Source organism: Cellulomonas sp. WB94, from assembly GCF_003115775.1.
Classification (GTDB): Bacteria; Actinomycetota; Actinomycetes; order Actinomycetales; family Cellulomonadaceae; genus Cellulomonas_A.
In genome coordinates this window covers 906,323-961,502 of record NZ_QEES01000002.1, presented here as the reverse complement: position 1 = coordinate 961,502, position 55,180 = coordinate 906,323, and the positions used below count along the sequence as shown (strand labels likewise).

Sequence of the window (55,180 nt, the reverse complement as noted above, 5' to 3'; positions counted from 1 at the left end):
CGACAGCTGCACGGTGATGACCGAGCCCTTGGTGACCTTGGCGAACGCGCCGGGCGACTGGGTCGCCACCGAGCCCGCCGGCACGGTCGACGCGACCTGGTCGGGAGCGACGCTGATCCGGAATCCGGCTGCCTTGAGGGTCGCGGTGGCGGCGTCGACGCTCTGCCCGACGACATTCGGCACCGAGATCGGGACGCCGTTGATCTCCAGGGTGCCAGCAGGTGCGAAGGCCGGCACCGAGACACCCGCGAGAGCCTGGGTCATGAACCGGCTCCACGTCGGCGCCGCGATGCTCGAGCCGAAGACGTTGTGACCCGGCGAGTAGTAGCGCTTGCCGTTGATCGTGATGTTCTGCATCTTGGTGAACGAGTTGGGGAAACCGACCCACACGGCAGCCGCGAGGACGGGCGTGTACCCGAGGAACCAGGTGTCCTCGTTCGCACTGGTCGTCCCGGTCTTGCCGGCGCTCGGGAACGGAGGTTCCTGGACGCCCTTAGCCGTGCCCTTCCAGACATTGCTCAGCGCATAGTTGACCGCGTTCGCGATCCGGGGCTCGAGCGCCTGACGGCAGTTGGCCTGCGGGACCCCGAGCTCCTTCCCGTCCGAGTCGCGCACGCTCGTGATGGCGATCGGCTCGCAGAAGGTGCCGCCCGAGGCGAAGCCGGCGAAGGCCGCGGCCATCGTCAGCGGCGCAACCGACTGGGAGCCGATGACGTTGGCCGGCAGCGGGTCGAACGGCCCGTCACCCGACTGGCCGCCGCCCTTGTGGATGCCGAGCGAGGACGCGGTGTCCATGATGTCGCAGAGGTCGAGCTCGCTGGCCATCTTGATGTAGCCCGAGTTGACGGAGTTCATCGTGGCCTGGAGCACGGTCATGTTCCCGCCCGAGCCCTCGGCGTTGCCGAACTTGTACGGTGGGCCGCTGAGCTGAGAGCAGCGCGCCGAGAACTCGCTCATCTGGTAGGTGCGAAGCTTCGCGTCGATGTTCTCGTTGAGGGAGTGGCCGTCCTTGAGCCACTGAGCCAGCGTGAACGGCTTGAAGGTCGACCCGGGCGCGAACCCGCTCGCCGAGCCGTACTTGTAGTCGGTGTTGTAGTTGACGGCGGACTCGCCGGGCCCCTGGGTCTGGGTGGGGTTGTAGTTGGTCGTCTGCGCCATCGCCGTGACCTTCCCGGTCCCGGGCTCGATGACGGAGATCGCGGACGCGACACCCGACGGGTCGCTCACCGGGACGCCGTTCTTCACCTCGGCGTCCGCGAGCGCCTGCTGGTGCGGGTCGATCGTCGTGGTGATCGTCAGGCCGCCGCGGTACAGCAGGTTGACGCGGTCGGTCCTCGTGGCGCCGAACGCCGCATCGCTGGCGATGATCTTGGTGACGTAGTCGCAGAAGTATCCGGACCCCGGAACGATGTCGCCCGCGGCCATGCACCCGACCTTCGTGTCCTGGACGTGCAGCATGCTGGCGAGTGGGGTCGCGATCCCGGCGGTGTACTCCGCGACCGTGATGTACCCCTGCTCCTTGAGCAGACGGAGCACGACGTTGCGACGGGTCTCGGAGTCGGCCGTGTTCTTTGCCGGGTCCCACTTGGTCGGGCTCTGGGTCACGCCGGCGAGAGTGGCGGCCTCCATGTAGTTGAGCTCGGAGGCGTGCTTGCTGAAGTAGTGGTTGGCGGCCGACTCGATGCCGTACAGGTTGATGCCGAACTGCGCGATGTTCAGGTAGCCCTCGAGGATCGTCTGCTTCGGCGTGCTCTTCTCGAGGGCGATCGCCAGCTTGGCCTCGCGGAGCTTGCGGCTGTAGCCCTCAGCGCCCTTGGCCTCCTTCGCGGCGGCCGCAGCGGCGTAGTCGCCCGACTGGAGCGCGGCCTCGATGAGGGTGTTCTTGACGTACTGCTGGGTGAGCGTCGAGGCGCCCTCGGTCGCGTTGGGGTTGAGGACGTTGCGGACCCCCGCGCGCAGCATGCCCGTGGGGTCGATGCCGCCGTGCGCGTAGAAGCGCTTGTCCTCAGTGGCGATCACGGCGTTCTGCATGATCGGCGCGATGTCGGCGATGGGCACAACCACGCGGTTCTCGGCGTAGAACGTCGCGAGCACGCTGCCATCCGCCGCGAGCATCGTCGACTTCTCCGACAACGGCTTCGCCGCGAGCTCGCTCGGCAGGTTGTCGAACGTCGTGACGGCAAGGTTTGTCGTGCCTTTCACCACCGCGACCGCGGGCAGCACCATCGCGCCCGCGAGGACGCCGCCGACCACGGCGATGAGCGCGAACGACAGGAGCAGCGCGAGCGCCTGGAACGCGTTGACCTGGCGGCCTCGTGCGCGCGGAGAGTAAGCCATGTTCGTAGGGTACGGGAGACCCGTGCGGAAGCCCGGCGGTCCCGCATCAGGACGTCTGACCTGCACCGGACCTGCACACAGTGCCATTTTCAGTGCCTGATCGGTCCGGTTGCTGGGGGTTCAGGGTGTTCCTCTTGCACCGAATTGACCCGATCGGAGGATCGCGCAACCCACCCCTGAGGCACTACGTTCCGGGCAGGGCGTCTCCAGGCGCCAACGGGAGCGCCGGTCACGGCCGACGGCGGCAGGGCGAAGGAGCAGACGCGTGACCATGCTGCAGGATGCTCATTGGGCTGCGGGGGCAGCATGCGGTTTCGGCAAGGTGGCTCCGGACGCGCTGTTCGTCGAGGGGGCAGCGCAGCGGGATGCGCGCGCGGTCTGCACGGGGTGCCCCGTGCGCCTCGAGTGCCTCGCTGACGCGCTCGACAACCGGATGGACTTCGGTGTGTGGGGCGGGATGACGGAACGTGAGAGGAGAGCGCTCCTACGGCGTCGTCCCGAGGTCAGCTCCTGGCGGGCCGAGCTCGTCCCGGCGGGCGAGCTGTCGATGGGTGCCCGCTAGACCGATCCGGTCCGGCCGCGCCCGCTAGTCTGGGGCGCATGGCCACCACCTGGGAGTACGCAACCATCCCGTTGATCATCCACGCCACCAAGGCGATCCTCGACCAGTGGGGCGCCGACGGCTGGGAGCTCGTCCAGGTCGTCCAGGGTCCCGACGCGGGTCTGGTCGCCTACCTCAAGCGCCCGACGGGCGAGCGTTGAGCACCGCGGCCGAGATCCAGGGCCGCCTCGACACGCTCGGGCTGACCCTGCCGACCGTCGCCGCGCCGGTCGGGTCCTACGTCCCCGCGCTCCGCGTCGGGTCGACCGTCTACACGTCCGGCCAGCTGCCGTTCGTCGACGGCGCGCTGCCGGCGACCGGCAAGGTCGGCACCGGGCCCGGTCTGGTCGACCCCGCGGATGCCGCCGGGTACGCGCGCCTCGCGGCCCTCAACGCCCTCGCGGCCGTCGCCTCCGTCGCGGGTGGGCTCGAGAACGTCGCACGGGTGGTCAAGGTCGTGGGGTTCGTCGCGAGCGACCCCGCGTTCACCGGGCAGCCCGCCGTGGTCAACGGCGCGAGCAACCTGCTGACGGCGCTTCTCGGCGACGTCGGCGTGCACGCACGCTCGGCCGTCGGTGTCGCGGTGCTCCCGATGGACTCGCCCGTCGAGATCGAGCTGGTCGTCGAGCTCGTCTAGCCGGTCTGCGACCGCGCCGGGAGGGTCCCTCCCGGCGCGCACCCAGGTCAGCGGGCGCGGCGCTCGAGCCGGTCGGCGTCCAGGAGCACGACGGCGCGACCCTCACGGCGAACCCAACCGCGCGCGGCGAAGTCGGCGAGCGCCTTGTTGACGGTCTCGCGCGACGCGCCGACGAGCTGTGCGAGCTCCTCCTGCGTGAGGTCGTGCGCGACCCGCACCCCCTCGTCCGTCGGCTCGCCGAAGCGGGTCGCCAGGTCGAGCAGGGCCTTCGCGACGCGGCCCGGGACGTCCGAGAACACCAGGTCGGCGAGCGCCTCGTTCGTGCGGCGCAGCCGGTGCGCCAACGCCTTGAGCAGGTGCTTCGCGACCGTCGGGTGCTGCTCGAGCCACGCGACGAGCTCGACGTGGGCGAGCTCGACGAGCTCCGCGTCGGCGACGACCGTCGCGGTCGCGGTGCGCGGGCCCGGGTCGAACAGGGACAGCTCGCCGAACATCTCGCCCGGACCCTGGATCGACAACAGGTTCTCTCGCCCGTCGCTCGACCGGCGACCGAGCTTGATCTTGCCCGAGCGGATCACGAACAGACGATCGCCTGGATCGCCTTCGTGGAAGAGCACATCCCCACGAGCGAACGAGACAGGGTTCATCGACTCGATGAGCGCACGCGAGTTCTCGGGGTCCATCTCCGCGAACAGTGGCGCAGACAGCACCACGTCGTCCTCCACGGGAAACCTACCTTCTGCTGCAGCAACGACCGTCGGAGACAGTCTGCCGCATCACCTGGGCGAAGGTGATGCAGGGAGGCCCGCGAGCGCGGCCAGCGGGTCGAGGGTGAGGTGGTCGATGAACTTCGCCGTGGTCGTCGCGATGACGTCGTCGAGGTCGCGCTGGTACGACGCGAGCCGTTCGTCGAGGCGGTAGAGCTCGTCGAGGTGGTGGATCTCCGTGATCGGCAGGCTGTGCCGGAGCAGCTTGTCGAGGTCCGCGTGCGCCGGCGGGGTCGTGTGCACGGCGCCGTCGAGCAGGAGCGTGAGGTCGAGCCCGAGCTGGTCGGGCGGGGCGACGCACGCCAGGGCGAGGTCGATCCGAGCGGTCACGAGGCGTCGCCAGTAGGAGACCCGGGCACGTTCGGCACGCAGCGCGCGCCGGCTGCTGCGCAGCTCGGACAGCCTCACGCTCTCGGACGCCAGCACGTTCATGTCCTGTCGGAAGAGGTTCGTCCCGACGTGAAGGACGCTTGTCCAGGTCTTCGACGCTGCGACCTGGGGACTTGAGCCCGACTCACCTGGACGGGGTCAGGATCACCCAAGGGGAGCAGTGGGTGGGGGTGCACACGTAGGCTGACGGCGTGACGACGCGCCGGTGGCAGGACGAGACCCAGCTGGCGCGGGTGCGTCGGGCCCGCAGGATCAACCGCCTTCTCGGCCTGCGCTACCCCGACGCGCACTGTGAGCTGGACTTCACGAGCCCTCTCGAGCTGCTCGTCGCGACCGTGCTGTCGGCGCAGACGACCGACGTGCGGGTCAACCAGGTGACTCCCGAGCTGTTCGCCCGCTATCCCGACGCGCTGTCGTACGCGCAGGCGGACCGGGCCTTCCTCCAGGAGCTCCTGCGGCCCACCGGCTTCTTCCGGGCCAAGGCCGAGTCGCTCATCGGGATCGGCCAGGCCCTCGTGGAGCGGTTCGACGGTCAGGTCCCCGGTCGGCTCGAGGACCTCGTGACGCTCCCCGGCGTCGGGCGCAAGACCGCCAACGTCGTCCTGGGCAACGCGTTCGGCGTCCCCGGGATCACGGTCGACACCCACGTCGGGCGGCTCGCGCGCCGGCTGGGCTGGACCACGGAGGAGGACCCGGTCAAGGTCGAGACGGACCTCATGGTGCTGCTCGAGCGGTCGGAGTGGACGATGGCGTCCCACCGGCTGATCTTCCACGGGCGTCGGACGTGCCATGCCCGGACGCCGGCGTGCGGCGCGTGCCCGATCGCCATGGACTGCCCGTCGAACGGCATCGGCGAGGCCGACCCTGAGCTGGCCGCGGCCCTCGTCAAAGGCTGAGCTCGTCAAGGGCTGAGCCCGTCAGGAGCTGAAGGGCGCGACCTCCCGCAGCCAGGACAGCAGCAGCGCGTTGACGCGGTCGGGGGCCTCCTCGGCCAGGAAGTGCCCGGCGTCGGGGATCAGCTCGAACCGGTAGCCCGCACCGAGCCGGGTGAGCAGCCGGCCCGTCGCCGCAGCGGTGGCCGCCGGGCGGCACCCGTCCTCGCCACCGTGCAGCTGCAGCACCGGCACCGCGGGCGCGGTCCGGAGCGCACCGAGGTAGCGCTGACCGTCGACGCGGGGCGCCGAGCGCACGAGCCAGCGCGAGCGTTCCATCGCGGAGTGCGCCGCGAACGGCACGCGCGCGGCCTGGCGGTACGTGTCCTCGATCTCCGGCGTCGTCCAGCCGCGCGCGCCCCACTCGCGCAGGAGCCGGACGACCAGGTCAGAGCTCGCCATCGCCCGCTCGGGCAGCGAGGGCAGCTGGAAGTACGCGACGTGGCGGGCAGCCCGCGGGCGCAGGGAACCGAGCGGCTCGGCCCTGGCCTGGAGGGGGTGCGGGCAACCGAGCACGGCGATCGCGGAGGTCACGTCGGGTGCGATCGCGGGCATCGCCCAGGCGATCTCGCCGCCGGTGCCGGTGCCGACGACGACGGCACGGTCCGCACCGAGCGAGCGGACGAGGCCCGCGACGTCCCGGGCGAGCGTCGGCACGTCGTAGCCGTGCGGCGGCTTGTCGGAGGCGCCCGTGCCACGCAGGTCCATCGCAGCGACCCGGTAGCCGGCGGCGGCGAGGACGGGCAGCTGGTGGCGCCACGCCCACCAGAACTCGGGCATGCCGTGCAGCAGCACCACGAGGGGGGCGTCATGGTCGTCGGGCCCGGCGATCGCGACGTGGAAGCGTGCGCCGTTCGCCGGCACGAACTGGTGTCGCCACGGCCCGTCGATGAGCAGGGTGGAGGCGTCGACGTTCATCACAGCGAACCTACCGGCTCAACACGACGGGGTGCACCGCTCAGCCGCCAGCGAGCGACGCGGTGCGGGAGACGTCCGCCGCGAGGGCAGCGGTGTCGCCGACGGTCTCCGGGTCAGGCTCCGACGGCTCGCCCGACCCGGGATCGGACGAGGTCGGCCGGCTGGTCGCGGCCGCCCGACGGTCCTTCGGGGGGTCGAACCGGTAGCCGACGTTCCGGACGGTGCCGATGAGCTGCTCGTGCTCGGGACCCAGCTTGGCGCGGAGCCGACGGACGTGGACGTCGACGGTCCGGGTGCCTCCGTAGTAGTCGTAGCCCCAGACCTCCTGGAGCAGCTGGGCCCGCGTGAACACCCGCCCGGGGTGCTGCACGAGGTACTTGATCAGCTCGAACTCCTTGTACGTGAGGTCGAGGGGGCGACCGCGCAGGCGGGCCGAGTACCCGCCCGGGTCGATGACGAGCTCGCCCGCCATGATCTCCTGCGGCTCGGTGGCCACACCCTTGACCGCCGCGCGCTCCATCACGAGCCGGAACCGGGTCTCGACCTCGACGGGCGTGGCGTTCTCGAGCACGATGTCGTCCGCGCCCCACTCGGCGGTCACGACGGTCAGACCGCCCTCGGTGAGGACCAGGACGAGGGGCACCATCAGCCCGCTCGCCCGCAGGACCCGGCACGTCGTCCGCGCGATCGCGAGGTCGCGCCGCGCGTCGAGCACGACGATGTCCGCATCGGGGGCGTCGACGAGCGCGGACGGCTCGACGGGCAGGACCCGGATGCGGTGCGAGAGCAGCCCCAGCGCCGGGAGGACCTGGGCGGAGCCACCGGAGGCGGACGTGAGCAGCAGCAGATCTGCCACTGGCGGGACCTCCTTGGGAACGAGTGGTGCCACGGTATCGCGACGCGATGGGCGTCGGAGTCTCGTCCAGTGGGCGGAGACACACCGTTCTGCGCGTGCAGGGATGCGAGAATCAGGGTGTGCCCGGTTCCTTCCTCCTCTCCGCGACCGCATCTCGTGGTCTGACGCGTGGTCTGTCGCGCCGTCGGCTGCGCACGGTCGGATGCGTCGGCGCGGGCCGACGTCGGGCCCGGTAGCGCGTGCAGGTCTCCACGCGGGCTGTGCTGACGGCTGTCCTGGCCACGCTCGTCGCCGTCGGCGGCTATCTCGCGACCCTCACGTTCGGTGAGCTGCCGCTCGCGGTCGTCGTCGGCGCGCTCGCTGTGCTGTTCGCGTTCGGCTGGCCGATGCTCACCGACCTGCCGAGCCGGCCGGGCTCGGGTGCGGTCGTGGCGCTCGGCGGCGCAGGAGCGGTGGCCGTGGTGTATCTCACGGTCGGCGAACCGTTCCTGCGGGCCCTGCCGGTCGTGTTCGGCGCAGCGATAGTCCTGACGTTCATCAACGAGCTGCTGCGCACCGACGGCCGGTCGCACCTCGTCGAGTCGGTGTCGGGCACCGTGGCGGGCACGCTCATCGCCGCCTGCGCCGCGGGCTGGGTCGCCACGCAGCGCGCCCCCGGTGGGGCCGGCCTCGTCATCGCCGGGGCGCTCGCGCTCGCGGTGGGGTCGGCCGTCTGCGCGCTCCGCGTGCCCGGGTGGGCCGGTGTCAGCATCACGACGGGTGCCGCGGTCGTCGCTGGTGGGCTCGGCGGCGCCGTGCTGCGCGGGCTCGACCCGGTGGCCGGCGCGCTGCTGGGTCTCGCCGTCGGTGTCCTGGTCGCCGCGATCCACGAGCTGTTCGACCGGTTGCCCGCGCTGTCGCGCGTCCCGGCCTCCCTCGCGGCCACCGTCCTGCCCGTGCCGGTGACGGGTGTGCTCGTGTACGTCGTCGGCCGGGTCATGGTGGGCTGAGCCATGCTGCTGCGCGTCGTCGTCGTCCTCGCCGTCCTGGTCCTCGCGACCGGGCTGGGCCTGTGGTGGAACGCCCGCAACGGTCGCTTCACGGTCCGCGACGCCGCACAGCGCGACACCGCACCCCGCGTGGCCGCCACCGAGCTGGGTGCAGCGCTCGGCAGCGAGCTGACGTTCCTGCAGTTCTCGAGCGAGGTCTGCACGCCGTGCCGCCGCGCCGCCGTCGTGCTCGGGCAGCTCGCGACCGAGCGCCCCGGGCTCGCGCACGTCGAGATCGACGTCACCGAGCACCTCGACCTGGTCCGCCGGTTCGACGTCATGCGCACCCCCACCGTGCTGGTGCTGGACGCCGGCGGGGTCGTGGTCGGGCGGATGTCCGGCGCCCTGGACCGCCGCCACGCCCTCGCGGCCCTCGAGTCCTGTCCGGGGACCGTCAGCGCCCGCTGAGCCCCTCCGTGCGCACCAGCGCACCGCGGCTGCGGGCGATCCCCGCGCAGTGCCGCACCCCCGTCGTGCCAGGTCGCACGGCCTCGAACGAATCCCCTGTCTCGCCCTCGTCCCTCGCCCCATCCTCCAGGAGGAACCATGACCGACCCGATCTCGTCCACCCCGCCGCCGTCCGCACAGCGCCCGTCGAGCCCGCTGCCGCCCGTGAGCCCGGTCGGCATCGACCCGCGCGGCCCCCGGGTCGGCGCAGCGATCACCGCGGTGCTGCTCGTCGTCGTGCTCCTGCTCAGCGGTGGTCCCGCGCTCGCGCTGCTCGCGGTCATCGCCGCCCTGTTCGCCCTCGGCGCCGTTCGCGGCGCGCAGGGGACGGTCCAGGGACTGGTCTTCCGGGAGCTCGTCCGCCCGCGCCTCGCGCCCCCGGCCGAGCTCGAGGACCCGCGCCCGCCCCGGTTCGCCCAGCTCGTCGGCCTGATCATCACGGGTCTCGGCGTGCTGCTCGGGCTCGCGGGTGTCACGGCCGCCGTCCCGGTCGCTGCGGCGCTCGCGCTGGTCGCCGCGTTCCTCAACTCGGTGTTCGGCCTGTGCCTCGGCTGCGAGCTGTACCTGCTCGGCGTCCGGCTGCGCTCGCGGGCCGCCTGACCCGCACGCGCCTCCGTGCCTGAGCGGGCCGGTGCCTGAGCGGTTCAGTATCCGAGCGGTTCAGTACACGAGTGCCTGCGCGCCTTCGGCCAGGATCTCCTCGACGAACACCGCGGCACCCGCGATCCGGATGCCCGGGAGCACGTCGTCGGGCCCGAAGCCGCGGCGCGCGGCGCACTGCGTGCAGACCGTGACGGTGCCGGCGTCCAGGACGACCGCGAGGAGGTCGGCGAGCGGCGCCGCGTGGTCGAGCGCGACGTCCGTGGTGCGACCTGGCAGCCCGAGCCACGCGGCCTCCCCGGTCAGCCACAGGCTCACGTCCGCACCGGCCGCCACGGCCGCCGCCGCGACCGTGAACGCCTGGTTCACGGTCTCGGGGCGGTCGGCCCCGCTGGTGGCCTTGATCACGAGGCTGCGCGTCGGCGTGGTCATCCGGACAGCCTAGGGCGGGCGTGTCGTTAGGATCGGGGCATGGGTGCACTCGAAGCGTTTTTCATCGGCCTTCTGGTCATCACCACGCTGACCATCGCCTGGTTCGCAGGGCTCGTGGTCCTGCGCCTGTACAAGGGCCAGCGCTGAGCGCAGGCGTTCGACGAAGGCGGCTATGACGTTCATCATCCCGGAGGGCCTCGCGCCCGAGGTGTACCCCCTGGCCTGGCTCGTGGGTCGCTGGCACGGCGAGGGCGTCGTGGGCTACCCCGGGATCGACGAGTCCGCGTTCACGCAGGACGTCGACTTCACGCACGACGGCGGCCCCTACCTCGCGTACACCTCGACGATCCGTCTCGTTGTCGCCCCCGACGACGCGGCAGCCCTCACCGATCCCGACGCCGCGGTCGTGCCCGCCGAGCCCGGCCCGGTGTGGTCGACGGAGTCCGGGTACTGGCGCGTCCCGCCCGAGCGTCCCGACGGGCTCACGGCCGACCGGGCCCCGGTCGAGGTCCTGCTCGCCGACCCGGCGGGGCACCTCTCGCTGTACCTCGGGGCCGTGGGCAACGGGCGCATCGACCTCGTGAGCGACCTCGTCGCCCGCACCGCGTCGGCCGTCGAGGTCACCGCCGGCAAGCGGCTCTACGGGCTCGTCCACGGCGACCTGATGTGGGCCTTCGACCTCGCGGCGTTCGGGCACCCGATGCAGACCTATGCGTCCGCGCGGCTCGTGCGCGCGGACGGCGCCCCCACGGACGACGAGGACCAGCCATGACGACCCCCAGCCCCCTGCTCGCGCGGCACGGCGCCGTCGCCGGCTCGGGCGTCGACGCGGGGGTCGCCTTCCACTACGGCGACCCGACGGCCGAGCAGCGAGCGCTGGCTCGCGGCGGCGCGGTCGTCGACCAGTCGAACCTCGGGGTCGTCCGCGTCGCTGGGCCGGACCGCCTCACGTGGCTGAACTCGATCACCTCGCAGGAGCTCGCGACGCTCGCCCCGCGGACCTCGACCGAGCTGCTCGTGCTCAGCCCGCAGGGGCACATCGAGCATGCGGCGGGCGTCGTGGACGACGGCGAGGCGACCTGGCTGATCACCGAGGGCGCCGCGGCGCCCGAGCTCGCGGCGTGGCTCGACCGGATGCGCTTCATGCTGCGCGTCGAGGTCGCGGACGTCACGGCCGACTGGGCCGCGATCGGCGAGCCGGTCGGAGCCGAGGGCGCCGAGGGCGAACCCGTCACCTGGCGTGACCCGTGGCCGCACACCGCTCCCGGCGGCACCCGCTACGGACCCGACGACGCGGACCACCCCGGCGCCGACCGCGCGTGGCGACTCGTCCTCGTCCCGCGGGCCGACCTCGTCCAGGCTGTCGCCGCGCGCGAGTCCGCCGGCTGGCCGCTCGTGGGGACGTGGGCGAGCGAGGCCGCCCGGATCGAGGCGTGGCGCCCCCGCGCCGGTCGTGAGGTCGACCACCGCACGATCCCGCACGAGCTCGACTGGCTGCGCACCGCGGTGCACCTGCACAAGGGCTGCTACCGGGGCCAGGAGACGGTCGCGCGCGTGCACAACCTCGGCCGACCGCCGCGACGCCTCGTGATGCTGCACCTCGACGGCTCCGGCCACCTGCTGCCCGAGCCGGGCGCGGAGGTCCGGGAGTTCGGCGAGCTCGCGTCGGGTGGCGAGGTCGGTCGGGTCGTCGGGCAGATCACGAGCGTCGCGCGGCACCACGAGCTCGGGCCGGTCGCGCTCGCGGTCGTCAAGCGCTCGACGCCCACGGACATCGAGCTCGTCGTCGACTGCGACGGTGGCGCGGTCGCGGCCGGCCAGGAGGTCATCGTCCCGGGGGAGGGCGTGTCCGCCGACCGACCGGCGCCGCGGGGACCCGTCGCGCACGGCCTGGGGCAGCACCCGAGCCTGTGACCCGGACGACCGGGCAGGCGGTGCATGCGGTGAGGCGGCGATGAGCACGGTACGGGCCGACGGCGAGCCGGGCTCGCGCCGGGCCACGCGCGTCAACCTCGACGCCCGCATCCGGCAGGGTCGGGCGCGCGTGCGGTCGTCGGCGTACCCGATCGTTCAGGCGGCTGTCGCCGTGGCCGTCGCTGCGGCCATCGGCCGGTACGTCCTCGGCCACGAGTACCCGTTCTTCGCGACCGTCTCCGCGTGGGTGTGCCTCGGCTTCAGCGCCGACCGGAAGATCCGGAAGGTCGCCGAGCTCGCCGTCGGGGTCGCGCTCGGGGTCGGGCTCGGGGACGTCGTCGTGCGGCTCATCGGCAGCGGACCGTGGCAGGTCGCGCTCGTGCTCCTCGTCGCGGCGACCACCGCGCGGTTCCTCGACCGCGGCGTGACGTTCACGACGCAGGCGGGCGTGCAGGCGCTCGTCATCGTCGGGCTGCCGTCGCTCGGGGCGTCGGGTGGAGGGTTCGGGCGGTGGACCGACGCGGCCGTGGGTGGCCTCGTCGCGCTCGCGGTCACGGCGCTCACCCCGAGCGACCCGCGCCGGCCTGTGCGGGCGCAGTCGCGAACCGCGACGATCGAGCTGGTCGGGATGCTCCGGACGCTCGCGCGGGGGTGGCGCACGCGCACCGTCCAGGACGTCGAGGACGCCCTCGTGCGCGGGCGGGCGTCGCAGCCCGCGCTCGACGACTGGCACGACGGCGCGGCCAACGCGCGCGAGCTCGCCCGGGTGTCACCCGCGTGGCGGCGCCACCGGGCCGAGCTGGGGGCGCTCGGGCAGTCCGCGGTGCTCGTCGACCGGGCGATGCGGAACGCCCGCGTGCTGGCCCGGCGCTCGCAGTCCCTCGTGGACTCCGAGGCGCCGCACGAGCTGGCGGGGGTCGCCACCGCCGTCGACGCCCTCGCCCGCGCCACCGACGCCCTCGGGACCGCGATGATGACGGGTGCGACTCCGACGCGGGCGCGCACCGAGCTGCTCGCGGTCACCCGGAGCCTCGACCCGTTCGTGCTCGCACCCGACGACTGGCAGGTCCAGAGCCTCGTCCTGCTGCTGCGGTCGCTGGCCGTGGACCTGCTCGAGGCCGCCGGGGTGTCCCCCGGAGAGGCCCGCGCGGCGCTGCCCGAGCTCTGAGGGTCGTCCCCGTGCGCCGTATCTGTACGCGGCCGAGGGCGGGGTGTGTACGGTCGGTGCATGGAGGTAGCAGTCAGTGCTCTGCGCGCCGACCTGCGGCAATGGATCGACGCCGCACGGTCCGGCGAGGACGTCGTCATAACCGAGCGCGGCATCCCCGTGGCACGGCTGTCGGGGGTCGCGTCGTCGGACCTGCTCGCGCGCCTCGAGCGCGACGGGCTGCTCACCCCGCCCACGACGCAGCGTCCGCCCGCCGAGGTCGAGGCGCACGGAGCGGGTCGCCCCGCGAGCGCCGTCTCGGACCTCGTCCGCCGGCTGCGGCGCTGACGCGGCGCCGGCGATGGCCCTGGTCTACCTCGACGCGAGCGCGCTCGTGAAGCTGTGCGTCGACGAGCCCGGATCCGAGCTCGCGGCCGCGCTGTGGGACGGCGCCGACGTCGTCGCGACCTCCCGGATCGCCGACGCCGAGGTGCGGGCGACGCTCGCCTCGGGCCGGCGCTCGGGTCGGCTCGACCCCGCCGCGGCCCGTCGTGCGCTCGACGCGTGGGAGCGGCTGTGGCCCGCGCTGCGCGTCGTCGAGGTCACCGCGGAGCTGGCCGACCGTGCCGCGCGCCTCATCGCCCGCCACCCGCTGCGTGGCGGGGACGCCCTGCACCTCGCGGCGGCCCTCACGCTGAGGTCGCCCGACCTGGTCGTCGCGGTGTGGGACGAGCACGTCGCCGCGGCGGCCCGCGCGGAGCACCTGCGCGTCGTGCCCTGACCGGCGCCCACCCCGTAGGCTCGGCGCGTGATCGGTACCGCGCAGACCCTGCTCTACCTCGCCTTCTACGTCGCGATCTTCGCGCTGTCCGTGTGGGCGCTCGTCGACCTCGTCCGGCGCCCGCCCGGTGCCTTCACGTCGGCGGGCAAGCGCACGAAGAACTGGTGGATGGCGGTCCTCGGGGTGGCCGTGGCCGTCGCGTTCATGGCGATCCCCTTCCCGATCGGCTTCGGGTACCTGTCCTTCCTCGCGCTGCTCAGCGCCGTCGCCGCGATCGTCTACCTCACCGACGTCCGGCCGGCGGTCGCGCCCTACTCGCGCCGGCGCGGGCCGCGCGGACCCGGCGGGTCGTCGCGCGGCGGCTGGTGACGACGACGGCGCGGCGGCCGCTGCGATGAGGGCCGTCGTCCAGCGCGTCACGCGTGCGTCGGTGACGGTCGACGGGCAGGTTGTCGGCGAGATCGACCGACCGGGGCTCGTGGCGCTCGTCGGGGTGACGCCCGGGGACGGGCCCGCCCAGGTCGAGCTCATCGCGCGCAAGATCGCCGAGCTGCGCATCCTGCGCGACGAGCAGTCGGTGTCCGACGTCGGTGCGCCCGTGCTGGTGGTCAGCCAGTTCACGCTCTACGCGGACACCCGCAAGGGCCGCCGCCCGACGTGGAACGCCGCAGCGCCCGGTGCGATCGCCGAACCTCTCGTCGAGGCGGTCGCCGAGGCTCTGCGGGCGCGCGGGCTCGAGGTCGCCACCGGGGTGTTCGGTGCGGACATGGCCGTCGAGCTCGTCAACGACGGTCCGGTGACGATCTTGTTGGAGAGCCGACCGCACGAGTGAGCCGGCCGCCGGCTCCGGCCGCTGGGTCGAAGTGAACGATCGTGCTATTTTCTCGGGATGACCTCGACCAGCACTGCGGGCAAGGGCGATCGGACGCGTGAGGCGATCCTCGCGCGCGGCGTCGACGTGGCCTGCCGGGTCGGGCTGGGGGGTCTGACGATCGGTGACCTGGCCGCCGGTTCGGGGCTCTCCAAGAGCGGTCTGTACGCCCACTTCGGCTCGAAGGAAGCCCTCCAGCTCGCGGTGCTCGACGCCGCCGCCCAGGAGTTCGGTGACGTCGTCGTCGTCCCGGCCCTCCGCGCACCTCGCGGCGAGGCACGCGTGCTCGCCCTCCTCGAGGGCTGGCTCGCGTGCGGTCGGCTGCGGCTCCCCGGCGGGTGCCTGTTCGTCAAGGCCAGCACCGAGCTGGACGAGCAGCCGGGGCCGGTCCGCGACCGGTTGGCCGAACGGCACCGCGAGCTCGTCCGGTCCATCGCGCGGGTCTTCGCCGGCGGGATCACCGAGGGCCAGTTCCGCACCGACGCCGACCCGTACCAGTTCGCGACAGACCTCTACGGCGTGATGCTCGTCTACTACCACGCACACCGGCTGCTCGCCGATCCCCAGGCCGAGGAGCGCGCGCGGGTCGCCGTCGCCGCACTGCTCGACGCCGCACGGCCCGGTGCCGACCGGCCCGCCGCCCCCCGACACGAAGCACCCCGACACGAAGTCCCAGCAGGAGCCGACCGATGACCTTCACCCAGCCCGTCCTGGCCCGCCGCCGTAGCGAGCGCCTGCTCGCCGCCGCCCGTCTCACTGCGCTGCGGGCGACCTTCATGGTGCTCGACGTCGTGGCCCCGTCCGTCGCGGCAGCCAGGGCGCTCGACCTGTGGTGCACGCTGCCGGCCAACGCGGGGCGCCGCAAGGACTTCCGGCCGGGCCCGGGCGAGGTCGCGCGCGTGCGCCTCCCGGACGGCGGCGAGGTCGCCGTCGAGTCGTGGGGCTCGGGACCGGTCGTCTACCTCGTGCACGGGTGGGGTGGCTGGCGCGGCCAGCTCGGCGCGTTCGTCGCACCGCTCGTCGCCGCGGGCCACCGGGTCGTCAGCTTCGACGCGCCGGGCCACGGCGACTCGGACCCCGGCGTGCTGGGGGTCGGGCGGGGCAACGTCATGGAGTTCATGGCGGCCCTGGAGGCCGTCGCTGACGAGTTCGGGCCGGCCGAGGGCGTCATCGCACACTCGATGGGCTGCACGACGGCGTCGATGGTGGTTCGCAGCTCGCTGTCCGCGCAGCGGCTCGTGCTCGTCGCGCCGAACCACGACTTCGTCGGGATCACCGAGGACTTCGCCCAGCTGCTCAACTTCACCGAGCGGACGAGGTCGCGGCTCCAGCAGGACATGGAGGACTTCTGCGGGCGGCCGATCCGGGACTTCGACCTCGCGCCGCTCGGGGCCGACGGCACCATGCCGCCGACGCTCGTCGTGCACGACCGCCGCGACAAGGAGACCCCGTACCAGGTGGGTGTCGACCTGGCGGCGGCGTGGCCGAACGCGACGCTCGTCAGCACCGACGGGCTCGGCCACCAGCGGATCCTCAACGACGCGAGCACGATCGCCCTCGCCGTCGGCCACCTCACCGACCGGGTCGGCGCGACGCCTCGCGACTGACCGGTCCGCCGTCGGCCCCGCCGCAGCTCCGCGACACGGGGAAGGGTAGTCCGCGGCAGGATGGGCCGGGTGGAGATCCAGACGATCCTCGGGGACATCACCCGTGCGCAGGTCGACGCGATCGTCAACGCGGCGAACAGCTCGCTGCTCGGCGGCGGCGGGGTCGACGGCGCGATTCATGCGGCCGCCGGGCCGGCGCTGCTCGCCGAGTGCCGCACGCTGCGCCGCACCGTGCTCCCGCGGGTCTGCCCGTCGGCGACGCGGTCGCGACCGGTGCGGGCCGGCTGCCGTGCCGATGGGTGATCCACACCGTCGGGCCGAACAGGCACGCCGGGCAGACGGACCCGGCGCTGCTGACCCGGTGCTTCACGCGCTCACTCGACGTCGCCGCGGAGCTCGGCGCGACGAGCGTCGCGTTCCCCGCGGTGAGCGCGGGGGTCTACGGGTGGGACGTGCACGAGGTCGCGACCGTGGCCCTCGCGGCGGCGCGGGAGTGGGACGCCGCGCACCCGGGGCACGGGGTCGACGTCGTGCAGTTCGTGCTCTTCAGCAGCCGTGCGCTCGCCGCGTTCCGGGACGCGGCGAGCGCAGGGTCGGCCTAGGCGCGGACGCCCGGACGGTCAGGCGCCCGCGGCGTCGAGCGCGGTGATCTCCTCGGGGGCGAGCAGCAGGTCGACCGCGCGCACCGAGTCGAGGATCGTCTCGGGACGCGACGATCCCGGGATCGGGATGACGACGGGTGCCTGCGCGAGCTCCCAGGCCAGGGCGACCTGCTGCGGGCTCACGTCGTGCGCGGCAGCGACGTCGGCGAACACCGCATGCGCCGAGCCGAGCGCCGCGGCGTTCGAGATGCCACCGAGCGGGCTCCACGGGAGGAACGCGATGCCCAGCTCGGCGCAGAGGGCCAGCTCGGGCTGCGACGAGCGGGACGCCGGCGAGTACTGGTTCTGCACCGACACGAGCCGGCCGCCCAGGATCTCCTGCGCCTGCCGGATCTGCTCCGGGTTCGCGTTCGAGATGCCGGCCATGCGGATCTTGCCGGCGTCGAGCAGCTTGACGAGCACGCCGACCGAGTCGGCGTACGGGACGCGCGGGTCGGGACGGTGGAACTGGTACAGGTCGATCGCCTCGACACCGAGCCGGCGCAGCGAGCCCTCCACGGCCTCACGCAGGTGCGCGGGCGAACCGTCCTGGGTCCAGGACCCGTCCCCGGGGCGCAGGTGGCCGCCCTTGGTCGCGACCAGGACGGTCGACGCGTCGCCGCCCCACGTGCGCAGGCCCTCGGCGACGAGGGTCTCGTTGTGCCCGACGTCGGTCGCCGTCAGGTGGTAGGAGTCGGCGGTGTCGATGAGCGTGATGCCCGCGTCGAGCGCGGCGTGGATCGTGGCGAGCGCTCGGTCGCGGTCGGGGCGGCCTTCGATGGACAGCGGCATGCCGCCGAGGCCGATCGCGCTGACAGGGGTGTCTCCGATGAGTCGTGTCTGCATGCGCCCCATTGTGCTGCTCAGTCGGAGCGCGCGCCTGCCTCGAGCTCGGCCAGGGGGATGGCGAGGACCGCGGCGATCGTGCGGACGACGCCGTTCGCGCGGTTCGACGGCGCGAGGTACCGGGCGCGCTCGACGACCGTCGGGTGGGCGTCGGCCATCGCGAACGAGTACTCGGCGGCGTCGAGCAGCTCGAGGTCGTTGAGGTAGTCACCGAACGCCATCGTCTGGGCGCGCGTGACGCCGAGCGCGGCCTGGACCCGCCGCAGCGCCGCGCCCTTGTCGGTCGTCGCGTTCATGACGTCGACCCAGTGCGCGCCCGACACCACGACCTGGTGCGTCGCGCGGAACGGTGCGAGCGCGGGGGCGGTCGTCGCCTCGGCCGACCCGAAGTCGAACACGGCGACCTTGAGGATCTCGTCGTCCACGAGGAGCAGGTCGTCGACGCGCTCGAGCAGGGCGTAGTACGTATCGCACTCCGCGATGAACGGGGCGTCGAGCCGCTCGATGTACGCCGAGCGCTTGCCGCACACCACCACGCCGACGTCGGCGCCCGACGCCGCGAGCGCACGCACGGTCTCCACGACGCGCCCGACGACGTCGTCGGCCAGGACATCCGAGCTGAGCTCGCGCCCGCCGCGCGCCACGAACGCGCCGTTCTCCGCGATGAACACCACGTCGTCGCCGACGCCCTCGAACCGGGCTGCGAGGTTCGCGTACTGGCGACCGCTCGCCGGGCAGAACGCGATGCCCCGGCGGTCGAGCTCGTCCAGGAGCGGCCACAGGGTCGGGTCGATGCGGCCCTGGGTGTCGAGCAGCGTGCCGTCCATGTCGACCGCGATGAGCCGGATGTCGGGGGCCGGGTCGAGGTCAGGGAGGTCCGGCACGGCGGGGGAGAGGGGGGATGTCACGGGTCCATTCTCCCCAGCTCGCCTGGCCACCTACGCCGCGGCCCCCAGGAGCCAGTCGAGCGCCTCGCGGGCCGACCAGTCGCCGGGGTGCTCGGCGGCGAGGCGGCGGGCGCCGTCCAGGTCGGCCCCCAGCGTGACGAGCGGGTCCTCGGTGTAGCCGTCGGAGCGGGTCTGGCCGAGCCCGACATTGGCGGTCAGGGAGTTGCACAGGCACTGGCGGCCGTCGGTGTCCTCGTCGACGCCGCCCTTGCGCACGTACACGTGCACAGGCTCGGCCTTGCACCGGTAGCCGATCGCGCCCGTGTCCCGCAGGTACGGCGTGCGCAGGTAGCCCAGGTCGCACAGCCGGGGGCGGTCGGCGCTGATCTCGGGGTCGGACAGCGTGCCGGGCAGCTGGGCGACCTTGAACGGGAAGCCGGTCGGCGAGGCGAACGGGTCGGTGCGGATGTCGAGCGTGCCGGCACGCAGCCGGTCGACGAGGTCGCGGCGCAGGTTCGGCAGGAGGCCCGAGTCGGTGCTCAGGGCGAACAGCGTGCCGACCTGGACCCCCGCGGCGCCCGCGGCCTGCGCTGCCGCCACGGCCTCGGGGGTGCCGAAGGCCCCGCCGAGCCAGAACGGCAGGCCGACCGCGGCGATCTTCGCGACGTCGGCGTCGTCGCGAGGTCCGAACACCGGCTCGCCGAGCTTGTCGAGGACGAGCTGGCCGCGCGGCGGGGCGTTGTGGCCGCCGGCCCGCGGGCCCTCGACGACGAACCCGTCGGGCCGGATGTGCTCGTCGCGGGCGAGGTAGGCCGCGAGCGCGTGCGCCGAGATGATCGCGAGGAACTTGGGGCGGGTCAGGGGCGGCAGGTCCGCACCGAGCAGCGCGTGCGGGTCGAGGTCGGCGGTGTGGGCGCCGGGCGTGGCACCCGTGACCTCGACGAGGAGCTGCACGGGCCGGTGGGCGGCCAGCTCGTCGAGCAGGTGCGGGATGTCGCGCGGGATCCCGGCGCCCATGAGGACGTAGTCGACGCCGGCCAGCATGGCGCCGTAGGCCGCGGTCGGGGTGGCCATCTGGACCTTCTCGAGGAAGTTGATCCCGACCAGCCCGTCGTGGCCCTCCTTGGCGAGCCACACCTCGACGAAGTTGCCGAGGATCCCGAGCTCCTGCGCGAGCTTCGTCTGCCGCAGCGCGAGCCGGGGCAGGGGCGCGTACGGCGTGCCGGACGGGCGGCCGCCGGGCCGGAAGTACCGGGTGACGATGCGCTCGGCGACCTCGGGCACGGGGAAGGCGGCGAGCGCGCGCCGGACGGAACCGTCGCTGTCGCCGTCCTGCAGGCGGCGGGCCAGGACGAGGTCCAGGGCCGTACCTGCGACGACGCCGAGCTGGCCGGCCCGGGCGATCACGGACGCGAGTCGCCAGGACGACACGGCGACGCCCATGCCGCCCTGGATGACGAGCGGGAGCGCTCGATCGCCGGACCCGGCGGGCTGTTGCACTGCGGATGCAGCTGTCATGAGGGGACCTCTCGATAGCTACGGTCGCGTAGGTTACGTAACCGTAGGTTCGAGAACCGCCCTCGCGCGCGGGACGAACGTCCTAAGTGCCGAGTCGGTCAGAAGCCCATCGCGTGCGCGCCACCGTCGACGTGCACGATCTCGCCGCTCGTCGCCGGGAACCAGTCGGACAGCAGGGCGGCCACCGCGCGGGCCGTCGGCTCCGCGTCCGTGACGTCCCAGCCCAGCGGCGACCGGTCGGACCAGCCGCTCTCGATCGACTCGAAGCCGGGAATCGACTTGGCGGCCGTCGTCTTGATCGGGCCGGCCGACACGAGGTTGACCCGGATGCCCTTCGGCCCCAGGTCGCGGGCGAGGTAGCGCGAGGTCGACTCGAACGCTGCCTTCGCGACGCCCATCCAGTCGTAGACGGGCCAGGCGTAGCGCGCGTCGAACGTCAGCCCGACGATCGAGCCGCCGGTGCCGAGCAGCGGGAGCGCCGCGACGGAGAGCGACTTGAGCGAGTACGCGGAGATCTGCAGCGCGGTCGCCACGTCGGGCCACTCGGCCGTGAGGAACTTGTCACCGAGAACCGACTGCGGCGCGAACCCGATCGAGTGCACGACGCCGTCGAGGTGGTCCGTGTGCTCACGGACGCGGTCGGCCAGCGCGGCCAGGTCCTCGTCGTCCGTCACGTCGAGCTGGACGACCGGCGCCTCGAGGGGGAGGCGCCGGGCGATCGCCTCGGTCAGGCGGAACTGGCGACCGAACGACGTCAGGACGACGTCGGCGCCCTGCTCCTGCGCGAGCCGCGCCACGTGGAAGGCGATCGAGCCCTCGGTCAGCACGCCGGTGACGAGGATCTTCTTGCCGTCGAGCAAGCCCATGAGATGTTGTCCATTCGCGTCGGTTCGAGCACTCCCGGGGACCATCCTGACAGGCCTCGCCGCCGCCGCCCGGCCGCAGTCCACGGCTCGGGCCTCCGTCGGGTCCGGCCGGGACCCCGCTGGAGCCCGGCCGGACCGTCTGAGCTCGTCTACTGGAGCAGTCGACCGCCGTCCGCGACGAACACCGAACCGGTCGCGTAGGAGTTGAGGTCGCTCCCGAGGAAGAGCGCCACGCGCGCCATGTCGTCGGCGTCACCCCACCGGCCGACGGGGAGCGTCACGTGGGCGACCAGCTCGGTGGTGTCCGCCCCGCCGGTCACGCCCGGGGTCAGGATGCCGCCCGGGGCGAGTCCGTTGATGAGGATGCCGTGCTTCGCGTACTCGAGCGCGGCGACCTTCATGTAGCCGTAGGCCGCGTGCTTCGAGGCGTCGTAGGCACCCAGGCCCGGCGCCGACGGGTGGAGCGCGTCGATCGAGAGGGTCACGACGATCTTGCCCTGCCTGCCCGTCTCGATCATGTGGGCGGCCACCGGTCGCAGGTAGTTGTGCACCCCCACCACGTTGATGTCGAAGACCTTGCGCAGCATCGCGGCGTCCATCTCGGCGACCGAGGTCACCGTTGAGGTCGGCGGCGATGGCGGCGGCCTCGGCGTCCTTGACGTCCGCGATGACGACGTTTGCGCCGGCCTCGTGAAAGCGCCGCGCGATGCTCTCGCCGATTCCCTGCGAGGCCCCCGTGATGATGGCGGTCCTGCCTGCCAGCGAGATCAGATCCTGCACAGACTTCATGACACTCTCCTTCGCGTTGCCGCGACCCAGGTCGAAACGCGGAGTCGAATTCACTCTAGGAGCCCCGCGCGGAGGGTCAGCGGCGTAGTTCCGGCGTCTCCCGTGGCTAAGGTGAGATCGTGAATTCTTCACCCGCCGCCGGGTCTCGGCCGCACCGCGGACGCGTCGAGATGCCCGTGCGGTGGTCCGACGTCGACCTGTTCGGCCACGTCAACAACGCCGCCTACCTGCGCTATCTCGACGACGCGCGGTTCACGCTCTTCCCGTCCATGGGCGTCGACGAGAACGGGGCACTGACGGCGTCGATGCTCGTCGTCGTCAAGCACGAGATCGACTACCTCGCGCCGCTGACGTTCCGGGCCGCCCCGTTCGCGGTCGAGGTGTGGGTGCCGCGCATGGGGCGCTCGTCCGTCGACTTCGGGTACGAGATCCTCGACGCCGCCGACCAGGGAACCGTCTACCTGCGGGCCCGCTCGCGCATGGTGCAGCTCGACCAGAAGACGCACCTGTCGCGGCCGTTCACGCCCGATGAGCGGGCCGCGTTCGAGACCTACCTCGAGGACGCCCCGGACCTGCGCGCGTGGTGACCCGACGGTCCGGGCGCGACGGCACGCCGGACCTGCCGGAGATCCAGCTCCGAAGCCACCCCTGACGGCGGGGTGCGGGTGCAGAGTTGTGGCATGCCCGCACGTCAGCGCCTTCCACGCGCCACTCCTGAGGATCAAGGGGTGTCCTCGCGGGCTCTCCTCGCGCTCGTCGACGACCTCGAGAGGTCGACGCCGGAGGTGCACAGCCTCATGGTCGTGCGTCACGGCGTCGTCCTCGCCGAGGGGTGGTGGGCCCCCTACGCCGCGGACCGCGGTCACCAGCTGTTCTCGCTGAGCAAGAGCTTCACGTCGGCGGCCGTCGGGCTCGCGCTGGCGGGCGGGCTGTTCACGATCGACGACCTCGTGCTCGACCACTTCCCCGACGAGGCCCCGGCGCAGCCCGGTGAGCACCTGTCCCGGATGCGGGTCCGCGACCTGCTGACGATGACAGCGGGCCACGACACCGACCCGTCGGACGCGGTGTTCGCCGCACCGGACTGGGTGCGGGCCTTCCTGGCGCAGCCGGTCGAGCACGCGCCGGGCACGCACTTCACCTACAACACCGCGGCGACGTACATGCTCTCGGCGCTGGTGCAGAAGGCCACGGGCGAGCGCCTGCTGGACTACCTGCAGCCGCGGCTGCTCGGGCCCTTGGGCATCACAGGCGCCACCTGGGAATGCAGCCCGCAGGGCATCGACACCGGCGGGTTCGGGCTGACGATCACGACCGAGGACATCGCGTGCTTCGGGCAGCTGCTGCTCGACGACGGCGTGTGGCGCGGGGAGCGGCTGCTGCCGGCGGGGTGGGTCGCCGAGGCCACCGCGCGGCAGGTGTCCAACGGTGCGGAGCCGGCGAACGACTGGGCGCAGGGGTACGGCTACCAGTTCTGGCGCTGCAGGCACGACGCGTACCGCGCCGACGGGGCGTTCGGACAGTTCTGCGTGGTGCTGCCCGACCAGCAGGTCGTCGTGGCGATCACCGCCGCCGTCGCGGACATGGGCGCCGTCCTGAGAGCCCTGTGGACGCACCTGCTGCCCGCCGTCGCCGACCGGCCCGAGGCGCCGGACCCGGTGGCGCTCGACGCGCTCACCACCCGGCTCGCCGGCCTGCGCCTCGACCCGCCGGCGGGGGAGCCGACGTCGGTCGCCGCGTCGGGACTGTCGGGGCGCGAGATCGTCTTCGAGCCCAACGCGCTGGGGATCGCGTCGGCCGTGCTCGTGCCGGGAACCGACCACGACACCGTGACCGTCGTCGGCGCCGACGACGGGCCGCAGACGATCGAGGCCGGGCACGGCGTGTGGCGGGCGGGACGGGTGCGCGCGCAGGCGCGAGCGCTGTCCGAGCGGTCCGTGCTCGCGAGCGCGGTGTGGACGGCCGCGGACACCTACGTCCTGACCGTGCGGGAGTCCGACGGCCCGCTGGTCCTGACGGCCACAGCCACCGTGACGGACGACGGGATCACGGTGGCACCGTCGTTCCACGTGTCGTTCGGGCTGACGACGCTCCCGACGCTCACGGGCCGGCCCGCCGCGCCCTAGGTGCCTTCCGGCCGGTTGCGGCGCGCGACGGCATCGATCGTGACGGCGATGACCAGGACGAGCGCGGTGACGATGTACTTCGCTGCCGCGCTGAAGCCGAGCAGCCCCATGCCGTTGTCGATCGCGGCGATGACGACGCCGCCGAGCACCCCGTGCAGCGCCTTGCCGCGACCGCCGAACAGGCTCGTGCCGCCGATGACCGCCGCCGCGACCGAGTACAGGACGAGGGTGCCGCCGTCGAGCGCGGTCGAGATCGAGCGCAGCCGCGACGCGTAGACCACCCCACCGATGCCGGCCGTCAGCGAGCAGAGCATGAACGCCAGGGTCCGGATGCGGGGCAGCGAGATCCCCGCGCGCCGGGCCGCCTCGGCGTTCCCGCCGATCGCGTACACGTACAGCCCGAACCGCCGCCGGCCCAGCACGTACGTCCACAGCGCGAGCACGCTGAAGACGAGCAGGACGACCCAGGGCATGCCGAACACCGGGACGAGGATGCCGCGGTCGGCGTTGACGAGAAGGACGAGCGCGACGCCGCCGACGAGCGCGGCCAGGATCTTCGCGAGCGTGAGCGGTCGCGGCGGGGCGACGAGCCCCGATTCGCGGCGACGGACGTCGTGGCGCCAGGTCAGCACCGCGAAGCCCCCGACGATCACGAGCGTCACGACCCAGCCCGCGGCCCGCGTCAGGGTGCCGCTGCCGATGTCGTTGATGATGTTGTCCTGGATGAGGATCGAGCCGCCGCTGCCGAGGACCCAGAGCATGACGCCCTGCCAGAACAGCAGCCCCGCGAGGGTCACGACGAACGACGGCAGCCCGATGCGCGTGATGAGGGTGCCGTGCAGCAGCCCGATGAGGGCGCTCGCGACAAGGGCGGCAGCGATCGCCGCCCACCACGGCCAGCCGATCGTCGGGTTGGCCAGCTCGCACATGACCACGGCGCTGACACCGGCCACGAACCCGATCGACAGGTCGATCTCGCCGAGGAGCAGGGCGAACACCTCGCCCATGGCGAGCAGGCTGAAGACTGCGGCCTGCACGAGGAGGTTGACGAGATTGCCGGCGGTGAGGAAGTGACCGTTGAGCGACTGGAAGAGCACGGAGACGAGGAGGAGGCCGGCCACCACCGGCAGGACCCCCGTCTCGCCGCCCCGCAGTCGCACGAGCCACAGGCTGAGGTACGAGCGGACGGACTCCGGGGCCGCGGGCGCGGCGACCGCGGGTTCGGGCTCGGTCGGGCGTTCCGCCTGCGGTGCCGGGGCGCCCTCGATCCTGGACATCGTCTAGGCCCCGCCTTCTCGTGGCTGGGCGACCCGCGACGACTTCCCCGTCGTCATGAGGTCGACCACGATCTGCCGGTCGAGCTCGCCGATCGGGCGCACCGTGGCCATCCGGCCGAGCTGGAGCACCGCGATCCGGTCGGCGACCTCGAACACGTCGTTGAGGTTGTGCGAGATCAGGAGGACGGCGTGGCCACGGTCGGCCAGCCGCCGCACGAGCGCCAGCACCATCGCGGTCTGGGCGACCCCGAGGGCGGCAGTGGGCTCGTCCATGATGACGAGCTTGGAGTTCCAGAGGACCGCCTTGGCGATCGCGACCGACTGCCGCTGGCCGCCGGAGAGCGACGCGACGGCCTGACGGACCGACCGAACGGTCGTGACGGCGAGGCTCGTCAACGTCTCGCGGGCCGCGTTCTCCATCGACTCCTGGTCGAGCTGCCCGCGGCGGACGCGCTCGCGCCCGAGGAACATGTTCTGGACGATGTCGAGGTTGTCGCACAGCGCGAGGTCCTGGTAGACGGTCTCGATGCCGAGCGCCGCCGCGTCGGCCGGCGTGCGCACCTGCATCGGTTGCCCCGCCCACCACATCTGGCCGCTGTCCGGCGGGTGGATGCCGGAGATGCACTTGATGAGAACCGACTTGCCGGCGCCGTTGTCGCCCGCGAGCGCGGTCACCTGGCCGGCAGGGATGTCGAGGTCGACCGCGGTCAGTGCCTGGACCGGGCCGAAGTGCTTGCTGATGCCGCGCAGCCGGAGGAGCGGAGGTTCGTCCTCGGCGGGGCGGCCGCCGTGCGCAGTGGCCGACGTCGTCGTCGCGGTGTCCGTCTGCCCTCCCGGTGCTCGATCGGGCGGGGTCCGGCGGGCCGCACGCGGCGACCCGCCAGGTCCCGGTCCTGCCTACTTGATGCCGGCTGCCGTGCAGGCGTCGGCGACTGTGCCCGCGCACAGGTCGGCGACGGTGACCGCACCGTCCTTGACGACCGTGGCGGCCATGTTCTCCGAGGTGACCCAGATCGGGGTCGTGTAGACGGACTGGATGTCCTTGCCGATCACGGAGTCCGCGGTCGTCGAGTTCACCAGCGTCGTCGGCGGCGTCTGACCGGCCCGCAGGTACAGGGCCAGCGCGGCGGCGGCCTGTGCCTCGAGGTAGATCGGCTTGTAGACCGTGCCGCACTGGTAGCCCTTGAGGATGTTCTGCAGGCCGGGGAGCGACGCGTCCTGGCCGGTGGTCGGGAACGTCTTGGGCTGGATGTTGTTCTTCTGCAGCACCGAGATGACGGCGTTGGCGTTGTCGTCGTTCGGCGTGACGACCGCGTTGATGTCCGGGTGAGCGGTGAACTGCTGCTCGAACGTCGTGGCGGCCACCGACGGGGTCCACGTACCGGCGGGCTCGCCGACCTTGACGGCGGGACCCGACTTGAACAGCGGGTCGAGGACGGCGTTGTAGCCCTGGGCGAACAGGGTCGCGTTGTTGTCGGTCGGGTCGCCGTCCATGATCAGGATGTGCGGTGTCGCGACCTTCCACGCGGCCAGGCAGGCCACCTCACCCTGCCCGATGAGCGTGCCGACCTGGACGTTGTCGAAGCTGACGTAGTAGCGGTCGGCGGGCCCGCCCTTGACGAGGCGGTCGTAGTCGATGACCTTGATGCCCGCGGCCTCGGCCTTCGCCTCGATCGCGGCACCGCTGCCGGGGTCGAGCGGGTCGACCAGCAGGACCGACGCGCCGGCGTTGATGTCGGCCTCGGCCTGAGTCTGCATCGTCGACGCGCTGCCGTTGGCGTTGTCGATCTTGAACATGTCCGAGCTGAGCCCGGCGGCCTCGAAGGCCTTCTTGAGGTACGGCGCGTCGTACTGGACGTACCGGGTCGAGGTCGTGGTGTCAGGCAGCAGGACGCCGACCATTCCCTTGCCCTGCGAGGCCAGTCCTGTGAGCTGCTTCATCAGCGCGAAGTCGGCGGTGAAGTCCGCTGCATTGATCTGCGGGACCTCGGCCGTGGTCGGTGCCACCGACCCCGACCCGGATGCCGACGCCGACGGCGTGGTCGTTGTCCCGGAGTTCGAGGAGCACGCCACGAGCGCGAGCCCCAGTGAGAGGACCGCGCCCGTGAGCGTGACGGTCCTACGGACGGTTCCCATCGAATGTCCTTCCTGTGGCGAATTGTCCCGATGGTCCATTTTTCATCCTTGACCCGCCCGCACCGTGTGTCAAAGGGTGCGGAACCCCGCCGTGCGCCCGGGGTCGGCGGCGGTCGGCGGGCGGGGTCGTCACGCCTGCGGCGAACACGGGCAGTCCTGGGCGGGTCCCGCCGTTAGCATCGAACAACGCCCATCTGTCCCGCCGGAACCGCCGGGACGAGCGCAGCTCGTGAGGAGTGCACATGTTCGAACGTTTCACGGACCGAGCCCGTCGCGTGGTCGTCCTCGCCCAAGAAGAGGCGCGGATGCTCAACCACAACTACATCGGGACCGAGCACATCCTCCTGGGCCTGATCCACGAGGGCGAAGGGGTGGCCGCCAAGGCGCTCGAGTCGCTGGGCATCTCGCTCGACGCCGTGCGCGCGCAGGTGCAGGAGATCATCGGCGAGGGCCAGCAGGCGCCGTCGGGTCACATCCCCTTCACGCCGCGCGCCAAGAAGGTCCTCGAGCTGAGCCTGCGCGAGGCGCTGCAGCTCGGCCACAACTACATCGGGACCGAGCACATCCTGCTCGGGCTCATCCGCGAGGGCGAGGGCGTCGCCGCCCAGGTCCTCAACAAGCTCGGCGCCGACCTCAACCGCGTGCGCCAGCAGGTCATCCAGCTCCTGTCGGGCTACCAGGGCAAGGAGCCCGTCGCCGCGGGCGGCCCGGCCGAGGGCCAGCCGGCCGGCTCTGCGGTGCTCGACCAGTTCGGCCGCAACCTGACCCAGGCGGCGCGGGAGGGCAAGCTCGACCCCGTCATCGGACGCGCTAAAGAGATCGAGCGCGTCATGCAGGTCCTGTCGAGACGGACCAAGAACAACCCGGTCCTCATCGGTGAGCCGGGCGTCGGCAAGACGGCCATCGTCGAGGGCCTGGCCCAGGACATCGTGCGCGGCGACGTGCCCGAGACGCTCAAGGACAAGCAGCTCTACACGCTCGACCTCGGCGCGCTCGTGGCCGGCAGCCGGTACCGCGGTGACTTCGAGGAGCGACTGAAGAAGGTCCTCAAGGAGATCCGCACGCGTGGCGACATCATCCTGTTCATCGACGAGATCCACACGCTCGTCGGTGCGGGTGCCGCCGAGGGTGCGATCGACGCCGCGAGCATCCTCAAGCCGATGCTCGCGCGCGGCGAGCTCCAGACCATCGGCGCGACGACCCTCGAGGAGTACCGCAAGTACGTCGAGAAGGACGCGGCCCTCGAGCGGCGCTTCCAGCCGATCCAGGTCGCCGAGCCCACGGTCAAGGAGACCATCGACATCCTCAAGGGGCTGCGCGACCGCTACGAGGCGCACCACCGCGTGTCCATCACCGACAGCGCGCTGGTCGCCGCGGCCACGCTCGCCGACCGGTACGTCAACGACCGGTTCCTCCCCGACAAGGCGATCGACCTGGTCGACGAGGCGGGCGCGCGCCTGCGCATCCGCCGCATGACGGCCCCGCCGGAGCTGCGTGAGCTCGACGAGCAGATCGCCACGACGCGCCGCGACAAGGAGTCCGCGATCGACGAGCAGGACTTCGAGAAGGCTGCGCGCCTGCGCGACGCCGAGAAGCAGCTCGGGCTCAAGCGCGTCGAGAAGGAGAAGGCCTGGAAGTCGGGCGACCTCGACGCGGTCGCCGAGGTCGACGAGGAGCTCATCGCCGAGGTGCTGGCGCTCGCGACCGGCATCCCGGTGTTCAAGCTGACCGAGGCCGAGTCGAGCCGTCTGCTCCACATGGAGGACGAGCTGCACAAGCGGGTCGTCGGCCAGGAGGCGGCCATCAAGGCGCTCTCCCAGGCGATCCGTCGCACGCGCGCCGGGCTCAAGGACCCGAAGCGCCCCGGTGGCTCGTTCATCTTCGCGGGGCCCACGGGCGTCGGGAAGACCGAGCTCGCCCGGTCGCTCGCCGAGTTCCTGTTCGGGGACGAGGACGCGCTCATCCAGCTGGACATGTCGGAGTTCTCCGAGAAGCACACGGTCTCGCGGCTGTTCGGCTCACCTCCCGGCTACGTCGGGTACGACGAGGGCGGTCAGCTCACGGAGAAGGTGCGGCGCAAGCCGTTCTCGGTCGTCCTGTTCGACGAGGTCGAGAAGGCGCACGCCGACATCTTCAACTCGCTGCTCCAGATCCTCGAGGACGGCCGCCTGACCGACTCGCAGGGTCGGGTCGTCGACTTCAAGAACACCGTCATCATCATGACGACCAACCTCGGCACGCGGGACATCGCCAAGGGCCTCATGACCGGCTTCCAGGCCGGCGGGGACCTGTCGACGTCCTACGAGCGGATGAAGTCGAAGGTCAACGACGAGCTCAAGCAGCACTTCCGGCCCGAGTTCCTCAACCGTGTCGACGACGTCATCGTGTTCCCGCAGCTGTCCCAGAGCGAGATCTTCTCGATCGTCGACCTGATGATCGCCAAGCTCGGCCTGCGGCTCGCGGACAAGGACATGTCGATCGAGGTCACCGAGGCGGCCAAGAAGCTGCTGTCCGAGAAGGGGTACGACCCGGTCCTCGGGGCCCGGCCCCTGCGTCGCGCGATCCAGCGCGACATCGAGGACCAGCTCTCGGAGAAGATCCTGTTCGGCGAGATCCACGCCGGTCAGAAGATCATCGTCGACGCGACCGGCGAGGGGATCCTCGGCGAGTTCACGTTCAAGGGCGTCCCGAAGGGGACGGCCAAGGACGACGCCGCCAAGGTGCCCGTCGCCGCCTCCGTGACGACGTCCACGTCGGGCACCGACCTGCCGGCGGCACCGCCGTCGGCCGGCGGGTACGACGCGGGCACCGGGACGCTGCCGAAGCACCTCTGACGCGCGACACCGTCTGACGCGCGACACCGCTTGACGCACGACACCACGACCCGGGTCCCCAGCATGGGGGCCCGGGTCGCGGTGCGTCTGGAGGCGGTTCGCGCGCGGGCGGTCGGGCTCAGTCCACCGGCAACCGGCACGTCCGGGTCGCGGTGCCGTTCAGGACGTGCGCGCGCTCCTCGTCGGTGAGCTGGGTGAGCGTGGCGCGCGTCCCCGTCCACGCGTCGCCGTACGAGTCGGCGGCGAGCGGTGCGGACGGCCAGTTGCTGCCGATCATGAGCCGCTCGACGCCGAACCCCTCGAACGCGCGCTCGACGGCAGCCCTCAGGCCCGCGTGGCCGCCCCGTGGATGGCCGTCCACGACTCCGGGGCGAGCGTGAGGACGGTGCGCCCGGCGACCTCGGGACGGCCCGCGCCGCCCTCGATGAGCTGCGCCGCGGTCAGCTCGCGGACGCATGACGCCGCCACTCCGGCCGCGTGCTCGGGACCCTCGACGGCCGGCTCGTGGTCGGCGACGACCTGCACGCCTCCGGTGAGCGTCACCGCGACGCCCGGGTGGTCGATCTCGACGTCGACCGGCTCGGCTGACCGGTTGACGAGGAACAGGGCGAGCGCGCCGGCGTCTCCGCCCGGCGTGCCGTCGTCGACCTCGGCCGTGTCCCACGTCGCCGCGGCCGTCACGAGCGGGACCTCGCCGTGCCGCGCGGTCGTCGTCGTGGGCGACGTGACGCGCACGTCCAGGGCGGTGCCGCGCGCGAGGCGGGCGGTCGTGGCGAACGGGTAGAACGTGGGCTGGCGCCAGGCCGGCCCGCCCGGCTCGGTCATGATCGGCGCGATCACGTTGACGAGCTGCGCGAGGCAGGCGACGGGCACGCGGTCGGCGTGGTTGAGGAGGGTCACGAGCAGGTCGCCGACGACGACGGCGTCGAGGCCCGAGTAGACGTCCTCGATGATGCGCGGGGCGTCACGCTGCAGCGGCAGGTTCTGCTCGCCGACGAACCGGGTCTCGAGGTACCAGACGTTCCACTCGTCGAACGAGATGGTGACCGTCTTGTCCGAGCGGCGCTGCGCGGCGACGGCGTCCACCGAGGCGACGACCCGGCGGATGAACGTGTCCATCGCGGTGCCCGAGCCGAGGAAGCTCGCGCGGTCGCCACCGAGCTCCTCGTAGTACGCGTGCATCGAGATGTGGTCGACGACGTCGAACGTGTGCGACAGGACGATGCGCTCCCACTCGCCGAACGTGTCCATCTGCATCGACGACGAACCGCACGCGACGAGCGCGATGCTCGGGTCGACGAGCTTCATGGCCTTGCCGGCCTCGGCCGCGAGCTTGCCGTACTCGTGGGCGTCCTTGTGGCCGATCTGCCAGGGGCCGTCCATCTCGTTGCCGAGGCACCACAGGTGCACGCCGTACGGCTCGGTGCGTCCGTTCGCGATGCGCAGGTCGGCCCAGCGGCTGCCCGCCTCGCCGTTGCAGTACTCGACGAGCGCGGCCGCGGCGGCGACCCCGCGGGTGCCGAGGTTGACGGCCATCATCGGCTCGATGCCCTCGCGCTCGGCCCACTGCAGGAACTCGTCGGTGCCGACGGTGTTGGGCTCGATGGTGCGCCAGGCCAGGTCGATGAACGGCTTGCGGTCCCGGGCGGGTCCGACGCCGTCCTCCCACACGTAGTTCGAGACGAAGTTGCCGCCGGGGTAGCGCACCATGCTCACGCCGAGCTCACGCGTCAGGGAGGCGACGTCGCCCCGGAACCCCTCCGCGTCGGCGGTCGGGTGGCCGGGCTCGTAGATGCCGGTGTAGACCGCGCGGCCGAGGTGCTCGACGAACGACCCGAAGACGCGACGGTCGACGTCGCCGATCCGGAAGTCGGGGTGCAGGGTGATCCGGGCCTGCGCGTTCTCGGACATCGGAGCTCCTGGTCGGTCGGTCGGCCGCCGTCGGCCGAGTTTGCACAACGTTGTAAAGACTAGGGCAATCCCAGGCCGATGTGCGCTCGACGACCGACGTCACCGACAATCGAACGATGACCGACACAGACGGCACGGCGCGACGGCCCCGGCGGCCGGCGATGCTGAGCCCGGCGCAGGCGGACGAGCTGCCGGGTGACCTCGACCCGGCGCTGCGGTCCGAGGTCGCCCACACGACAGCGAGCGCGATCGTGCACCAGGGGCGACGCGGCGGAGACGACCCCGAGCTCGTCGCGCGGCTCGTCGGTCTCGTCGAGGCCGAGGGGCTCGACGTGGTGGCGGCCATGTGGGCCGACAGTCCGCCCCGGACCCTGCCCGGCGCCCTGTGGCGCCTGTACGTGCTGCGCGAGTGGGTGCGGCGCGACCCGCAGACCCTCGCGGAGCGCTACCGGCTCGGCGTCTCGGCAGCGCCCGTGCACGAGGTGGTGGCGGGGGTCGCCGAGCCCACGGGGCCGGCCGAGCTGCGCGACATGGTCGACGCCGTCCTGTCGGGCGTCTACACCGGCGACCTCGCGGTCGCGCTCGAGCGCGGCGCCGCGTTCTGCCGGGTCCTCGCGACCGGCGCGGCGTTCGACGCCGACTACCTCGAGGGAGCCGACGCGAGCGCGGCGCAGCGGTTGACCCGCGGGGCGTCGTCCCTGGTCAGGACGTCCGAGGAGCTCGAGGAGGCGGCCGGCCTGTGGCGCGCTGAACGGCTCGACTGACCCTCACAAGGGTGCGTCGTAGAATGGGCGGCGACGTCGGGCCGCGGTAGCCCCGGGCTCCACACACAGCCGCTACGAGCGGCCTCCGCGCCGACAGGCGCTCTGCGGTCCGGCGTCGCCCCCGATCCTCGCTGCCCCCGATCCTCGCTGCCCCCGCAGTTCACCCGCTCGACGGCCCGGCGTACACCTGGCGGTCGCCCACCGCGTTACGTGTTCACCTCCGCGTTGCCCTAGCCTGTGGTGACATGTTTCCCCTCCACCGGAGCCTCCTGTGCGCCTGCGCCTGACGCCGCGTGACAACACCTTCTTCGATCTCTTCGCCGCCTCGGCGCAACACCTCGTGACAGGGGCCAACCTCCTCAGCGAGATGCTCGGCGCCGACCGCGCCGGCCGCAAGGAGATCAACAAGCGCATCGGCGAGGCCGAGCACCTGGCCGACGAGGCCACGCACTCGATCATGCGACGCCTCAACCAGACGTTCGTGACACCGTTCGACCGCGACGACATCTACATGCTCGCCGCGAGCCTCGACGACTGCATGGACTACATGGAGGAGGCGTCGGACCTCATCGTGCTCTACAAGCTCGAGGCGCTCCCGGCGCGCGTCGCGGACCAGGTCCAGGTGCTCCAGCGGGCCGCCGAGCTCACCGCCGAGGCGATGCCCCGGCTGCGCTCGATGTCCGACCTCGCCGAGTACTGGGTCGAGATCAACCGCCTCGAGAACCAGGCCGACAAGGCCCACCGCAAGCTGCTGGCCCAGCTGTTCGACGAGATCACCGACCCGATCCTCCTCATGAAGCTCAAGGAGGTCGTCGAGAAGCTCGAGGACGCGGCGGACGCCTTCGAGAAGGTGGCCAACACGGTCGAGACCATCGCGCTCAAGGAGTCCTGAGCCCAGGTGGAGATCGCGCTCGTCGTCGTCGTGGTGGTCGTCGCCCTCGGCTTCGACTACACCAACGGATTCCACGACGCGGCGAACGCCATCGCGACGTCGGTGTCCACGCGGGCCCTGACACCCCGCGCCGCACTGCTGATGGCCGCCGTGTTCAACCTGCTCGGGTCGCTGCTCGGCACGGGCGTCGCGCACACGATCGGCTCCGGCATCATCGACATCGGCCCTGAGGCCGGGGTGCACGGTCTCGTGATCGTCCTGTCCGGGCTGATCGGCGCGATCGCGTGGAACCTGGTCACGTGGTGGCTCGGCCTGCCGTCGTCCTCGACGCACGCACTGATCGGTGGCCTCACCGGCGCCGGGCTCGCGTCGGCCACGACGGTGCACTGGGCCGTCATCCTGGACAAGGTCGTCCTGCCGATGGTCATCTCGCCGCTCGTGGGCTTCGGGCTCGCGTACGTCGCGATGGTCGGTGTGCTGTGGATCGTCCGGAACATGGCGCCGACGAAGACCCAGCGACGGTTCCGGCTCGCGCAGACGGCCTCGGCCGCCGCCATGGCGCTCGGGCACGGCCTGCAGGACGCGCAGAAGACCATGGGCGTCATCGTGCTCGCGCTCGTCGCGGGCGGGTTCCACAGCGGCACGGACATCCCCCTGTGGGTCAAGCTGTGTGCCGCGTCGGCGATCTCGCTCGGCACGTACTCGGGCGGCTGGCGCATCATGCGCACGCTCGGGCGCAAGATCATCGAGCTCGACCCGGCCCGCGGGTTCGTCGCGGAGACGGCCGCGGCCTCGGTCCTGTACACGACGGCGTTCGTCTTCCAGGCGCCCATCTCGACGACCCACACGATCACCTCGGCGATCATGGGCGTCGGCGCCACGAAGCGGCTGTCCGCGGTCCGCTGGGGCGTCGCCCGGAACATCGGTGTCGCCTGGATCCTGACGATCCCCATGGCGGCTCTCGTCGCCGCGGCCGTCTACACCGCAGTCAGGCTCGTCGGACTCGTCTGAGGTCCGGCCAACCCGTCAGGCGACCGGCGGCCGGTGCGTCTCGGTGGCCACGACCCGCGGACCCTTCTCGCTGTGCGCGACGTGCGCCACCAGCACGGCGCCCGGCTTGAGGTACGGGTCCTTCGAGGGCAGTGCCACCTCGGCGGCGTGCACCGCATGGGACGCCAGGACCTTGAGCACCGTCGGCAGGACCGGTCGGTGCGTGCACACGACGACGTCGCGGCCGGACCGGAGCAGCCCGTCGACCTCCGCCTCGACCCGCTGGGGTGAGCTGTCGTGCTCCGCCTCGGTCAGGTGGACCGAGTCGCGCGGCACGATCGAGGTCGCCTCGGCGTACGGCTCGATGGTCGTCCGGCACCGCGCCCAGTGGCTCGTCACGATGTCGGTGACCCCGAACGCGGACAGCACGGGGACGAGGGCCGCGGACTGCAGGACGCCCACGGGCGTGAGCGGCCGGTCCAGCTCGGTGCCCGGCCAGGTCGAGCGGCGGCGGGCCTTGCCGTGCCGTGCGATCACCACAGCACGCGTCACGAGCCGGCCCCTGGTGTGGGCGTCGACGAGCGCGTTCAGCGGCTCGCAGTCGAGCACGTTCGTCAGCTTCTTCGCGGCGGCGGCGACGTCGAGCCACCGGGTCCGGTCGATCTCGTCGGTCGAGGCGCGCGGCACGGGCGGCCGGGCGACCAGCGCGGCCGCGTCGGGCCGCCCGGCGATCTGCGCGGCCCAGTAGGTGACGCGCTTGACCCGGCCGTCGACGAGCGGGTACTCGAGCGACGGCAGCGGGATCCCGAGGACCACGTCGTAGCCGGTCTCCTCGGAGACCTCACGCACCGCGGCTCCCGGCAGGGACTCGCCCGCGTCGAGCTTGCCCTTGGGCCAGGACCAGTCCTGGTAGCGCGGCCGGTGCACGAGCACGACCTGCAGCCGGCCCTGGCGCAGCCGCCAGACCAGCGCGCCCGCTGCCTCGACGACGGGTGGGGCAGCAGTCTTCACCGGGCGGAACCGAAGCGTCGACGCTGGCGGGCGATGAGCTCGGTCTGCAGGTTGCGCAGCGGGCCGGTCGGTCCGACGTGGTGGCGGACCCACGTGCCGTCGGCCTCGAGGTGCCACGACGCGGTGCGGTCGTCGGCCGACTCGGTCAGCAGGTCGATCAGCTCGGTGATCTCGTCGGGGTCGGCGATCCGCACGAGCGCCTCGACGCGCCGGTCCAGGTTGCGGTGCATCAGGTCGGCCGAGCCGATGAACACCTCGGGACCGTCCGAGGCCCGCGCCGGGACGCCGCCGCTCATGCTCAGCACGCCGTCGGACGCGGCGAACGCGAAGATGCGGGAGTGCTCGAGGAACCGGCCGAGGATCGAGCGCACCCGGACGGTCTCGCTCAGGCCCGGCACGCCCGGCCGCAGCGCGCAGATGCCGCGCACGACGAGGTCGACCGGCACGCCGGCCTGCGAGGCGCGGTACAGCGCGTCGATCGTGTCCTCGTCGACCATCGAGTTGACCTTGATCTTGATCCACGCGGGTCGGCCGTCCCGGGCGGCGGCGGCCTCCCGGTCGATGCGCTCGATGAGCCCCGAGCGGACCGAGCGCGGCGCGACGAGCAGCCGGTGGAACCGCGACTTGGGCGCGTAGCCCGACAGCTGGTTGAACAGCCGCGTCAGGTCCTGGCCGACGTCGGGGTCGCACGTGAGCAGGCCCAGGTCGGTGTACATGCGCGCGGTCTTCGGGTTGTAGTTGCCCGTGCCGACGTGGCAGTAGCGGCGCAGCCCGTCCGACTCCTGCCGCACGACGAGGCTGAGCTTGCAGTGGGTCTTGAGCCCGACGATGCCGTACACGACGTGGACGCCCGCCTGCTCGAGCTTGCGCGCCCAGGAGATGTTCGCCTCCTCGTCGAACCGCGCCTTGATCTCGACGAGCGCGAGGACCTGCTTGCCGGCCTCGGCGGCGTCGATGAGCGAGTCGACGATGGGGGAGTCGCCCGACGTCCGGTACAGCGTCTGCTTGATGGCGAGGACCGCCGGGTCGGCGGCGGCTTGCTGCAGGAACGTCTGGACCGACGTCGAGAACGAGTCGTACGGGTGGTGCAGCAGAACGTCGTGCGCGCGGATCGCCGCGAAGATGTCGGTCGGGGTCGCCGACTCGACCTCGGCGAGGAGCCGGTGCGTGGACGGGACGAAGTTGGGGAAGTGCAGGTCCGAGCGCTCGATGTCGGCGATGAGGTGCAGGCCGGTGTGGTCCAGGGGCGCGGGCATGTCGTAGACCTCGGCCGGGACGACCCCGAGCTCGCGTGTGAGCAGCTCGCGGATGCGCGGGCTCGTGCCGTCGGCGAGCTCGAGCCGGACGGGCGGGCCGAACCGGCGCCGCAGCAGCTCCTTCTCCATGGCCTGCAGGAGGTTCTCGGCGTCGTCCTCCTCGACCTCGACGTCCTCGTTGCGGGTCACCCGGAACGTGTGCTGCTCGAGCACCTCCATGCCCGGGAACAGGTGGTCGAGGTGCTGGGAGATGACGTCCTCGAGCGGCACGAACGACGTGGGGCCGAGCTTGCCGCCGGTCGTCTTGGCGGTCGGTGCGCTCGGGCGGCCCTTCGCGTCGACCGCGATGTAGCGGGGGAGCAGCGGCGGGACCTTGACGCGGGCGAAGTGCTCCTTGCCGGTCGCGGGGTTGACGAGCATGACCGCGAGGTTGAGCGAGAGCCCGGAGATGTAGGGGAACGGGTGCGCGGGGTCGACGGCGAGCGGCGTCAGCACGGGGAAGATCTGGCGGCGGAAGTACTTGTGCAGGCGCTCCTGCTCGGCCTCCTGCAGCTCGTCCCAGCGCACGAGCGTGATGCCCTCGGCCGCGAGCGCGGGCTGGACCTGCTCGGCGAAGACGCGCGAGTGGCGGGCCGTCAGCTCGTGGGCGCGCGCGCTGATCTCCTCGAGCACCTGCCGCGGGCTCAGCCCCGACGCGGCCGTCACGGCGATCCCGGTCGCGATCCGCCGCTTGAGCCCGGCGACCCGCACCATGAAGAACTCGTCGAGGTTCGAGGCGAAGATCGCGAGGAAGCGGACCCGCTCGAGCAGCGGCTCGTCGGGGTCCTCCGCGAGCTCGAGGACGCGCTGGTTGAACGCGAGCCAGCTGATCTCGCGGTCGAGGAACCGGTCGTCGGGGAGCGCCACGCGTTCGGTGCGCTCGTACTCGGCCTGCGTCTGGGGTGCGTCCTCGGTCGCGATGTGCTCGGCGATGTGCGCGGCCAGCTGGGGTGCGAGCGGGCGGCCGCCGCGCAGGCGCTCGGTCACGCCGTCCTGGAACCGGCCGTTCTCCTCCGCCATGACCTCCTCGACGACCGACGCGACCGACGCGACGGCAAGGTCGGCCCCGGCGGCCGCGCGAGGGGTGCGCGGTCGCGTCTGGCGGGGCGCACGCGGCGTCCGTGCTCGGGTGGGCCTGGAGGGTGTGGCGTCGGTCATCGGCCTATCGTTCCACTCGTCGGTGAACTCGCGGTGCCGGACGGGGCAGATCCGGAACCGAACATCACATCGACCGCGCTGCGCGTGAACCCGGCGCGCGTGTAGGTGCGCACCGCGGCCGTGTTGTCGGCCTCGGTGTAGAGGATCGCGGTCCGCAGACCCGCGTCGGTCAGGTGGTCGAGGGCGAGCGCGGTCAGCGCGGTGCCCAGTCCGAGGCTCTGGGCGTCGGGGTCGACCCCGACGACGTAGAGCTCGCCGACGGCCGGCTCCGCGCCGTCGGTCGGGTGCACCTTGGTCCAGACGGCTGCGAGCAGCTGTCCGTCGCGCTCGGCCAGGAGCAGACCGGCGGGGTCGAACCACGGCTCGTGCTCGCGCGCGTCGAGGTCGGTGCGGGTCATGCGGCCCTGCTCGGGGTGGTGGGCGAACGCGCGCGCGTTGAGCCGGAGCCACGCGTCCTCGTCGCGGCCCGGCACGAAGGCTCGCACCTGGACGCCGGCGGGGAGCACGGAGGCTCCCTGCCCGGGCGCGTCCGCCGGGCGTGCGGTGAGGTCGAGGCTCATCTGCCACAGCTCGCGGACGACGACGAGGTTGGCCTGCGCCGCGAGAGCACGCGCCGCGGGGAGGTCGCCGTGCGCCCAGACCGCGAGGTGGCGTGGCGCGTCGACCAACGCGTCCAGGCGCGCGAGGAGAGTCGTCCCGATGCCTCGTCCGCGCGCCCGCGGCGCCACGACGAGCTCGCTGCTCGCGTCCGGGGCGCCGAGGTCGAGTTGGGCGTACCCGACGACGCCGACGTCGTCGCGCGCGATCAGGTGGACGACGTCCGTCTCGGTCGTGCCGTCGAGGCGCAGGAGCGGCTGCTCGGACAGCGGCGCGACGCCGTCCACCGCGGCAGCCGTGGCCGCGAGCGACCGGACAGCGGCAGCCATGCCGGGTTCGAGCGATCCGCGAACCGTCTCGATCCGGACGTCGGGGAGGGTCATGGGAGTCATCCCACCACGGTCGCGAGGTCGGTGCGAGGTGCTGCGTCGTGGCCGCAGCCTGCCGGGGTCCTGGGGCGACGAGGCGTGCACCGGGCAGGACTCGACGCGCTGCGTTATCGACACAAGTGTCGGTATCTGTCTCGACAGCGCGTCGGGAACCTGGCGCGACGAGAGGAGTCCCATGTTCTTGGCCTGGCGCGAGCTGAGCTTCGCACGTTCCCGGTTCGGCCTCATGGGAGGTGTCGTCGCGCTCATCGCCGTGCTCGTGGTCCTGCTCTCAGGGCTGTCGTCCTGCCTGGTGACCGACGGCGTCTCGGGGCTGCAGCGCGTCCCCGCCACCGCCTTCGCCTTCGCGGGCGGCACCAAGACCGACTCCGCCTTCTCGCGCAGCACGATCGACGTCGCCGAGGTGGCGGCGTGGCAGGGTCGCGCCGGCGTCGCCGATGCGGCACCGTTCGGCAACCTGCTCATCAACGCGAAGAACCAGGCCGGACTGCCCGTCGACCTCGCCCTGTTCGGTGTCGAGGCCGGCTCGTTCCTCGCCCCGCAGGCCGCGCAGGGTGCGGCGCTCGGCACCACGCCGGACGACATCGTCGTCAGCCGGACGGCCCTCGATGCAGGTCTCGCGATCGGCGACGTCATCACCGTCGACCGGCTCGGCACCACGATGACCGTGATCGGCGCGACCAGCGACCAGCACACGTTCGGTCATGTCGACGTGGCCTACGTACCGCTGCGCCTCTGGCAGGAGCTGCACGCCGGCACGGGTCCGGGCGACCCCGTGCGCGCGGACGCCTACTCCGAGGCGACCGCCGTCGCCCTGCGAGCCGTCGACGGTGCGACGATCGATCTCGCAGCCGGCGACGCCGCGGTCGGCACCACGAGCATGACGCGCGCGGCGTCGTTCGCCGCCTCGCCGGGCTACACGGCCGAGACCTCGACCCTGATGCTCATCCAGGTGTTCCTCTACGCGATCTCGGCGCTCGTCGTCGGCTCGTTCTTCATGGTCTGGACCATCCACCGGCAGCACGAGCTGGCGGTGCTGCGGGCCATGGGCGCCTCGACGTCCTACCTGCTGCGCGACGGCCTGGTGCAGGCGCTCCTCATTCTTGTGAGTGCGACCGCGCTCGGCGTGGGCGTCGGCGTGGCCGGAGGTGGGCTCTTGTCCGGTACCAGCATGCCGTTCGCGCTCGAGGCGCCGGCGATCGGACTCGGCTCGGGGCTGCTCGTCGTGCTCGGCATGATCGGTGCGGCCGCAGCGATCGTCCGCATCACCCGGATCGACCCGCTCGCGGCGCTCGGAGGACAGCGATGACCAGCCAGGAACCCATGATGAGCACCACCCGGGGCGCGAGCGCGACGACCGAGCGTGACCCCGGTCTTCGCCTGACCGGGGTCACGCTCCGGCTCGGAGACGGCGACAGCGTCGTCACGGCGCTCGACGACGTCCACCTCGACGTCCAGCCTGGCGAGCTCGTCGCCGTCGTCGGCCCGTCGGGCTCGGGCAAGTCGAGCCTGCTCGCCGTCGCGGGCACGCTCACTACGCCGGACGAGGGCACTGTCGTCATCGACGGCGTCGACCTGGCGACCCTGAGCGCGAAGGGTCGGGCCCGGTTCCGCCGGGAGCACATCGGATTCGTCTTCCAGTCCGGGAACCTCCTGCCGGCTCTCACCGCGATCGACCAGCTGCGGCTCGTCGCCCACGTCGCGGGCCGCCATCAGGCGTCGCGCGACCCGCTCGAGCTGCTTGCCGACGTCGGCATGACGGCCAAGGCGACGCGTCGCCCGCACGAGCTGTCGGGCGGTGAGCGGCAGCGCGTCGGGATCGCCCGGGCGCTCATGACCAAGCCCTCGTTGCTCCTCGTCGACGAGCCCACCGCGGCCCTCGACCGGGCGCGGAGCCAGGAGGTCGTCGAGCTGCTCGCCCGCGAGACGAGGCGGTCCGGCGTCGCGACCGTCATGGTCACGCACGACCACGACGTGCTGCACCACTGCGACCGGGTGCTCGAGATGGTCGACGGTCGGCTGTCGCGCTAGCGTGCGCTACGGCGCGAGTGCGGCCGAGATGGCCCGCAGGCCGTACGGGATCGCCGTGCGGGCCATCGTCCAGGTGTGGAACTGGCCCGGCTCGATGCGGTACAGCACGGACTGCCCGCGCGCGGTGAGCTGGGCAGCGAGTCCGGCCGCCTCGGACGCGTCGCCGCCGCGGGCCGCGCCACCCGCGGCGAGGAACACCGTCACGGGGTGCGCGAACGTCATCGTGGGCAGGTACCGGCGGGGGGAGTGCGCCGCGATCTCAGCGTCGGTCGCGAGCATCGCCCGACCCCCGCTGCCCGGGTTGTCGTACGCCTCGAGCGCGATGATCGCGCCGTACAGCTCGGGGTGGCGCAGGCCCTGGTCGAGCGCGCAGAAGCCGCCCGACGACATCCCGCCGATCGCCCGGTGGCTCCAGTCGGCAGCCGTCGTGTAGTGGGCGTCCACCCATGGCACGACGACCTGGTTCAGGTACGTCTCGACCTGCGAGCCGCCGCGCGTCGAGTCGAGACACTCGGTGTCGCTCTGCCCGACGCCGTTGACGTCGGGGGCGACCACGATCATCGGCCGCACGAGGTGGTGCGCGATCAGCACGTCCATGACATGCGCGATGTCGCCGCCGGACATCCAGTCGGCGGACGTGCCCGGCGTGCCGTGGACGAGGTACACGACCGGGTAGCGGGTCGAGGCGCTCGGGTCGTAGCCCGGCGGGGTGTAGACCCACGTCGTCGAGGTGGGCATGCGCAGCGCGGCAGGGGCGGCGATGGTCACGGGGACGACGCCGCCGGTCGCGGCCGTCCCGACCGACTCGTGCGAGGTCAGCAGCAGCGCGGCCGCGGCGACGGACGGGACGTACCCGACCCACGCGTTGAGCCCGAGGGCAGCCGCGACGACGAGGGCGACCCCCGCCCCGGTGCGCGCGGGCCACGCGCGCCGGCCGCGACGACGACGCGCCACCGCCAGGACGACGAGCGCCACCGCGACGCCGGCGGCGACGACGGCCGGCCACCACGTGGACAGCAGGTCATGGTTGTCGCTCAGGGCGACCAGCACGTCGCGCGGCAGCGTCGGCGCGGGCACCGGCTGCGGGCTGTCCACGGCACCATTGGCTCACGTCCACATGGGAGCCGCCTGGGAACTCGGCGAAGGCTTGCTGGGAGCTGCCCCTGCCCGACCTCTGACGTGCGCGCCGGCCGTCCGCGGCCGTCATGATGTGGCTGTGCCCCATCCGACCTCCACCCTGGACGACTGGCGTCGCCGCGACCGCGTGCGCACCCAGGCTGCCGTCGGCGTCGCGGTCGTCGGGGTCGTGGGCATCCTCTCGGCCGTCAGCGTCCCGATGTACCGCCGCCTCGCCGTGGTGCTCGAGATCCTGCCGTTCCACGTGCCCCGCGCGGCGGCGTCGACCCTCGTGCTCGTGTCGTTCGCGCTCCTGCTGACCGCGCGTGGCCTGCGCCGTGGGCAGCGGCTGGCCTGGGGGGCGACGCTCGCGCTGCTGCTCGTCTCCGCCACGCTGAACGTCGTCAAGGGCCTCGACGTCGAGGAGGCCGCGCTGGCGCTCGCGGCGGCTGTGTGGCTCGCGCCTCATCGTGGGGCGTTCCCCGTGCTCCCGTCCACGTCAGCGGTCCGCCGGGCCGTTGTGCTCGGGGTCGGCGGGACGGTCGGCGCGCTGCTGCTCGGCACCGGGATGTCGATGGCGTTCGGGCACCGCCACCACCCCCGGCTCGGCGAGTCGGCCCGCGCTGTCGCCGAACGGCTCGGCGGCAGCTCGCTCCTCCCGCTGCCCGGCGTCGGGCACTTCGTCACGCCGGCCCTCGTGGCGGTCGGCGTCGGCATCGTCATCTCGACGCTGTGGGTCCTGCTGTCGCCGCGACAGGGGCGTCACCTCACCGGCGCGACGCACGTCGCCGAACGCGAGCGGGCGCGGGCCGTGGTCGCCGCGTACGGCGGGGGGACGCTCGACTACTTCGCCCTGCGCGACGACAAGGACTGGTTCTTCGCGGGCCGCAGCGTCGTCGCGCACTCGGTCCGGCGCGGCGTGTGCCTCGTGTCGCCCGACCCGATCGGGCCGGCCGACGAGCGCGAGCTCGTGTGGGCCGAATTCATGGCGTATGCGGAGCGCGGCGGCTGGTCGATCGCGGTGATCGGGGCCGGCGAGGGGTGGCTCGGCATCTACGAGGCGTCGGGCCTGCGTCCGGTCTACCTCGGCGACGAGGCGGTCGTCGACTGCGCGACGTTCAGCCTCGACGGCCGGTCGATGAAGAGCCTGCGCGGCGCGTACGGACGGGTCACGCGTGCGGGGTTCACCGCGACCTTCGTGAACCCGTGCGACCTCGGGCCGGACGAGCGGGCCGAGCTCGAGAGCCTCGCGGCGGCGAACCGGCGCGGCGCCGCCGAGCGCGGGTACTCGATGACGCTGTCGCGGCTGTTCAACCCGCACGACCGCGACCTGATGCTCACCGTGGTGCGGGACTCGGCCGGCGTGGCGCAGGCGTTCCTGCAGTGGGTGCCGGCCGCGGGCCTCCACGGCTGGTCGCTCGACGTGATGCGCCGCAGCCCCGACCGCTCGCTGCCGAACGGCCTCATCGACTTCGCCGTGCTCGCGACGATCTTCCACGTCGCGCCGAGCGGCGGTGCGCTCTCGCTCAACTTCGCGGTCCTCCGGGAGGTGCTCGTCGGCGACTCGCAGACCGCCGGGGCCCGGTTGTCCCGTGCGGCGCTGCGCGGGGTCTCGGGCCACGCGCAGGTCGAGTCGCTATGGAAGTTCAACGCCAAGTTCGACCCGCGCTGGCAGCCGCGGTTCGCGGTGCTCGACTCGGTCGAGTTCGTGGCGACGCAGGGGCTCGTCATGGCGGGCGCCGAGGGCGTGACCGAGCTGCCGGTCGTCGGGCGGTTCCTGGGTCGCGGCGCGTGAGTGCCGCGCTGCTGGCAGCGGTCGCGGGCGCGCTCCTGTACGGCTCAGGGACGGTCCTGCAGGCGCTGGCTGCCCGGCGAGCCTCCGGACCGGGGGTGCTGCGTCATCCCTGGTACGTCGCCGGGCTCGGGTGCGACCTGCTGGGCTGGCTCGCGTCGCTCGTCGCGCTGCAGTCGTTGCCGCTCTTCACCGTCCAGGCGCTCCTCGCGGGCTCTCTCGTCGTCACGGTGCTGCTCGCGCGGGTCGTCCTGCACGCGCCGTTGCGACGCGTCGACGCGGTGGCTGTGGTCGTCGTCGTGGGTGCGCTCGTCGTGCTGGCCGGGGCGGCGGGCCCGGAGTCGCTCGTGCGGGCGTTGCCCGACGGGTTCACGGCGATCGTCCTCGTCGCGCTGGGCCTCCTCGCCGCGGTGACCGCGGCCTGCTACCGCCACGGACCTGGCTGGCTCTTCGCGCTGCTCGCCGCGCTGGGCGCATCGGGCGCGGCGATCTGCGCGCGGGCCGTCACCCTGCCGGCGGGTGCGGTCAGCGGGGAGCTCGTCCGGGCAGTCGCCACCGAGCCGCTCGCCTGGGCCGTGGCGGGGTTCGGGCTGCTGATGACGGTGGCGTACGCGCGTGCGCTCGAGCGCGCCGGGGTCGGGGCGACCGCCGCCGTGATGGCGGTCGTGGAGGTCGTCATCCCCGCCGCGGTCGGTCTCGCGGTCCTGCACGACTCCGTCCGGCCGGGCTGGCCTGGTGCCGCGCTGGTTGCCGCAGCGCTCGCGCTGGCCGCGTGCGTGGCCCTCGCCGCGAGCCCCGCGACGACGGCCACGGGGCACGTCCCCGTCGTACCCGCCGCCGCGAGGTAGCCCGTCCGGGCTTCGGACGGCCAGAGAGCCGCCGTCCTGAGACGACGGCTCTCTGCCGTGGCGCGGTGCGGCGGAGACGTCAGTCGGTGGCCGACGTCGGCTCGGCCGGTGACGCCTTCGATGTAGCGGGCGCCGCAAGACCTGCCGAGATGAGGTCCATCACGGACGAGTCGGCGAGCGTCGTCGCATCCCCGACCGTGCGGTGCTCGGCGATGTCCCGCAGCAGCCGGCGCATGATCTTGCCCGACCGGGTCTTTGGCAGCTCCGCGACGACGAGGATCGTCCGGGGCTTGGCGATCGGCCCGATCTCCTTCGCGACGTGGTTGCGCAGCTCGGTCGCGATCTCCTCGGCGGGCCGGTCGCTCACCGCGTCCTGGCGCAGGATGACGAACGCGACGACGGCCTGCCCGGTCGTCTCGTCGTTCGCCCCCACGACCGCCGCCTCCGCGACGCTCGGGTGGGACACGAGGGCCGACTCGATCTCGGTCGTCGAGAGCCGGTGACCGGAGACGTTCATGACGTCGTCGACGCGTCCGAGCAGCCAGATGTCGCCGTCGTCGTCCTTCTTCGCGCCGTCGCCCGCGAAGTACAGGCCCTTGAAGCGGGACCAGTACGTGTCCTGGTAGCGCTCCATGTCGCCCCAGATCCCGCGCAGCATCGAGGGCCACGGCTCGGTCAGGACGAGGTAGCCGCCTCCGCCGTTCGGCACGGGCTTCGCGTCGTCGTCCACCACGTCGGCGGCGATACCCGGGAGGGGTACCTGCGCCGAGCCCGGCTTGGCGGTCGTCACCCCCGGCAGCGGCGAGATCATGATCGCGCCCGTCTCCGTCTGCCACCACGTGTCCACGACCGGGGTCCGGTCGCCGCCGATGACGTGGCGGTACCAGACCCACGCCTCGGGGTTGATCGGCTCGCCGACCGAGCCGAGGACCCGCAGGCTCGACAGGTCGTGGGCGCCGGGGATGTCGTCGCCCCACTTCATGCAGGTCCGGATCGCCGTGGGCGCCGTGTAGAGGATCGAGACCTTGTACTTCGCGACGATCTCCCACCAGCGGCCGCGGTGCGGCGTGTCCGGCGTGCCCTCGTAGATGACCTGCGTCGCGCCGTTGATGAGCGGCGCGTACACGACGTACGTGTGGCCCGTGATCCAGCCGATGTCGGCCGTGCACCAGTAGACGTCCGTCTCGGGCTTGAGGTCGAAGACGTTGAGGTGCGTGTACGCCGCCTGCGTCAGGTAGCCGCCGGTCGTGTGCAGGATCCCCTTGGGCTTCCCCGTCGTGCCCGACGTGTACAGGATGAACAACGGGTGCTCGGCCTCGAGCGCGACCGGTTCGTGCTGGTCGCTCGCGGCCTCGAGCGCGTCGTGCCACCACACGTCGCGGCCCTCGGTCCACTCCACGTCCTGACCGGTCCGACGCACCACGAGGACATGGTCGACCGTCGGGGCACCCTTCGCGAGGGCCTCGTCGACCGCGGGCTTGAGCGCGCTCGCCGAGCCGCGCCGGTAGCCGCCGTCGGACGTGATGACGAGCTTCGCCTCGGCGTCGAGGATGCGGGAGTGCAGCGCCTCGGCCGAGAACCCGCCGAACACGACCGAGTGCGGGGCGCCGATCCGGGCGCACGCGAGCATCGCGATGACGGCCTCGGGGATGAGCGGCATGTACACCGCGACCCGGTCACCCGTCCCGACCCCGAGCGCGACGAGGGCGTTCGCCGCCTTGGACACCTCGCGCTGGAGGTCGGCGTAGGTCAGCGTGCGGGTGTCGCCCGGCTCGCCCTCGAAGTAGATCGCAACGCGGTCGCCGTGGCCGGCCTCGACGTGCCGGTCGACCGCGTTGTAGGCCGCGTTGATCGTCCCGTCAGCGAACCAGCGGGCCACCGGGGCGCCCGACCAGTCGAGGACCTCCTCGAACGGCGTCGACCAGGTGAGCAGCTCGCGTGCCTGCTCGGCCCAGAAGCCCTGCGGGTCGGCCTTCGCCCAGGCGTAGCCCTCGGGTCGCGCGTTGGCCTGAGCAGCGAACTCCGGGTCCGGGGCGAAGCGACGGACCTCGGTCGACAAGTTCTCCAGGGCGTCAGCCACGGCGGTACCTCCTGGGCAGCGACGATGCGTCGGGGAACGGCTCTGTCCCCCGCTCGGCACTCTAGTAGGACGACGGTCCCGAGCGCTCGGTCGGACCGGGCGCCCGCAGGCTCAGGCGGCCCGTCCCCGCTCGCGGAACTCCCCGAGCACCCGACCGCGCCGCTTGGCCGCCGCGGTCGCGACGCCCGCCATGAGCAGCAGGAACCCGACGAGCAGGATCGTCCCCGACGTACCGGCCACGGTCGCGTGCGAGACGGTGTCGCGCGAGTTGGTCGTCGCGAGCCACCGCATCGTCTCGTTGCGGGCGATCCCGGGCGCGTACAGGAAGACAGCGCCGGCCACCGCCGCGAGGATGCCACCCGAGATCGGCGCCGCGGCGGTCCGCGCACCGAGGTAGACGACGACGGCCAGCACGAGGACGGCGGCGGTCACGAACGCGATCCCCCACACGTCGAGCGACGCGTCCCAGGTGTCCGCCTGGACGCCGAGGATGCGCCCCTGGCCCACGAGCCCCAGCGCGAGGGCAGCGGCCGTCGCGAGCACGCCGATCAGGACGCCCCACAGGTGACCGCCGAACCCGGTCGAACGCGGCGGCACGGGCTCGACGACGTCGGTGCGGGTCGTGGGGGCGACGGGCGGGGGCGTGACGTCGGCATGTGCGGCCGGGGTGTGCGTCGCCGTCGCCGCGTACGAGGGTCGGCCCGCGACGGGCTCGACAACAGGCTCAGCGACCGGCTCGCGGACGACGCTCGAGGGCGTGTCCGTCGCGTCGGTTCCGGGCGGCGGCGTCGGTGCGGGCCGGTCCGCGGCATGTGCCGCGGCCGCGCGGGCTGCCGCGCCGCGCGTCGTGCTCGGGGGTGACGTCGAGTCGATCATGGGGTCGGGCTCACCGCTGGGGATGTGCGGGTCGGAGGTGCTCACGTGTGCTCCTTCGTCGCCGAGTCGGGTCACGTCAGTCGACGTGGCCTACGGCTCACCGTAGAGCGGTTGCGACCGGCTCGCCCACTGTTGTCCCGATCGTGGCGGACTGTGCCAGGGGAACCGCGGGCATGCTCCGACCTGCGGCGACGACGTACGCGGCACCCACGAGCAGCCCGCCGCCGACGAGGTTCCCGAGCCCGACGGCCCCGACGTTCCGCGCGAACTCGGCCCAGGTCGCGCCCGGCAGCCCGCCGAGGAGGCCAAGGGAGAACGTCGTCATGTTGGCCACGACGTGCTCGAACCCGGACGTGATGAAGACCATGACGCACGCGAAGATCATGGCGATCTTGGCGCCCTCGCTCTGCAGCCGGGCCGCGGACCAGATCGCGAGGCACACGAGCACGTTGCACAGGATCCCGCGGAAGAACAGCTGCGACGTCGTCTCGGCCGCCTTGTGCTCGATCATCGTGGCGATCATCCGGCCGCCCGCGGTCTTCGGGCCGAGCGCACCGGACTCGTGCACGATCGCGGCGAACACCATCGCGCCCAGGAGGTTGCCGACCATGCAGAAGAGAAGGGTCGCGGCGGCGCGTCCCCACGAGATCGACCGGCCCAGGGCGCCCTGCGTGAGGATCATCATCGCGGAGGTCGCGAGCTCACCCCCGGCCATCACGACGATCGTCAGCGCGACCCCGAACACGAGGCCCTGCACGAGTGGTGTCCACCCCGAGTGGACGTCGGCCAGCGGCCCGCCTGCGGTGGCCATGATGATGACACCGATGCCGATGTAGGCGCCCGCGAGCATCGAGTGCACGAGGTAGACCCCCGGCCGGCGTGCGAGGTCGGCCTTCGTACGGGCGGCACCCGTGTGGTACTTCACGGTCTCGGCGATCGTCAACATGCCTCCAGGGTCCCTGGTCGACCGGCGGAAATCCTGGGACGAAAGCCACGCGTGGCGCGCATCACACAGGTGCGGGAATCGGCGGGTGCCGCGGCAGGTTAGGTCGGCGTGCCCCTCCTCTTCGACCCGCTGACGCTGCGCGGGACCACCTTCGCCAACCGCATCTGGCTCGCCCCGATGTGCCAGTACTCGGCGGTCGACGGCGTGCCGAACGACTGGCACCTCGTCCACCTCGGGGCGCGCGCGTCCGGCGGGTTCGGCCTCGTGATCGCCGAGGCCACGGCCGTCGTTCCCGAGGGACGGATCTCCGCGCGGGACACCGGGCTGTGGAACGACGAGCAGGTCGCGGCGTGGCGCCGAGTCACGGACTTCGTGCACGACCGCGGGACGCTCGCCGGCGTCCAGCTCGCTCACGCGGGCCGCAAGGCCTCGACGTACCCGCTGTTCGCCATGGCCGGAGAGCAGCGCCGGCGCGGATCGGTCCCGGTGGCCGACGGCGGCTGGCAGACGGTCGGGCCGTCAGCGCTCGCGTACCCCGGGCTCGCTGCGCCGGTCGCCCTGAGCGCAGCCCAGATCGCCGACGTGCCGCGCGCGTTCGCCGCGGCTGCGCGGCGTGCGCTGGCAGCCGGGTTCGACGTCGTCGAGCTGCACGCCGCGCACGGCTACCTGCTCCACGAGTTCCTGTCGCCGCTGTCGAACACCCGGACCGACGAGTACGGCGGCTCGCTCGAGAACCGCTCCCGGCTGCTCGTCGAGGTCACCGACGCGGTCCGCGCGGTGTGGCCCGACGACCGGCCGCTCTTCGTGCGCGTCTCGGCGACCGACTGGGCCGAGGGCGGCCTGACGCTCGACGACGTCACCCAGGTCACGAAGGAGCTCGCTGCGCACCGCGTGGACCTGGTCGACGTCTCGACGGGCGGCAACGCACCTGCCGACGTCCCCGTCGGGCCGGGGTACCAGGTGCCCGCCGCCCGCGCGGTCCGGGCCGGGTCGGGGCTGCCCGTGGCCGCGGTCGGGCTCATCACCGACGCGCGCCAGGCCGAGCAGGTGCTCGTCGACGGCGCGGCGGACGCGGTGCTCGTCGCGCGCGCCGCCCTGCGCGACCCGCACTGGCCGCTGCGCGCCGCGCACGAGCTCGGGGTCGACACCGACCAGGCCGGGTGGCAGCCGCAGTACCTGCGGGGCACCTGGCGGTAGCTAACGGCGGCAGCGAGCGGTCAGGCGGCGCGTCGGCTACTGCGCCTGCGCCGCCTCGGCGACCGCGGCGGCGACGACCGCGGTGACGTCGGGGTGGAACACGCTCGGCACGATGTAGGTCGGGTTGAGCTCTGCGTCGGTGACGACCGACGCGAGCGCGCGAGCCGCCGCGAGCAGCAGCGCCTCCGTGACCTTGTGCGACCGCGAGTCGAGCAGCCCGCGGAACACCCCGGGGAACGCGAGCACGTTGTTGATCTGGTTCGCGAAGTCGCTGCGGCCCGTCCCGACGACGGCCGCGTGCAGCGCTGCCTCGTCCGCATCCACCTCGGGCCGCGGGTTCGCGAGCGCGAACACGATCGAGTCCGCCGCCATCGTCGCGATGTCGTCGCCGGTCAGGATGTCGGGCGCGCTGACCCCGATGAACACGTCGGCGTCCGCGAGCGCGGCCCGCAGGGTCCCGGTGACCCCGCGGGGGTTGGTGTGCTCGGCGGTCCACACGAGAGAGGGCGCGAGGTCGGGCCGGCCGGCGTGCACCACTCCGTCGATGTCCGCGACGACGACGTCGCGCGCACCCGCCGCGATCAGCAGCTTCAGGACGGCCGTGCCCGCGGCCCCCGCGCCCGACAGCACGATCCGGACCGTGCCGATCTCCTTGCGGACGACCTTGAGCGCGTTCGTCAGCGCAGCGACCACGACGATCGCGGTGCCGTGCTGGTCGTCGTGGAACACGGGGATGTCGAGCCGCTCGCGCAGCCGGCGCTCGATCTCGAAGCAACGCGGCGCCGAGATGTCCTCGAGGTTGATCCCCGCGAACACGGGCGCGATCGCGCACACCGTCTCGACGATCTGGTCGACGTCGGTCGTGTCGAGCGCGATGGGGAACGCGTCGATGCCCGCGAACCGCTTGAAGAGGACCGCCTTGCCCTCCATGACCGGCAGGGCCGCGAGCGGACCGAGGTCGCCGAGCCCGAGCACCGCGGTGCCGTCGGTCACGACCGCGATCGTGTTCCGCTTGATCGTCAGGCGACGCGCGTCCTCCGGGTGCGCCGCGATCGCCAGGCAGATGCGCGCCACACCGGGCGTGTAGGCCATCGACAGGTCGTCGCGGTTGCGCAGCGGCACCTTCGACTCGATCGAGAGCTTCCCGCCGAGGTGCATCAGGAACGTGCGGTCGCTGACGCGGTCGACGACGACGCCGGGCAGGATGCGGAGCGCGTCGACGATCTGCGCCGCATGCTCCTCGCCGCGCGTCGCGCACGTCACGTCGACGGTCATGTGCTCGTGCCCCGACGCCGTGACGTCGAGCGCGGTGACGATCCCGCCCTCACGCTCGATCGCGGTCGTGAGCTCGGAGACCGCCGTCGGGCGGGCGAGCACCTCGAGGCGGGCAGTGATGGACGACGAGACGCTCGGCGCTGAGACCATGCGGACATTCTGTCTGTTCCGGCGGTACCTGGGCGGTCTCGACACCTCGGACCACCGGGTCGAGCATCGAAGATGGCCATCGAACGGGACCTTTCGCGAGCCCGGCGGTTCCGGCGGCGCACCGTAGGGTGACCGGGTGCTCGAGCCGGCAGCCCCGAGGTCCGTCGCCGCCGACGACCCGCTCGCCGGTGTCGTCGCCCTGCCCGGCGTGGCCGACGCGGTCGACGCCGCGCGGCGGGCGTGCGAGGAGCTGCGCTGGCACGAGGCCTACCGTCGGCGCTGGCGCGAGGTCCGGGCCGAGGCGGGGATCCGCTCCGCTCGCGCGAGCGCAGCGCTCGACGGCGCGCGCGTGCCGGTCGACGTCGTGCGCGTGCTCGCGCTGGGTGGTGACGCGACCCGGGGGACCGGTGCGGGCCGAGCCGGGCCCGACGTCGACGTCGCCATGGGCGCCTTGCGGGCCGCGGTCGAGGTCGAGAGGCACATGCCGGACCTGGGCGCGCGCGGCGCCCCGGTGCTACCGCCCCTGGGGCAGCTCGTGGCGCGCATGCACGCCGCTGCCGGGCGGGGCTGGCTGCCCGACGACGCGCTCGGCCGGCTGCGCACCGACACCGCACCCCAGGACCTGTACGGCCTCGGCCCCGCGCCCGACGGTGCCGACCTCGCGGGGCGGATCGACCTGCTGGCCCGGGTTCTCGCCGGCACGCGTGCGCCGGCGCACGTGGTGGCCGCGGTCGTGCACGGCGAGCTGCTGGCGCTGCGACCGTTCGCCGCGGGCAACGGCGTCGTCGCGCGGGCCGTCGCCCGGCTCGTCCTGACCGCGCGGGGGCTGGACCCGACCGGTTCGCTCCTGCCGGAGGTGGCGTGGGCCGAGGCGCCCAACGCCTACCTCGGCGCCGCGGCGGGGTTCGCCACCGGGACGCCCGAGGGTGTGGGTGCGTGGGTGCGGGCGTACGCGGACGCCGTGGTCGCGGGTGCCCAGGCCGCAGGGGAGGTCGCCGACGCGGTGGTGGCGGGGCGCCTGACGCGTTGAGTCGGGGCCGGCGCGGGTCGTTCGTGGGCGCCGGGGTGGTCCGGACCGAGCAACGGCGCCCTTGCGGGGCGCCGTTGTCGAACGAATGACTCGAGGGGTATCAAGCGTGCAACTCAGTTGTCGCGACGGGTCGAGCCCGGTCGACAAGTCCTATGCGTGGACTCATCGCGCGTGGGTCCTCTCGGGTCATCCAGTTGTGAACCTTTGGTACGCCTGATTCGCCGCGATGGGAAGAGGAACCGGCATCCGTCCAGGTGGGCGGGCTCATGCGGCCGGATGGCGGGACGCACGTCCGGATGGCGGGACGGATCGTCTCCGCCGCGAGAGCCGCCACGCGAGCACCGCGACAGCGACGACGAGCACTCCGCTGGCGACGACCACGACCGGCGTCGAGGGACGCAGGAACGCCCGGAGCAGGACGGGCCGGTCGAACGTGAGCACCCCCCAGCCCTCGTCGGCGGCCGTCCGGCGCAGCGCACGGTCCGGGTTGACGGCGAACGCGTGCCCGACGACCGCCAGCATCGGTGCGTCGGTGATCGAGTCCGAGTACGCGTAGCTCGCGGCGAGGTCGTAGCCGAGCCGGGTCGCGAGCTCGCGGATCGCGACCGCCTTGTTCTCGCCGTACGCGTAGAAGTCGATCTCGCCCGTGTAGCGCCCGTCCACGACCTGCATGTGGGACGCGATGACCTGGTCGGCGCCCAGCAGGGCGGCGATGGGGCGCACGACGTCGCTGCCCGACGCGGAGACGATCACGACGTCGCGGCCCGCCGCGTGGTGCTCCTCGATGAGCGCGACCGCCTCGGCGTAGACCGCGGCGTCGATCGACTCGTGCAGCGTCCGCTCGACGATCTCCGTCACCTGCGCGACGTCCCAGCCCGTGACGGTCCGCGAGAGCTGCGCGCGCAGCCGCTCGGTCTGGCCGGCGTCCGCGCCGCCGACGAGGTACAGCAGCTGGGCGTAGGCCGAGCGCAGGATCGCGCGGCGCGTCAGGAGCCCGCCCGCGAGGAACGGGCGCGAGAACGCGGTGGCCGACGACGTGGCGATGATCGTCTTGTCGAGGTCGAAGAACGCGGCCGCGCGGGGGGCGCGCCTGCCACCGCGTGCGCTCGATCGGTGCGTAGCCATGGCCCCCTCCGTTGCCCGCGCCGAGCCTAACGGGCCGAGGTGACAGCGGTCTGCTCCGCGCGCGCCGCACATCCCGCGGCGCACCCACAGCCGAATCAGGGGGTGCGCACCTCCACTGTCGGCAGACCGCCGCCGCCGGCTCGGGCGGGTCCGGGCAAGCATGCGCGGGTCGGTTCCGGTCGGTCCGGCACACCACGGGGGAGGTCATCGATGGTCGGGACGACGGTGCGGGGCGCGAGGACGCGCGGGGTCGCGTCGGCGCGGACAGGGGCCGGTGTCGTCGGTGTCGTCGGTGCCCGCGGTGGAGCCGGGGCCTCGACGTTGGCGGCGGCGCTGGCGCACCGGTTCGCCCGGACCGGTGCGACGGCCCTCGTCGACCTCGAGCGTGCGGGCGGCGGGATCGACGTGGTCGTCGGGATCGAGGGCGCCGGAGGGCTCCGGTGGCCCGACCTCGTGGACGCCCGCGGGACGGTCGACGCTCGTGAGCTCGCTGCCCTGCTGCCCCGGTGGGGCGGGTGCGCCGTGCTCAGCGCGGACCGGACGCGGCCCGGTGCCCCGCCGCCGGGTGCGTTGCTCGACGTCCTCGTGGCCGTCGCCGAGGAGCACCCCACCGTCGTCCTGGACCTCGACCGGTGCGACGTCCTCGACCGGGGCGCGGTGCTCGCGAGCTGTCGGACGGTTCTCGTCGTCGTGCCGCGCGACCTGCGGTCGGTGGCAGGTGCGCTGGCGCTGCGGCCCGCGCTGGTCGAGCTCGTCGCCGACGTCCGGCTCGTCGCGCGGGGTCCTGCGCCCGGCGGGCTCGGGGCGCTCGAGCTGGCGCACGTCGTCGACCTGCCGCTCGCCGTCTCGATGCGTCATGACCGCAGGCTCGCGTCGGACGCCGAGCGCGGCGGCGGCCCGGCGGTGCGGCGCGGCGCGTTCGGGCGGGCCGTGACCCGCGTGGCCGGGGCGCTCGCGTGACGGTCGTCGGGCAGGTGGGAGCGGCTGACCCGCGGCGCGCGGTCCCGGTCGGCGCGCCCGACGCGACGTTGGTCGACGACGTCCGGGCGCGGCTCGCTCGACGCGGCGGTGCCCCGACGTCCTCCGACGTCACCGCTGCCGTGCGGGCCTCCGGCGTCATGCTCGGCAGCCGCGCGCTCGCGGAGCTCGACGTCGCGGTCCGGGCCGAGCTGCTCGGGGCCGGTCCGTTGCAGGTCCTGCTCGAGGATCCGGACGTCACGGATGTCCTGGTGAACGCGCCCGACGAGGTGTGGGTCGAACGGTCGGGGCGGCTGGTGCGCGCCCCTGTCGACCTCGGCACCCCTGCCCGGGTCCGCGAGCTCGCGGTCCGGCTCGCCGCCGCGGGTGGCCAGCGCCTCGACGACTCCAGCCCGACAGTCGACGCACGCCTGCCGGACGGCACGCGGCTCCACGCGGTCCTCCCGCCGGTCGCCGACGGCTGCGCGCTCATCTCGCTCCGGGTGCTGCGGCGGCGGGCGTTCACGCTCGCCGAGCTGGTCGCGAGCGGCGGTGTCGCGCCGGC

The 55,180-nt window shown here is 72.8% G+C and carries 55 protein-coding genes and 1 pseudogene (2 of these 56 cut by a window edge); 31 read left to right on the top strand and 25 right to left on the bottom strand.

Annotated elements, in window-relative coordinates; all coding sequences use genetic code 11:
* Positions 1-2,337 carry the 5' portion of a transglycosylase domain-containing protein gene (locus tag DDP54_RS05585; protein ID WP_109130903.1) on the bottom strand. It extends 99 nt beyond the left edge of the window, so only the first 2,337 of its 2,436 coding nucleotides appear in the window; it begins with the start codon at positions 2,335-2,337; its stop codon lies beyond the left edge, outside the window.
* A 271-nt stretch (positions 2,338-2,608) separates the two neighbouring features.
* On the opposite strand from DDP54_RS05585, the gene DDP54_RS05580 reads away from it, so the two are divergent.
* The 3 genes from DDP54_RS05580 to DDP54_RS05575 are packed head-to-tail and all read left to right on the top strand — an operon-like array spanning position 2,609 to position 3,575.
* A complete protein-coding gene (locus tag DDP54_RS05580; protein ID WP_109132383.1) occupies positions 2,609-2,899 on the top strand; it encodes a WhiB family transcriptional regulator in 291 nt (96 codons plus the stop codon).
* A 38-nt stretch (positions 2,900-2,937) separates the two neighbouring features.
* Positions 2,938-3,099 carry a DUF4177 domain-containing protein gene (locus DDP54_RS17940; RefSeq protein ID WP_146192365.1) on the top strand — a complete coding sequence of 54 codons (162 nt, stop codon included), beginning with the start codon at positions 2,938-2,940 and terminating at the stop codon, positions 3,097-3,099.
* Entirely contained in the window at positions 3,096-3,575 is a 480-nt protein-coding gene (locus DDP54_RS05575; protein ID WP_109130902.1) for a RidA family protein, read from the top strand. Before DDP54_RS17940 ends, DDP54_RS05575 begins: the two co-directional genes overlap by 4 nt.
* Positions 3,576-3,622: 47 nt before the next feature.
* On the opposite strand, the gene DDP54_RS05570 is transcribed toward DDP54_RS05575, so the two are convergent.
* Entirely contained in the window at positions 3,623-4,300 is a 678-nt protein-coding gene (locus tag DDP54_RS05570; protein WP_109130901.1) for a Crp/Fnr family transcriptional regulator, read from the bottom strand.
* A 51-nt stretch (positions 4,301-4,351) separates the two neighbouring features.
* Positions 4,352-4,774, bottom strand: a complete 423-nt coding sequence (locus DDP54_RS05565) for a hypothetical protein (protein WP_109130900.1) — start codon at positions 4,772-4,774, stop codon at positions 4,352-4,354.
* A gap of 149 nt (positions 4,775-4,923) precedes the next feature.
* Between DDP54_RS05565 and nth the strand changes: the two genes are divergently transcribed.
* On the top strand, positions 4,924-5,628 hold the full coding sequence (gene nth, locus DDP54_RS05560) for an endonuclease III (protein ID WP_109130899.1): 705 nt from the start codon (positions 4,924-4,926) through the stop codon (positions 5,626-5,628).
* 21 nt (positions 5,629-5,649) lie between these two features.
* Here the strand turns inward: nth and DDP54_RS05555 are convergent, their stop codons facing one another.
* Both DDP54_RS05555 and DDP54_RS05550 read right to left on the bottom strand, forming a co-directional pair.
* Positions 5,650-6,582, bottom strand: coding sequence for an alpha/beta hydrolase (locus DDP54_RS05555; RefSeq protein ID WP_197711322.1), 933 nt, complete (start codon positions 6,580-6,582; stop codon positions 5,650-5,652).
* Between the two features lie 40 nt (positions 6,583-6,622).
* A complete protein-coding gene (locus DDP54_RS05550; protein WP_242448240.1) occupies positions 6,623-7,438 on the bottom strand; it encodes a response regulator transcription factor in 816 nt (271 codons plus the stop codon).
* 239 nt (positions 7,439-7,677) lie between these two features.
* Between DDP54_RS05550 and DDP54_RS05545 the strand changes: the two genes are divergently transcribed.
* From DDP54_RS05545 to DDP54_RS05535, 3 genes are all read left to right on the top strand, one after another.
* Complete coding sequence (locus DDP54_RS05545; protein WP_109130897.1) at positions 7,678-8,427, top strand: hypothetical protein; 750 nt, start codon at positions 7,678-7,680, stop codon at positions 8,425-8,427.
* A 3-nt stretch (positions 8,428-8,430) separates the two neighbouring features.
* Positions 8,431-8,874: a thioredoxin family protein gene (locus DDP54_RS05540; RefSeq protein WP_242448239.1), complete on the top strand. Its 444-nt coding sequence runs from the start codon at positions 8,431-8,433 to the stop codon at positions 8,872-8,874.
* Positions 8,875-9,012: 138 nt separating this feature from the next.
* Positions 9,013-9,513 carry a DUF4395 domain-containing protein gene (locus tag DDP54_RS05535; protein WP_109130896.1) on the top strand — a complete coding sequence of 167 codons (501 nt, stop codon included), beginning with the start codon at positions 9,013-9,015 and terminating at the stop codon, positions 9,511-9,513.
* Between the two features lie 60 nt (positions 9,514-9,573).
* Here the strand turns inward: DDP54_RS05535 and DDP54_RS05530 are convergent, their stop codons facing one another.
* Positions 9,574-9,945: a DsrE family protein gene (locus DDP54_RS05530; RefSeq protein ID WP_109130895.1), complete on the bottom strand. Its 372-nt coding sequence runs from the start codon at positions 9,943-9,945 to the stop codon at positions 9,574-9,576.
* Between the two features lie 172 nt (positions 9,946-10,117).
* Here DDP54_RS05530 and DDP54_RS05525 point away from each other — a divergent pair, with 172 nt between their 5' ends.
* From DDP54_RS05525 to DDP54_RS05480, 10 genes and pseudogenes are all read left to right on the top strand, one after another.
* Positions 10,118-10,717, top strand: coding sequence for an FABP family protein (locus DDP54_RS05525; RefSeq protein WP_109130894.1), 600 nt, complete (start codon positions 10,118-10,120; stop codon positions 10,715-10,717).
* The gene (locus DDP54_RS05520; RefSeq protein WP_109130893.1) at positions 10,714-11,859 is read left to right on the top strand and encodes a folate-binding protein YgfZ; all 1,146 of its coding nucleotides are present in this window, start codon (positions 10,714-10,716) and stop codon (positions 11,857-11,859) included. The genes DDP54_RS05525 and DDP54_RS05520 overlap by 4 nt, the downstream gene beginning before the upstream one ends.
* Positions 11,860-11,899: 40 nt before the next feature.
* Positions 11,900-13,027: an FUSC family protein gene (locus tag DDP54_RS05515; RefSeq protein ID WP_109130892.1), complete on the top strand. Its 1,128-nt coding sequence runs from the start codon at positions 11,900-11,902 to the stop codon at positions 13,025-13,027.
* Between the two features lie 60 nt (positions 13,028-13,087).
* A complete protein-coding gene (locus DDP54_RS05510; protein WP_109130891.1) occupies positions 13,088-13,354 on the top strand; it encodes a type II toxin-antitoxin system prevent-host-death family antitoxin in 267 nt (88 codons plus the stop codon).
* A gap of 13 nt (positions 13,355-13,367) precedes the next feature.
* The gene (locus DDP54_RS05505) at positions 13,368-13,787 is read left to right on the top strand and encodes a type II toxin-antitoxin system VapC family toxin (RefSeq protein ID WP_109130890.1); all 420 of its coding nucleotides are present in this window, start codon (positions 13,368-13,370) and stop codon (positions 13,785-13,787) included.
* A 27-nt stretch (positions 13,788-13,814) separates the two neighbouring features.
* A complete protein-coding gene (locus tag DDP54_RS05500; RefSeq protein ID WP_109130889.1) occupies positions 13,815-14,156 on the top strand; it encodes a DUF2516 family protein in 342 nt (113 codons plus the stop codon).
* Between the two features lie 25 nt (positions 14,157-14,181).
* Positions 14,182-14,619 carry a D-aminoacyl-tRNA deacylase gene (gene dtd / locus DDP54_RS05495; RefSeq protein WP_109130888.1) on the top strand — a complete coding sequence of 146 codons (438 nt, stop codon included), beginning with the start codon at positions 14,182-14,184 and terminating at the stop codon, positions 14,617-14,619.
* Positions 14,620-14,676: 57 nt separating this feature from the next.
* Positions 14,677-15,351: a TetR/AcrR family transcriptional regulator gene (locus DDP54_RS05490; RefSeq protein WP_109130887.1), complete on the top strand. Its 675-nt coding sequence runs from the start codon at positions 14,677-14,679 to the stop codon at positions 15,349-15,351.
* Positions 15,348-16,265: an alpha/beta fold hydrolase gene (locus DDP54_RS05485; RefSeq protein WP_109130886.1), complete on the top strand. Its 918-nt coding sequence runs from the start codon at positions 15,348-15,350 to the stop codon at positions 16,263-16,265. The genes DDP54_RS05490 and DDP54_RS05485 overlap by 4 nt, the downstream gene beginning before the upstream one ends.
* A 69-nt stretch (positions 16,266-16,334) precedes the next feature.
* Positions 16,335-16,867, top strand: a pseudogene (locus tag DDP54_RS05480) (O-acetyl-ADP-ribose deacetylase).
* A gap of 18 nt (positions 16,868-16,885) precedes the next feature.
* Here DDP54_RS05480 and DDP54_RS05475 read toward each other — a convergent pair.
* The 5 genes from DDP54_RS05475 to DDP54_RS05455 all read right to left on the bottom strand — a co-directional run bounded on the left by DDP54_RS05475 (position 16,886) and on the right by DDP54_RS05455 (position 21,640).
* Entirely contained in the window at positions 16,886-17,752 is an 867-nt protein-coding gene (locus DDP54_RS05475; RefSeq protein ID WP_109132381.1) for an aldo/keto reductase, read from the bottom strand.
* A gap of 17 nt (positions 17,753-17,769) precedes the next feature.
* On the bottom strand, positions 17,770-18,660 hold the full coding sequence (locus tag DDP54_RS05470; RefSeq protein WP_277949583.1) for a Cof-type HAD-IIB family hydrolase: 891 nt from the start codon (positions 18,658-18,660) through the stop codon (positions 17,770-17,772).
* A gap of 30 nt (positions 18,661-18,690) precedes the next feature.
* Complete coding sequence (locus tag DDP54_RS05465; protein ID WP_242448238.1) at positions 18,691-20,157, bottom strand: nitronate monooxygenase; 1,467 nt, start codon at positions 20,155-20,157, stop codon at positions 18,691-18,693.
* Positions 20,158-20,255: 98 nt separating this feature from the next.
* Positions 20,256-21,023, bottom strand: a complete 768-nt coding sequence (fabI, locus tag DDP54_RS05460) for an enoyl-ACP reductase FabI (RefSeq protein ID WP_109130885.1) — start codon at positions 21,021-21,023, stop codon at positions 20,256-20,258.
* A gap of 149 nt (positions 21,024-21,172) precedes the next feature.
* Positions 21,173-21,640 (bottom strand): SDR family oxidoreductase, encoded by a 468-nt coding sequence (locus DDP54_RS05455; RefSeq protein ID WP_197711321.1) that lies wholly within the window; start codon positions 21,638-21,640, stop codon positions 21,173-21,175.
* A 291-nt stretch (positions 21,641-21,931) separates the two neighbouring features.
* Between DDP54_RS05455 and DDP54_RS05450 the strand changes: the two genes are divergently transcribed.
* Complete coding sequence (locus DDP54_RS05450) at positions 21,932-22,399, top strand: thioesterase family protein (protein WP_242448237.1); 468 nt, start codon at positions 21,932-21,934, stop codon at positions 22,397-22,399.
* A gap of 141 nt (positions 22,400-22,540) precedes the next feature.
* Positions 22,541-23,938 (top strand): serine hydrolase, encoded by a 1,398-nt coding sequence (locus DDP54_RS05445; protein WP_242448236.1) that lies wholly within the window; start codon positions 22,541-22,543, stop codon positions 23,936-23,938.
* Here the strand turns inward: DDP54_RS05445 and DDP54_RS05440 are convergent.
* From DDP54_RS05440 to DDP54_RS05430, 3 genes are all read right to left on the bottom strand, one after another.
* Entirely contained in the window at positions 23,935-25,215 is a 1,281-nt protein-coding gene (locus DDP54_RS05440) for an ABC transporter permease (protein ID WP_109130882.1), read from the bottom strand. The genes DDP54_RS05445 and DDP54_RS05440 overlap by 4 nt on opposite strands.
* A gap of 3 nt (positions 25,216-25,218) precedes the next feature.
* Entirely contained in the window at positions 25,219-25,926 is a 708-nt protein-coding gene (locus DDP54_RS05435) for an ATP-binding cassette domain-containing protein (protein ID WP_277949600.1), read from the bottom strand.
* A gap of 186 nt (positions 25,927-26,112) precedes the next feature.
* On the bottom strand, positions 26,113-27,351 hold the full coding sequence (locus DDP54_RS05430) for a substrate-binding domain-containing protein (protein ID WP_158274456.1): 1,239 nt from the start codon (positions 27,349-27,351) through the stop codon (positions 26,113-26,115).
* A 242-nt stretch (positions 27,352-27,593) separates the two neighbouring features.
* Between DDP54_RS05430 and DDP54_RS05425 the strand changes: the two genes are divergently transcribed.
* Positions 27,594-30,185 (top strand): ATP-dependent Clp protease ATP-binding subunit, encoded by a 2,592-nt coding sequence (locus DDP54_RS05425; protein ID WP_109130879.1) that lies wholly within the window; start codon positions 27,594-27,596, stop codon positions 30,183-30,185.
* 118 nt (positions 30,186-30,303) lie between these two features.
* On the opposite strand, the gene DDP54_RS05420 is transcribed toward DDP54_RS05425, so the two are convergent.
* Positions 30,304-30,546 carry an amidohydrolase family protein gene (locus DDP54_RS05420; RefSeq protein WP_109130878.1) on the bottom strand — a complete coding sequence of 81 codons (243 nt, stop codon included), beginning with the start codon at positions 30,544-30,546 and terminating at the stop codon, positions 30,304-30,306.
* Positions 30,510-32,096, bottom strand: coding sequence for an alpha-L-arabinofuranosidase C-terminal domain-containing protein (locus tag DDP54_RS05415; RefSeq protein WP_109130877.1), 1,587 nt, complete (start codon positions 32,094-32,096; stop codon positions 30,510-30,512). Before DDP54_RS05415 ends, DDP54_RS05420 begins: the two co-directional genes overlap by 37 nt.
* 161 nt (positions 32,097-32,257) lie before the next feature.
* Between DDP54_RS05415 and DDP54_RS05410 the strand changes: the two genes are divergently transcribed.
* From DDP54_RS05410 to DDP54_RS05400, 3 genes are all read left to right on the top strand, one after another.
* Positions 32,258-32,860 carry a hypothetical protein gene (locus DDP54_RS05410; RefSeq protein WP_109132378.1) on the top strand — a complete coding sequence of 201 codons (603 nt, stop codon included), beginning with the start codon at positions 32,258-32,260 and terminating at the stop codon, positions 32,858-32,860.
* Positions 32,861-33,131: 271 nt separating this feature from the next.
* Positions 33,132-33,752 carry a DUF47 family protein gene (locus tag DDP54_RS05405; protein ID WP_109130876.1) on the top strand — a complete coding sequence of 207 codons (621 nt, stop codon included), beginning with the start codon at positions 33,132-33,134 and terminating at the stop codon, positions 33,750-33,752.
* A 6-nt stretch (positions 33,753-33,758) separates the two neighbouring features.
* Complete coding sequence (locus DDP54_RS05400; protein ID WP_109130875.1) at positions 33,759-34,763, top strand: inorganic phosphate transporter; 1,005 nt, start codon at positions 33,759-33,761, stop codon at positions 34,761-34,763.
* A gap of 15 nt (positions 34,764-34,778) precedes the next feature.
* Here DDP54_RS05400 and DDP54_RS05395 read toward each other — a convergent pair whose 3' ends face one another.
* The 3 genes from DDP54_RS05395 to mshD all read right to left on the bottom strand — a co-directional run bounded on the left by DDP54_RS05395 (position 34,779) and on the right by mshD (position 39,195).
* Positions 34,779-35,753: an NUDIX hydrolase gene (locus tag DDP54_RS05395; protein WP_109130874.1), complete on the bottom strand. Its 975-nt coding sequence runs from the start codon at positions 35,751-35,753 to the stop codon at positions 34,779-34,781.
* Complete coding sequence (locus DDP54_RS05390; protein WP_109132377.1) at positions 35,750-38,068, bottom strand: RNA degradosome polyphosphate kinase; 2,319 nt, start codon at positions 38,066-38,068, stop codon at positions 35,750-35,752. Before DDP54_RS05390 ends, DDP54_RS05395 begins: the two co-directional genes overlap by 4 nt.
* A gap of 134 nt (positions 38,069-38,202) precedes the next feature.
* Positions 38,203-39,195: a mycothiol synthase gene (mshD, locus tag DDP54_RS05385; protein WP_109130873.1), complete on the bottom strand. Its 993-nt coding sequence runs from the start codon at positions 39,193-39,195 to the stop codon at positions 38,203-38,205.
* Between the two features lie 172 nt (positions 39,196-39,367).
* Here mshD and DDP54_RS05380 point away from each other — a divergent pair, with 172 nt between their 5' ends.
* Together DDP54_RS05380 and DDP54_RS05375 are read left to right on the top strand one after the other, a co-directional pair.
* Entirely contained in the window at positions 39,368-40,501 is a 1,134-nt protein-coding gene (locus tag DDP54_RS05380; protein ID WP_109130872.1) for an ABC transporter permease, read from the top strand.
* Positions 40,502-40,518: 17 nt separating this feature from the next.
* Positions 40,519-41,223, top strand: a complete 705-nt coding sequence (locus DDP54_RS05375; RefSeq protein WP_109132376.1) for an ABC transporter ATP-binding protein — start codon at positions 40,519-40,521, stop codon at positions 41,221-41,223.
* Between the two features lie 6 nt (positions 41,224-41,229).
* On the opposite strand, the gene DDP54_RS05370 is transcribed toward DDP54_RS05375, so the two are convergent.
* Positions 41,230-42,318 (bottom strand): alpha/beta hydrolase-fold protein, encoded by a 1,089-nt coding sequence (locus DDP54_RS05370; protein ID WP_109130871.1) that lies wholly within the window; start codon positions 42,316-42,318, stop codon positions 41,230-41,232.
* A 121-nt stretch (positions 42,319-42,439) separates the two neighbouring features.
* Between DDP54_RS05370 and DDP54_RS05365 the strand changes: the two genes are divergently transcribed.
* Complete coding sequence (locus tag DDP54_RS05365) at positions 42,440-44,134, top strand: phosphatidylglycerol lysyltransferase domain-containing protein (protein WP_109130870.1); 1,695 nt, start codon at positions 42,440-42,442, stop codon at positions 44,132-44,134.
* The gene (locus DDP54_RS05360) at positions 44,131-44,979 is read left to right on the top strand and encodes a hypothetical protein (protein ID WP_197711320.1); all 849 of its coding nucleotides are present in this window, start codon (positions 44,131-44,133) and stop codon (positions 44,977-44,979) included. The genes DDP54_RS05365 and DDP54_RS05360 overlap by 4 nt, the downstream gene beginning before the upstream one ends.
* A 79-nt stretch (positions 44,980-45,058) precedes the next feature.
* Here DDP54_RS05360 and acs read toward each other — a convergent pair whose 3' ends face one another.
* The 3 genes from acs to DDP54_RS05345 form a co-directional block, all read right to left on the bottom strand.
* Positions 45,059-47,059, bottom strand: a complete 2,001-nt coding sequence (gene acs, locus DDP54_RS05355; protein WP_109130869.1) for an acetate--CoA ligase — start codon at positions 47,057-47,059, stop codon at positions 45,059-45,061.
* A gap of 111 nt (positions 47,060-47,170) precedes the next feature.
* Positions 47,171-47,980, bottom strand: a complete 810-nt coding sequence (locus DDP54_RS05350) for a hypothetical protein (RefSeq protein WP_109130868.1) — start codon at positions 47,978-47,980, stop codon at positions 47,171-47,173.
* A gap of 52 nt (positions 47,981-48,032) precedes the next feature.
* Complete coding sequence (locus DDP54_RS05345) at positions 48,033-48,881, bottom strand: formate/nitrite transporter family protein (protein ID WP_109130867.1); 849 nt, start codon at positions 48,879-48,881, stop codon at positions 48,033-48,035.
* 108 nt (positions 48,882-48,989) lie between these two features.
* Here DDP54_RS05345 and DDP54_RS05340 point away from each other — a divergent pair, with 108 nt between their 5' ends.
* Positions 48,990-50,078 carry an NADH:flavin oxidoreductase/NADH oxidase gene (locus DDP54_RS05340; protein ID WP_109130866.1) on the top strand — a complete coding sequence of 363 codons (1,089 nt, stop codon included), beginning with the start codon at positions 48,990-48,992 and terminating at the stop codon, positions 50,076-50,078.
* Between the two features lie 36 nt (positions 50,079-50,114).
* Here DDP54_RS05340 and DDP54_RS05335 read toward each other — a convergent pair whose 3' ends face one another.
* Positions 50,115-51,503 (bottom strand): NAD-dependent malic enzyme, encoded by a 1,389-nt coding sequence (locus DDP54_RS05335; protein ID WP_109130865.1) that lies wholly within the window; start codon positions 51,501-51,503, stop codon positions 50,115-50,117.
* A gap of 136 nt (positions 51,504-51,639) precedes the next feature.
* Between DDP54_RS05335 and DDP54_RS05330 the strand changes: the two genes are divergently transcribed.
* Positions 51,640-52,533 carry a Fic family protein gene (locus tag DDP54_RS05330; protein WP_109130864.1) on the top strand — a complete coding sequence of 298 codons (894 nt, stop codon included), beginning with the start codon at positions 51,640-51,642 and terminating at the stop codon, positions 52,531-52,533.
* Between the two features lie 264 nt (positions 52,534-52,797).
* On the opposite strand, the gene DDP54_RS05325 is transcribed toward DDP54_RS05330, so the two are convergent.
* Positions 52,798-53,658 carry an HAD family hydrolase gene (locus tag DDP54_RS05325; protein ID WP_109130863.1) on the bottom strand — a complete coding sequence of 287 codons (861 nt, stop codon included), beginning with the start codon at positions 53,656-53,658 and terminating at the stop codon, positions 52,798-52,800.
* 210 nt (positions 53,659-53,868) lie between these two features.
* Between DDP54_RS05325 and ssd the strand changes: the two genes are divergently transcribed.
* Positions 53,869-54,618, top strand: coding sequence for a septum site-determining protein Ssd (ssd, locus tag DDP54_RS05320; RefSeq protein ID WP_109130862.1), 750 nt, complete (start codon positions 53,869-53,871; stop codon positions 54,616-54,618).
* A 14-nt stretch (positions 54,619-54,632) separates the two neighbouring features.
* Positions 54,633-55,180, top strand: the start of a protein-coding gene (locus DDP54_RS05315) for a TadA family conjugal transfer-associated ATPase (RefSeq protein WP_242448438.1). 646 nt of this gene lie beyond the right edge of the window; only the first 548 of its 1,194 coding nucleotides appear in the window; it begins with the start codon at positions 54,633-54,635; its stop codon lies beyond the right edge, outside the window.

Coding starts and splice junctions, on each gene's coding strand:
- dtd (WP_109130888.1), top strand. CDS start 14,182: ATGAGGGCCGTCGTCCAGCGCGTCACGCGTGCGTCGGTGACGGTCGAC.
- DDP54_RS05555 (WP_197711322.1), bottom strand. CDS start 6,582: ATGAACGTCGACGCCTCCACCCTGCTCATCGACGGGCCGTGGCGACAC.
- DDP54_RS05580 (WP_109132383.1), top strand. CDS start 2,609: ATGCTGCAGGATGCTCATTGGGCTGCGGGGGCAGCATGCGGTTTCGGC.
- DDP54_RS05520 (WP_109130893.1), top strand. CDS start 10,714: ATGACGACCCCCAGCCCCCTGCTCGCGCGGCACGGCGCCGTCGCCGGC.
- DDP54_RS05380 (WP_109130872.1), top strand. CDS start 39,368: ATGTTCTTGGCCTGGCGCGAGCTGAGCTTCGCACGTTCCCGGTTCGGC.
- ssd (WP_109130862.1), top strand. CDS start 53,869: ATGGTCGGGACGACGGTGCGGGGCGCGAGGACGCGCGGGGTCGCGTCG.
- DDP54_RS05335 (WP_109130865.1), bottom strand. CDS start 51,503: ATGGTCTCAGCGCCGAGCGTCTCGTCGTCCATCACTGCCCGCCTCGAG.
- DDP54_RS05525 (WP_109130894.1), top strand. CDS start 10,118: ATGACGTTCATCATCCCGGAGGGCCTCGCGCCCGAGGTGTACCCCCTG.
- DDP54_RS05410 (WP_109132378.1), top strand. CDS start 32,258: ATGCTGAGCCCGGCGCAGGCGGACGAGCTGCCGGGTGACCTCGACCCG.
- DDP54_RS05485 (WP_109130886.1), top strand. CDS start 15,348: ATGACCTTCACCCAGCCCGTCCTGGCCCGCCGCCGTAGCGAGCGCCTG.
- DDP54_RS05440 (WP_109130882.1), bottom strand. CDS start 25,215: ATGTCCAGGATCGAGGGCGCCCCGGCACCGCAGGCGGAACGCCCGACC.
- DDP54_RS05325 (WP_109130863.1), bottom strand. CDS start 53,658: ATGGCTACGCACCGATCGAGCGCACGCGGTGGCAGGCGCGCCCCCCGC.
- DDP54_RS05565 (WP_109130900.1), bottom strand. CDS start 4,774: ATGAACGTGCTGGCGTCCGAGAGCGTGAGGCTGTCCGAGCTGCGCAGC.
- DDP54_RS05345 (WP_109130867.1), bottom strand. CDS start 48,881: ATGTTGACGATCGCCGAGACCGTGAAGTACCACACGGGTGCCGCCCGT.
- DDP54_RS05530 (WP_109130895.1), bottom strand. CDS start 9,945: ATGACCACGCCGACGCGCAGCCTCGTGATCAAGGCCACCAGCGGGGCC.
- DDP54_RS05505 (WP_109130890.1), top strand. CDS start 13,368: ATGGCCCTGGTCTACCTCGACGCGAGCGCGCTCGTGAAGCTGTGCGTC.
- DDP54_RS05375 (WP_109132376.1), top strand. CDS start 40,519: ATGAGCACCACCCGGGGCGCGAGCGCGACGACCGAGCGTGACCCCGGT.
- mshD (WP_109130873.1), bottom strand. CDS start 39,195: ATGACTCCCATGACCCTCCCCGACGTCCGGATCGAGACGGTTCGCGGA.
- DDP54_RS05490 (WP_109130887.1), top strand. CDS start 14,677: ATGACCTCGACCAGCACTGCGGGCAAGGGCGATCGGACGCGTGAGGCG.
- DDP54_RS05425 (WP_109130879.1), top strand. CDS start 27,594: ATGTTCGAACGTTTCACGGACCGAGCCCGTCGCGTGGTCGTCCTCGCC.
- DDP54_RS05465 (WP_242448238.1), bottom strand. CDS start 20,157: ATGACAGCTGCATCCGCAGTGCAACAGCCCGCCGGGTCCGGCGATCGA.
- DDP54_RS17940 (WP_146192365.1), top strand. CDS start 2,938: ATGGCCACCACCTGGGAGTACGCAACCATCCCGTTGATCATCCACGCC.
- DDP54_RS05430 (WP_158274456.1), bottom strand. CDS start 27,351: ATGGGAACCGTCCGTAGGACCGTCACGCTCACGGGCGCGGTCCTCTCA.
- DDP54_RS05415 (WP_109130877.1), bottom strand. CDS start 32,096: ATGTCCGAGAACGCGCAGGCCCGGATCACCCTGCACCCCGACTTCCGG.
- DDP54_RS05540 (WP_242448239.1), top strand. CDS start 8,431: ATGCTGCTGCGCGTCGTCGTCGTCCTCGCCGTCCTGGTCCTCGCGACC.
- DDP54_RS05475 (WP_109132381.1), bottom strand. CDS start 17,752: ATGCAGACACGACTCATCGGAGACACCCCTGTCAGCGCGATCGGCCTC.
- DDP54_RS05510 (WP_109130891.1), top strand. CDS start 13,088: ATGGAGGTAGCAGTCAGTGCTCTGCGCGCCGACCTGCGGCAATGGATC.
- DDP54_RS05535 (WP_109130896.1), top strand. CDS start 9,013: ATGACCGACCCGATCTCGTCCACCCCGCCGCCGTCCGCACAGCGCCCG.
- DDP54_RS05515 (WP_109130892.1), top strand. CDS start 11,900: ATGAGCACGGTACGGGCCGACGGCGAGCCGGGCTCGCGCCGGGCCACG.
- fabI (WP_109130885.1), bottom strand. CDS start 21,023: ATGGGCTTGCTCGACGGCAAGAAGATCCTCGTCACCGGCGTGCTGACC.
- DDP54_RS05390 (WP_109132377.1), bottom strand. CDS start 38,068: ATGGCGGAGGAGAACGGCCGGTTCCAGGACGGCGTGACCGAGCGCCTG.